The following is a 57671-nucleotide window of genomic DNA, read 5'->3' on the forward strand; positions in this document are numbered from 1 at the left end:
GTCGCGACCGTCGCCCCCGCGATCCACCAGATCCTCGTGGGCGTCCGCCCGGAGCGAGCGTGACGAGCACCCGGCTCGCCCGCCACGAGCGGATCGCGGCGGAACTGTCCACTTTGGACGTCCTGGCGACGGCGATCCCGCTGGGCAGCGGGATCGGCGGCACGACCTGGCTCGCGCGGGTGGCGGGCGAGCCCGTCTTCGTGAAGCGGATCGCGCTCACCGACGTCGAACTGCGCCACGAGGGGTCGACCGCCGACCACTACGGCCTGCCGCCTTGGTACCACTACGGTGTCGGCTCCGCGGGCGGCGGCGCGTGGCGGGAGCTGGCGACCCACCGCGACGCGAGCGAGTGGGTCCGCACCGGCGCGTGCGAGCACTTCCCGCTGCTGCACCACTGGTGCGTCCGCCCCGGCCTGCCGCGCGCGCCGCTGCCGCCGGCCGAGCTGGAGCGGGACGTCGCGTTCTGGCACGACGACCCGGGCGTGCGGCGACGGCTCGAAGCCCTCGACGCGTCGAGCGCGGATCTCGTGCTGTTCCTGGAACACCTGCCGCGGACGCTCGCCGAGTGGCCGGACGCGCCGGTCCGGTTCGTCGACGAAGAACTCCGGCGCGTCACGGACTTCCTCGCCGGGCAGGACGTCCAGCACTTCGACGCGCACTTCGCCAACATCGTCACCGACGGCGGACGGCTGTGCCTCACCGACTTCGGTCTCACGCTGTCGTCGCGGTTCGAGCTGTCGGACGCCGAGGCGGAGTTCCTCGCCGAGCACGCCACGCACGACCGGGCCTACGTCCTGGCCCACCTGGTCAACCGGATCGTCCGCCCGTTGCGGGCGTGGCCGCACCCGCGCGTCCGCAACGACTTCGTGCGCGACTGCGCCGCGGGGCGGGACGTCCCGGAGCTGCCGCCGGACGCGGCCGCTCTCCTGCGCCGGTACGCCCCGCTCGCCACCGTCGTCAACGACTTCTACTTCGCGCTGCACGGCGACAGCCGGAAGACGCCGTATCCGGCGGACGAGATCGCCCGGCTGCTCGGCGCGCTCTGAGCCCCTTCGCGGACTACTCGCGTTTGACTAGGACCTAGTACTCGTGTTTGAGTACTCACATGGGAGCAGTTCGGTTGTTCATCCTCGGCGCACTGGCGCGGGGCGGTCCGATGCACGGGCACCAGATCCGGCGGGCGGCGCAGGTCGACCGCACCGAGCTCTGGGCGGACGTCAAACCCGGCTCGCTCTACGGCGCGCTGCGGCGGATGGCGGACGAGGGCGTCATCGAGGCGCTGCGCACCGAACGCGTGGGGAACATGCCCGAACGCACGGTCTACACGATCACCGAAGAGGGCCGGCGCGAGCTTTCCGTGCTGCGCCACACCATCCTCACCACCACCAAGCTGCGCCCGGATCCGGTCGACCTGGCGCTGGCCTACACCGAGGACCTCGACGAGGCGACGTTGCGGGCGCTGGTCGAGGACCGCCGGGCCGCGCTCGTCGCGGAACTCGCGTCCTGGAAGCACCTTCAGGAACACGCGGGGCCCTACCTCGACGGCCTGGAGCCGCTGGGGTTCGACCACGTGCTCATCCGCCTCGAAGCCGAGGTGACCTGGCACGACCGGGTGCTGGACAAACTGACGGATCTGCTGGCCAACCGGGGAGAACAGACATGAGAGCACTGATCATCGGCGGCGGCATCGGCGGGCTCGCGATGGCCCAGTCCCTCACCGCGGCCGGCGTCGACGTCCAGGTCCACGAGCGCAACGGCGAGGCGGCCGACTGGCTGCAGGGCTACCGCATCCACCTCAACCGGTTCGGCTGCCGCGCCCTGCGCCGATGCCTGCCGCGCCCGCTGTGGGACGCCTTCGCCGCCACCGCGGGCGATCCGGGCGCGGGCCTGAGCTTCCAGACCCACCGCCTGCGCGAGCTGCTCTTCGTCGAGGAGGAGCTGATGACCGGCGGGACCGGCGACCACCGCGCGGTCAGCCGGATCGCGTTGCGGCGGCTGCTCCTGGCCGGCCTGGGCGAGAACGTCCACTTCGGACGGACGTTCGAGCGATACGAGACCAACCCGGACGGCACGGTGACGGCACACTTCGCCGACGGCGCCACCGCGACCGGCGATCTGCTGATCGGCGCGGACGGCGCCAACTCCCGGGTGCGCGCCCAGCTCCTGCCGCACGCGCACCGGGTGCCGACCGGCGCGGTGGGCGTGGCCGGCCGGCTGGCGCTGACCGACGAGACCCGCGCCTGGCTGCCGTCGCGGATCCGCGGCGGGATGAACATCGTGCTCCCGCCGGGCGGCAGTTTCCTGTTCACCGCGGTGTTCGACGGCCGGACCCGCACCGCCGAAGCGGTCGGCGGCGGCATCGACCTGACGGCATTCGGCCTGACCGGCACCGATCTCCTCGACGACGTCCAGGACTACGTGCTCTGGGCGTTCGCGGCGAAACGCGCCGGCTATCCGGCCGACGTGGAGTCGCTGCCCGGGCCCGCGTTGCAGAACGTCGTGGCCGAGCACATCCACGGCTGGCACCCGGACCTGCGCCGGATGGTCACCGACTCCGACCCGGCGGGCGTGCACGCGATCGCGTTCAAGTCCGCCACCCCGGTCGAACCCTGGCCGACCGGCCCGGTGACCCTCATCGGCGACGCCGTGCACAACATGACCCCGGTGATGAGCCTGGGCGCCAACACGGCGCTGCGCGATGCGGCGCTGCTGGCCCACCAGCTCAAGGCCGTGCACCGCGGCGAAGCCGGCCTGACCGACGCGGTCGGTGAATACGAGCGCCGGATGCTGACCTACGGCTTCGAAGCCGTGAACACGTCACGCTCCTTCGCCGACCGGTTCACCTCGGACAACGTCCTGGCCCGCCAGGGGATGAAGGCGTGGCTCCGGATGTGCGCCGCCGTCCCGGCCGTGAAGCGGAGCAGCTTCACCGACGAGTGGACCGACGACCTCCCCGCGGCGCGCACCGCTCTGGTCTGAACAGGTGAGGGCAAGCAGTTCACACAGACCGCTTTGATATCCGCCGAGATGGATCGCCACCCTCTGCGGAGGGCTGGGGTAGCGATTCCGTCTGATTCTTCGACCGTGTCACCGAGGATTTGGTGCACTCGGAGGCTTTGGAAACCAGCACAATAGGCACGTTGAGCAGCGGCGACGGCCAGCAACGCGACGATTGCGTCTGCCGTCTGCGGTCTCGCCATGCCAGTGGCGACAGAGCGATCGCTGCCTCAGCGACGCGTCGCGCGGCCTCGGTTTCAGGCTCTTGCGTGCCGAGTCGATCCAGCCGTCAATGCACTGTGCTCCCGTGTCCCGATACTCAATGGCCTGCAGCAGCATCTCGAGTTGGTCCGCATCCTTCGCACATAGCAGCGAGGCCTCAGCTCCGCCACGTCACCAGAACCGCGAACATTTTCGACCCGACCCGGACGCCACGAGAACCTGTAGTCACCGAGATTGTTCCCGACGACGCTGCGCTCGACCGGCTACTCCCCACATGCTGGCCGGCTGTTCCTGGTTGCCCGCCGATTAGCGCGCGCTGGCCGGAGCCCGACCATGTAACGGGACAGAGGCGCTGGGCCGCGCCCACTTCACCGGCGACGTACTCGCTCCGTCGACCCTTCCCTCTCGGTTGCGCGCTCGGCTGCAACCGAGCCCAGCTGGTCTCATCGCCTCACCACGAAACGGCGTTGTCATGGTCTCCCACTAACCATGCCGACCTGCGTCCCCCTAGCCGGCCATCGGCATCCATACCACCCGCAGCGTGCTCTGCGCGGGCCACGGCCAACCCGCCGCCCTTCGTCCGGGCCGACGCCACCTGCACATCAGGACTCGACTCAAGGCCGCGGCCATGGTGTTGCTCCGGCCGGCCGGAGCAACACATCCCGCCGGCGGCACGTCTGATCGCCCCCGCAGCGTCGCGGGTATCCGACACGAAATGGCGCCGGAACAACCGAGGTGACCCTCGATGCCGACGCCCCGGCACAGCCATACACGCCCGAACCGCACCGGCGACCGGCCGTAACAACAACGGCCGAGGCAACGACTGTGACCGGGACAGTGAAGTGTCCGCCTTCATCGACAGCACACGTCCGCATGCACTTTCCACCTGGAATGACCGTTCTCATGCCGAGCAGCATCGCGACGGCTCAGTGGCTCCGCGAACCTGAGCCCGCCGCAATGCCGTCATGTAGGCCTGGCCGTCCACACCTGAACCGTGTGGAAGCGGCAGCCGCGCCGGACGGATCACTGATGCTGTCCGAACGCCCGGATACTGGTCAGTTGTCCCGCCGACCGGTACATAGCCAGGACCACGCTCGCAGATCAGGGAGTGAATCTGCGATGACCGCGGCAAACTCATATGTCGCTCACACGAGCGAACAAGTAGAACACGTCTGGCGGTGCACACGTGGTCACACGTGCCTTTGCCTGGATAAGCACCTCAGATCGCATGTGGCGATGGCGCACGCGCTTCAGCGATGCCGGATCGGCTACTTGGGGCGGCGGTGATCTCATGAGCGAGGCCGGAAAGACGCGACAACCGTTCAGGCGACCACAGCGACTTGCCACCGACGTGCCTCTCAAGGAAGCCAAAGAGCTGCGACGTCGGTATCTGGACGGTGACACATTGAGCGTCCTCATGGACGGCTTCGATGGCAGTCTTCGAACTTTACGTGCCGTACTGGAAGATCAAGGCGTCGAATTCCGGCCGCCTCGGCCGATCATGCCGCCCGCACCCCCGGGCATGGTCGAGACCTATCACAGCGGCAAGTCGATCGTGGAGACCGGGAAAACTTTCGGACTGGGCCGCGATATCACCAAACGCATGCTGCTCGACGCAGGTGTCGAGCTCCGCGGCCGGGGCCGACCGCGGAAGGCGTCAACTTTCTCGAACCATCTTCACTGACCCCGGCGACCGGGCCGACTCACCGCACCGCCCGACGGGCGCCCGGCCCTAGCCGGACGCCCACGCACGTCAGTAGTAGCGCCAGTGAAGCGTGGAGGCCTGCGGCTCTTCCTTCACGCCATACGGCGCCGCGAGGGCAGGGATGTACGTCGGCTCCGAAACCGCAGTGCCGACAGGGCCGTAAGTCGACGCCTCGGCGGACGCAGCCGTCACCGAGAGCACCCACACGACGCTGGACGCAACCGCGACCGAAGGCCAGAACAGCTTCAACTCGTCCACCTCAGGGCCCGGTGGCCGCGTATCAGCAGCCACGATTTACTGGACGCCGAGACACTACCGGCTGACAAATGTTCACCCAACAGTGGCCTCCCCTACTGATCAGGCTACCGTCAGCAACACTCAACGCTAATTTCGAAGATCATCAACCTTAACTCGCCGACACACTGCCCGACCAGGGGATAATTTCTACTTCGCTCCGTAATCCTCGATCATCGCACCAGACCTCGCTTCGACCACAACGAGTCAACTATGCGCTCGAGTTCATGTCACAACGAGTAACAGTCGGCAACGCCCAACAGGTCGCGCGACTCGACGTGGCGCGAACCCGACGCAAGAGGCCCGACCTGGGCGCCCGCATTTGACATATAGGCGCAGATTGTCACATCCATGCTTCGTACTCGCGAGGGCCTTCAGGAGGATCATTCACGCGTCCGTGTGTCCCTCCTCGGAAAACACGACAGCGGCGCTCATCCAGTGAGCGCCGCTGTCGACACGATGGGGCCAGGCCCTCCACACCTGGCTCGGAGTACTGGTTCTACATCGGGTCTTTGGTACCGGCTGACCTTCTCTGGGCACGCCCCGACAGCAACAGCTGCGGAGACGGCATCGCGACGGTGTCGCCGTCACGAGCCTGTGGAATCACCGCGAAATCCAGCTCCTCCAGCAATGCCTCGATCCGCCGCGCCTGCCCGACCCGCTCGCGATCCCGGAACAACTGCGCTGCTCGCAGCCACAACGCACGAGCGTCGTCGAGGTTGCCCCGATCCCGCAAGATCTGAGCCAGCGTGTCCAGGGCCCTCCCCCTGCCCGTCGCATGCCCAGACCGATCTGCGAGCTCGACCGCCCGGTGAGCGTGCTGCAACGCGACACGGTCCTGACCTTCGGCATGACGAAGACGTGCAAGAACGGTGTTCAACTTCATCGCCGCCGGCAGATGCTGGCTCACGCTGACCAGCGCCGACGCCTTTCGGCATTGCTCATCGGCTGCCTCTTGGCGCCCCATCCGGGTCAGCAGGTCGCCCAACGCGATATGAGTCAGAATGCGACCCGGGCCGTCGTCGATGTGCTCACGCACCGCCAGTGCCTCGCGGTACAGCTCGATAGCTTCGCCCTGGTGACCGCCCTGCTCCAGAAGCGCGTCCGCGAGCCGGTGAAGAGCCGCGCCACATCGCTCCGGCTCTTCCAGTGCCCTCGCCGACGCCAGCGTCTCCCGGGCCATGGTCACCGCTTGCTCGACTCGACCGGCGTGCAGGTGCCGCCGTGCCATGTTGAGCATCACCGTCACCCGGCCGATCCCGATGCCGTGTTCGTCGACCAAACGCAACGCGGCTTCCAAGTACGGCTCCGCGCGCGAGTCCTGTCCCATCAGCAGCAAGACGTGCCCGAGGTCGTTTAAGCTCGACGCCTCCGCGTATGCGTTGCCCACAGCCGCGGCCGACGACGCCGCAACCGTGAACCCGGTGATGATGTCACCGAAGTGACCGTGCCGGTCGAACACGTCTGCTGTGAGCGACGGCAGAGTAAAGGCGATTTCGTGCAACTGCGCCTGTGCCGCGAGCTGAACCGACGTAGTGAGGGTCGTGCGCTCGCGCAGGAACCACTGTCGCGCTGCTGCCGGTGTCGTGAACTGCGCCGCGACGACATCCTCACTGATCTGCGGCATCTCCGGCCGGTCTCGGCCTGGGTAAACGACCTGGTGCGCTTCGTACGCGGTAAGGAGGTAGTACTCGAGCAGCCGGCGCCGCGCCTGCTCGATATCAGGAAGCTTCCGGGCCAGCGACGCCGCGTACAGCTGCAGCAGGTTGTGCACCCGGTAGCGGTCCAGGTCGCCGGGCTGCTCGATCAAATGCGCCGCGACCAGCACGTCCAGTGATCGCCGCACGTTCGACACCGACCGCCCGTCCGCCGCGGCGACCGCGTCCGAGGCCACCTCCACCCCGGGATGGAGCCCGATCATCGAAAAGGTGCGCTGCTCAGCAGATCCCAAACCTTGAAACGACAGAGTGAAGGCCGACCGCAGGCTCCGCCCCGGCCCGTCACCGTCGTTACCCAGGTCCAGCAGCATGTCCGCGTCGCGCAGCGCCTCGGCCAGCGTCGTCAACCGCATACCCGCGCGCGCGGCCGCGCGCACTGCCACCAGGGTCAACGCGAGTGCGTTGCCCTGACACAGCCGGATCAGCCCGCCCGTGCCGACTGGATCCTGCCGGGCCCGCAACCCGATCCGCCGTTCCAACAGCTCGCGTGCCGCCTCCACCGACAGCGGCGCCACCGTGACCACGGGACACGTTCGTGCGGCCAGCAGCGCCGACAACCGCTGTCGGGTGACCACCACGACCGTGCATCCCGCCAGGACACCCAGCAGCGGCTCGACCTGGTCCGAGCGGGCCACGTTGTCCAAGATCACCAGCATCCGGCGTTGCGCCAGCAACCGGGTCAGCCGTGCCGCTCGCGCGACCGGAGACACGATCTGATCGACCTGGACATCCATCAGCTCCAGGAGCAGCTCGACCACATCCGCCGCCGTACGCCCTGCGGTCTGGCCATCGCCGCGCAGGTCGAGCATGACCACACCGTTCGGGTAACGCCCCGCAGCCCGGTGCGCCCACCGAAGAGCAACCGTCGTCTTCCCCGCCCCCGGCGCCCCGGTGAGCATGACCACCTCGTCGCGCGGCAGGCCGGCCGAGTCCGTGGTGAACGCATCGAGCTCCGCGATCACCTCGTCGCGCCCGACAACGCCGCCGACATCGGGCGAAACGTGCCAGACCACCGGGAGCACCTGCTCCTCGACCTCCGGCGTCTCCATGACTCGCGAAACCGGCCTCACCGATGCAGGGAAGGAAACGGCGCCGGGCTTGATCACCTCGTTGTAGAGCGCGAGCAGGTCATCAGCGGCATGCAGGTCGCCGGACTCTTGCAATTCCCGGCGGATCCGCCGGAAGTACTCGGACGCTTCCAGCCCTCGACCCGCGGCCATCAACGCCCGGATCCGCAGCTTCGCCAGGCTCAACTCCATCGGATGAGCCGCATCCAGCTCTTCCAGACGTGCCACGGCCAACTCGGTTTGCCCGAGCAGCAGTTGCTGGGCGGCCACGAACGCGTTGGCCGGCACCCACTCATTGCGCTGCCAGCGGATGCGCCACTGATCAGCTGCGTCGGCCCGCAAATCCGCCAGTGGCTCGTCGCGTCGCAGCCGCAGCGCGGCCAGCGCCTCGACGTGCGCGCGATCGTGTTGCCCCCGGTCGTGGAACTCGCGCGCACGCGACATCATCGCCCGAAACTGAAGGTAATCGATCTGCTGATCATCGACACCCAAGCGGCATCCGCCCTTGCCGATACTGACGACACCTGGATCAACACCTTCGGACTGGAAGATCTGACGCAGCCGGGCGCCTGTCTGGTGCAGCGTTCCCAGGCCGTCCTGTGGCGGGTTCTCCTGCTCGTCCCACGCCCACTGCACGACGGTGTCCACCGACGCTCGTTGGTTCGGTTGGGCCAGCAATGCGGCCAGTACCTTGCCGGGACGCCCGCGCACGGGCTTCACGCCCAGATTCCCGTGCAGCAGCAAGACCGTTTGCCCGAGAATTCCGAACCCGATTTCCACCAGACCCCTCCCCATGGCGAACCCACCGTCAGCCCTCTCCACCCTCAACATTTTCGCATTTGTCCAGACGGACAGCCAGTTCATCGCCACAAGTGTCCTGAAATGATGATCACCGCTGATCGAATACACGTCGGCAAACCAGCAGGCCGACACAACTTTTCTGCCCCTCGATCCGGGTCCATGACATTTTTCGGACACCGAACACGATTCAACAGCATGACGACAGAACCTGCCGTCTCTGAAGCCTTACCAGCAGCGGCGGTCACAGATGCGCAACGTTGTCCGATTATTCCGCGATCGCATTACCGGACACAAGGGACCCTGCGCCGACGAATCCGGAGTCCGCCGCGACGCTCTCAGACTCACGCCGCACCAGCCGTTCACAGCACCGGAAAGCCTCCACTGACGATCAATGTTGATCAACTGTCAATGACCCGATGCACAGACTGAAAGCTGTTTCACAAGCTGTCCCAGCAACCTGGGTTCAAGCCCACGATGCGAGGGAGACATATGCGATGAGCGCCACCACATGGGTACGCAGTCCCATCGATCACGCCGATCAGCACCTGCTCACCCGCCGCGGCACGAAATCCGTACTCGTGCTGGTGCCGCATATCGTCGCCGGTACCCGTTTGCTGGATTTGATGCCGCTGCTGGAGGCCGATCACCGCATCCAAGTCGTCTTCAGCGACCCCCACGACGACGACAACTGGGAAGCCACCCGCGATTTCCTCCACGCTCACGGCGCCGCCGTGCTGCCGTGGGCCCAAGCCCGCCGTAGCCGCCTCGACCTCGTTCTCGCCGGCAGCGTCGCTGGACTCGACCAGCTCGCCGCGCCGGCCCTGCTCGTCCCGCACGGCGGCGGATTCGGCCAGTACCGCAACGGAAGCCCGCCCGGCACCACCTTCACTCAGCCACCCCAGCTGCGCACCAACCTCGGCCCTGATCAGCTGATGCGCGAAGGCCGCCTCCGCGCCGACGCGATCGTCCTCGTCCACGACCGCGAGCACGCCCTGCTCGCTCAGGTCTGCCCGGCGGCGCTTCCCGCCGCCGTCGTCGCCGGCGACATCGCCTTCGACCGCCTCGCTGCCAGCCTCCCCTACCGCCATCAGTACAGGCGTGCTCTCGGCGCCGCCGACGACCAGCAGGTCGTCCTGGTCACCTCCACCTGGTCACCACGATCGGCGTTCGGCCGCCACCCGGACATGTTCGACCGCGTCGTCGCCGAACTCCCCCACGACCGCTATCGCATCGTCGCCGCCGTGCACCCGCAGATCTGGTCCCACCACAGTCCGTGGCAACTACGGTCCTGGCTCGCTGACGCACTCCGTGCCGGCCTCGTCCTCGTCCCGCCCGAGGAGGGCTGGCGCGCCGCACTGGTCGCCGCCGACCACGTCATCGGCGACTACGGATCCGTCACCGGCTACGGCGCGGCTATTGGCGCGTCGATTCTGCTCGCCGACACCTCCGACCGGCCGCTGCTGCCCGCCACTCCGACCGAATTCCTCGCCCGGCACGCTCCCCACTGGCAGCTGGACCAGCCGCTCGAGCCGCAGCTGCGCGCCGCCGCTCAGGCCCGCGACACCACCGGATTCCCGCAGTCCATCCGCGAACTGCTCACCTCACGCCCCGGGCAGGCCGGACGCATCCTGCGCCGCACCATGTACCGGCTGCTCAACCTGCCCGAACCTGCCCGGGAAGTGCCGGTCTCCCCCGTCCCTTTGCCCAAGCTGGTGAGAACATGACCTCCTACACACCGATCATCACCGTCCACCCCACCAGCGCCACTGCTGCCGGCTGCGGCCTGACCCACTGGCGATACAGCCGAGACCGCCATCACGGCACGCTCCTCACCGCCCACCGCGACAACCAGCGCAACCGCCAGACACTCGCCGACGTCGTCATCACCTCGCCACAGCCGTGCCGAGCAGACGGCCGATCAACCCTGGCCGCTGTGTTCGACCGGCTTCCCGGCCTCACCATGGTCGCGGTGCCGATCGGCACCGCAGTGCTACTGCTCGGCGATCACACCGGAGATATCACCCTCATCCCCGCCGGCCCCGCCGAGGTCTCCGCCGTCGGCGCCTTCCTGTGGCTGATCACCGGGCACCGGCTGCACACCCTCGCCTCGATCAGCCTCATCGAGCCTGCGCAAGGCCGCGGTTGCGCGGTCAAGTGCGGTGCCACCGACATCACTCAGCAGCTCGACAGCTTCGGCCAGGTAACCCCTGGCCCTGCCACGCTGGTCATCGCCGTCGGAGACCTCAGCCAGCGCCAGCAGCACCTCCGCCTCATACACAGCTGACCCTGACCTGCTCAGCACCCCTCGCGCCTGACGCAGCCGGCTCAACGCCGCCTCGGGACGCCCGGATCGCGCATCGATCCGGGCCAGCCCCAGCGCCACCTGCGCCTCACTCTTGTCGTCCCCGATCTCAGCGAACAACTGCGCGGCTGCCTCCAGATGCCGCGCAGCCTCGGTGTCCAGACCTGCCTGCCGCAACGTCTCCCCGATCCGGCGGTGCCGCAACGCCACCCCGCGATCGATGCCCAGCTCCTGCTCCAACAGCAAGCTCTCGGTGAACAGCCTTACCGCAGACTCCAGTTCACCGCGATCCCGCGCCACCATCCCCAGCTGCTGCAGCGCCGCCGACTCGTTGCGCAGATCGTTTACCTCCCGCGCCAGCTCAGCTGCCCGTCGCGTCTCCTGCTCAGCGCGCCCCAGGCGCCCCAGATCCAGGTAGGCACGGCCCAGCTGATGACGCAGCCGCGACTCCGCCACCCGGTTGCCGCAACGCTGCGCCGCGGTGATGCCCAGTTCGTGCGAGCGCAGCCACTCCGGGTATAATTTGCGGTAAAGCATCAGCTCCCACAACGCCTCACACAGCTGCCACGCCAGCTCGTCGTGCCGGTCCGCGACCGCGTCCTCCAGCACCACCACTACGTTCGGCAGCTCCGCAGCCAGCCACTCCAAAGCTGCTCGATCCGAGGCGAACCGAGCCGGCTCGTGCTGGAGCTGCTCTGCGACAGGGCTGACTCGCCAGCGCAGCGGGATCACCACCAGGTTCGCTCGCGTCATTTCCCGCAAGTACCACTGCCCAACCCGCACCAGGACCTCATCACACTCCTGATCCCACTGCGCGCGACCATGCAGGCGGACCAGGTCGTGAAAGCGATACCGATCGCTGTCGAGCTCCTCCAGCAAGCTCGTGTCCACCAGTACCTGCAGACCGTCAGCTGCCTGCTCAACGGTCATCTGCCCGACCGCAGCGACAACACCGGACCCGAAGTCCGGCCCCGGATGCGCACTCATCAGCCGATACAGTCTGGCCACGTGCTCGGGTAGAGCTTCGTAGGACCAATCGAACGTTGCGGTCACCACCGTGTCACCGTCGGCCGTAAGCCGTTTCAGCCGCGACCGTTCGTCACTCAGTTCGGCAACCACCCGCGCCACCGACCAGCGAGGTCGCGACGCCAGCCGCGCGGCCGCGACCCGTAACGCGATCGGCATCCGGCCGCACAGCCTCGCCAGCTCGACGACCTCCCGCTGCTGATCGGACACTCGCGGTCGACCGACCGCACGGGCCAGCAACTCGACCGCCTGAGCCTGCGGCAACGGATCCATCTCCACGGACCGCGCACCTTCGGAATACAACCCATCCAGGCGCAGCCGGCTCGTGACCACCACCATGCACCCCACCGACGCCGGCACAAACGGACGCACCTGCGCAACCGACGCCGCATTGTCGACCACGATCAGCAGCCGCCGACCGGCCGTGACCGTCCTGAACAATGTCATCTGCTCCGCCAATTGCACCGGCACGTGCTCGGGCGTCACGCCCATAGCCCGGAGGAACGCGGCCATCACCTCTTCCGGCAGCGCTGCCGAGTCCGCGGAGAAGCCCCGCATGTCGGCGTAGAGTTGCCCATCGGCAAACCGCGCCGAGTTGCGTACAGCCCAAGTGACCGCCAATGCCGTCTTACCCACACCACCAGGTCCGACAATCACTGCTATCGGTGCCACAGCACCAAGTTCGTCACCTACTGCAGCGGCGATGCGGTCCAGCGCTTCCAGCTCGCCTACGCGACTGGTGAAATGCGCCGGTATCGGTGGCAATTGCCGAGGGATCGTCCACGCCGCACCGGCCTCGGTCCCACTGACCAGCGGTCCGCGTTGGGCGCCCAGTTCACCTACCGAGCAGATCCGGCCGTCAGAGGCATCGGACACTCGCACATCAGGCGTCCCATCGATTCTGTCAACAGGCACGTCACACTCCCCCACTATGCCAACAAGCGCAGGCGACACCGCGGCGCTCAGCCGTGACTCGCGTAGCTATCCGCCGCGACGCCCGTGCAGCAGCCCGCCTCCCGGGCAACACGACAGAACCAGTCATCCGAGAACCCTTCCCCGTAATCCTCGAACTTCCTTGTCTACCTCGGCGAGCACATGTTGCAACACCGCCACACCGAGGCGTACCCGAACGCACCACACACCAGCTCGACTCTTACGAGTGACCTTGAACGCGACCGGCCGGCAGCAGTCGCACCGAAGCGGTCAGCGTGAAAGCCTGTCTGCCGATATCGGCTATCCCCGGCGTGGACCACCGACATCGTCGCCGTCGAAGCGCTGGTCGACTCCTGAGTTCCCGAGGGTGTCGGCCGAGAGGCTCTGGCTCGTCGCCGGGGGCATCGCCTACGCCCACCCGGCATCTGGACCGACTACCAGCGGTTGAGCAGGACGTATCCCCGAGCACTGTTGTTGAAGTCGGAAAACTACGCCACTTTCGGGTTCTGCTGGACTACTGGATCGCCGTGGAGGCCACGTCGTTCCCGAGCGCGGTGGACGCCAACATCGGCCCCAGCGACTGCCTCGCCGCCAGATTGGCCCATGACGCCGACTCGAAGGGCAACATAGTCACCCGGATCGATGAAGGAACAACGAGGACAGGAAACCCCACTGCCAGGTGAGGCACGCTCGACAGCTCTTGAACACAGCAACACTCCCCGCGGCGCGCACCGCTCTGGTCTGAGCTTCCCGTAGTCGCTGGTCACCCGACCGGCGGAAATGGTGTACGCCCCTGTACACCATTGCTACTGGCTGGTAGGTTACCGATTCACCATTGTGATCCACTTCATGATTCAAAGGGGAGTCATGATCAAGCCTGCCCGCTTGCTGGCCGTCGCCGCGGCCCTCACGCTGACCGTCGCCGTGGCGCCGGCGGCTTCCGCGGCTCCGGCGGCCGATTCCTTCTACACCTACAGCGGCAGCGAACCGCTGTCGTCGTTCGATCCCGGGGCCGTGCTCAAGACCCGGACGCTGAGCTACCACATCGTCGGCATCCCGACTCCGCTGACGGCGATCCAGCTGCTCTACCGGACCACCGACGCGCAGGGAAATCCCGCCGCCAACGTCACGTCCGTGGTGCGGAGTCCCAACGGGGACAACAATAAAGCCATCTCCTACCAGTCGGCCTACGACTCGCTCAACCCGGCGGACAGCCCGTCGCGGGCGATCGCCGGCGACGTCACCCTCGGCGGGCTGCTGCCCAACGGGGAGTCCTTGCTCGTCACGCCCGCACTGCTCCTGGGCTACAACATCCTCATCCCCGACACCGAGGGGCAGGACGCGAACTTCGCCGCGGGGCCGGAGTACGGCACCAACACGCTGGACTCGATCCGGGCCGCGACGAAGGCGGCCGAGACGGGCCTGACCGGTACCACCAAGTTCGGCCTCATCGGCTACTCGGGCGGCGCTATCGCGACCGGCTGGGCGGCCGCGCTCGCGCCGAGCTACGCGCCCGACGTCAACAAGAACCTGGTGGGCTTCACCGAAGGCGGCGTGCTCGTCGCGCCGTCGCACAACCTGAAGTACGTCGCCGGCAGCCCGGTGTGGTCCGGCGTCATCCCGATGGCGCTCGTCGGCGTCGCCCGCTCCTACGACATCGACCTCAAGCCCTACGCCAGCGCGTACGGCCTGAAGGTCCTCCAGGAGGTGGAGCAGGCGTCGATCATCAACGCGCTGGGCCGCTACCCGGGGCTGACGTGGGAGAAGCTCGTCAAGCCGCAGTACTCGAACCCGAACTCGGTACACCCGTTCGTCGACGCCGTCAACAAGGTGAACATCGGCTCGGCGCCGACGCCGTCCGTTCCCGGCTTCATCGCGCAGGGGAACAACGGGCTGCTGGAAGGCACCTTCGGCAACCCGCCGGGGATCGGGACGGGTGACGGCGTGATGGTCGCCGGCGACGTGCGGGCGCTGGCCCGGCAGTACTGCGCCGGCGGCAACAGCTCGATCAAGTACGCGCAGTACGACCTGCTCAGCCACGTCGGCGGCGCGGTGCGCTGGGCGCCCGACGCGATCGGCTGGCTGAACGACCGGTTCGCCGGGAAGGCCGCGCCGTCCAGCTGCGGGCACATCCCGGCGGGCAACTCGCTCGCCCCGGAAGTCCCCACGAGCTGACACCGCTGTGCCCGGCCGGAGCACCCGGCCGGGCACAGTACGGTCTGCACGTGACAGCGCACCGGAAGCTGCCGAAGGGCCCGCACAGCCTCAGCCGTGACGAGGTGGCCGGCACCCAGCGCGCCCGGCTGATCGACGCCGTGCTGGAGAACGTCGGCACCCGGGGCTACCTCGGCACCACGGTCGGGCACATCACGGCGACCGCCGGCGTCTCCCGGACGTCGTTCTACCAGCAGTTCGCCGACAAGCAGGACGCCTTTCTCGCCGCATACCGCGTGCTCAGCAACGACTTCATCGACCAAGGCGTCGCCGTGGCCGCCGCGGCCCCGACCCCGCTCGAAGCCGTCGCCGCGTGCGGCGACTTCCTCGTCGACTACGTCCACCGCCGCCCGACGGCCGTCCGCGCCGTCCTGCTCGAGATCTTCGCCCTCGGCGACGCCGGTCTCCAGGCCCGCGAGGAAGTCCTGCGTGCGGGCGAAGCCGTGTTCGACCGGACGGTCCTTTGGTTGCGCAGCACCGATCCCGCGCTGCCGGCCCCGCCGCCGTTCACCGCGCGCACCGTCGTCGCCGCCACGATCGAACTGATCACCCAGGCCATCTGGCAGGCGACCGAAGAGGCGTACGACCAGGCCCGGGAAGCCGTCCGCTACACGTGGCTGCTCGGGATGTTCGGGCACCAGAGCCTCAGCTGGTGAGGCCCGCCTCCGCGCACTTGCGGAACGCCGCCACCAGCCGGTTCCGGTCCCCCGCGCGGGTCGCCAGCGCCACGTGGCTCGGCTCGACGTCCGCCAGCGGGACGGTGGTCAGGTCCGGGCGCAGGCCGGTGGGTGTGGCGGAGCCCGCCGGGACGATCGCCACCGCCTGACCGCTCGCGACCAGCTCGATCTTGTCCTCGATGGCGCTGATGAACGGCCCGTCCGGCGCCGGGCGGCCGTCGGGACGCGGGTCGACGCGCCAGAAGGCGTCCCACTCGGCGTCGGACGCGCGGGGCAGCGGCTCGTCGGCGATGTCGTCGAGCGTCACGGATTCCTTGCCCGCCAAGCGGTGGTCGCTCGGGATCAGGAGGACCCGCGGCTCGTCGCGCAAGACCGTCACATGCAGCCCGGTGCTGGGCAGCGGCAGCCGGACGATCGCCGCGTCCACGCGGTTCTCGAGCAACGCCGCGCGGGCGTCATCCCACTTCAGGTGGAGCGTGCGGACGTCGGCGTCCGGGTGGCGGTGGCGCAGCGCGCGGACGGCCGGGGTGACGATCAGGTTCCCGGTGTAGCCGACGGTGATCCGGCTGGGCCGGGCGACCGCGCGGGCGCGGGCCGTCGCCGCGGCCGCCGAGCGCAGGACGTCGGCGGCGAGCGCGAGGAACGCCTCGCCGGCCTCGGTGAGCCGGGTACCTTGCGGCGTGCGGTCGAGCAGGCGCGCGCCGACCTGCTGTTCCAGCCGGACGATCTGGCGGCTCAGCGACGACTGCGTCAGGTGCAGCTCGGCGGCGGCGCGGCCGAAGTGCCGGTGCTCGGCGACGACGGTGAAGCTGCGCACCAGCCGGAGATCGAGGTCGTCCACGGTCCGATCGTACCGCCGTGAGCTGTGGTGATGCACAGATCGCGACACGCGATGCGAAACGCCAATTGGACGCGGGGTGCGCGGTGGCCCACGGTGGAGGCATGGACATCACCACGGCTCGTGCCGCGCTCGGCCCGCTCGGCGTCTACCTGCCGATCTCGTTCACCAGCAGCCCATCGGCTGCGGACCAGCGCGAAGGCGCGCGACGGCTGGAGCGCGCCGGGTACCGCGCCGCCTGGACCAACGAGGTCGTCGGCGGCAAGGACGCCCTGGTGCAGCTGGCCGTGCTGCTCGCCGCGACGGACCGGCTCACGTTCGGCACCGGCATCGCGAACATCTGGGCCCGCGAGCCGCAGACGCTGCACGCGGGCGCGGCCCAGCTGGCCGACGCGTACCCGGGCCGGCTGGTGCTCGGGATCGGCGTCGGCCACGCGCCGCAGGCCGCCGGGGTCGGGCGCGAGTACGGCAGCCCGGTGAAGACCCTGCGCGACTACCTCGAGCGCATGACGGCGGAGACGTGGCCGCCCGCGCCGTCAGCGGCGTACCCGCGGATCCTCGGCGCGAACGGCCCGAAGATGCTGGCGCTGGCGGGCGAACTCGCCGACGGCGCCTACCCCGCGAACCTGCCTCCGGCGTACACGACCGAGGCGCGCAAGGCGCTGGGCGCGGACAAGCTGCTGGTGGTCGGCCTGACGGTGGTCACGGAGGCCGACCCTTCTCTCGCTCGCGCGGCGGCGCGGGAGAAGGTTGCTGCCAGCCTGGGCCTGCCGTGGTACGGGAAAGCCATGGAGCGCTTGGGTTTCGACGTCGCCGACGTCGACGCCTTGGCGGACGCGGTGGTCGCCCACGGCGGCCCGGACGCGATCGCGGCGAAGGCCCAGGAGCACCTGTCGGCGGGCGCGGACCACGTCCTGCTGATGCCCCCGACAACCGACGACTTCCTCGCGGACGTCGCGGAGCTGGAACGACTCGCGCCCGCGTTCGGCACTTTCACGTGAAAGTGCCGAACGCGGGCGCGGTGGATCAGTCAGCTCAGACCAGGTCGTACCGGTCCGCGTTCATGACCTTGTGCCACGCGGCCACGAAGTCGCGGACGAACTTGTCCTTGGCGTCGTCGCTCGCGTAGACCTCGGCCAGTGCGCGCAGCTCCGAGTTGGAGCCGAACACCAGGTCGGCGCGGGAGCCGGTCCACTTGACCTCGCCGGTGGCGCGGTCGCGGCCCTCGAAGGTCTCCTGGTCCTCCGACGTCGACTTCCACTCGGTCTCCATGTCGAGGAGGTTCGCGAAGAAGTCGTTCGTCAGTACACCCGGCGTCGCGGTCAGCGCACCCAGCGACGTCTGCTTGTGGTTCGCACCCAGGACGCGCAGGCCGCCGATGAGGACGGTCAGCTCCGGCGCGCTCAGGTTCAGCAGGTTCGCGCGGTCGATCAGCAGGAACTCCGACGGCAGGCGGTGGCCCTTGCCGCGGTAGTTGCGGAACCCGTCGATCGTCGGCTCGAGCGGCGCGAAGGACTCCGCGTCGGTCTGCTCCTGCGTCGCGTCGGTGCGGCCCGGGGTGAACGGCACCGTGATGTCGACGCCCGCGTCCTTGGCGGCCTTCTCGACGGCCGCCGCGCCACCGAGCACGATCAGGTCGGCCAGCGAGACCTTCTTGCCACCGGCGGCGAAGGACTCCTGGACACCCTCCAGCGTGCGCAGGACCTGCGCGAGCTGGTCGGGCTCGTTGACCTCCCAGCCGCGCTGCGGCTCGAGGCGGATGCGGGCGCCGTTCGCGCCGCCGCGCTTGTCGCTGGCTCGGAACGTCGAGGCCGACGCCCAAGCGGTCGAGACGAGCTGGGCGACGGTCAGGCCCGAGTCGAGCAGCTTGGCCTTGAGGTCGGCCACGTCGGCGTCGGAGACCAGCTCGTGGTCGACGGCGGGGACGCGGTCCTGCCAGATCAGGGCTTCCTGCGGCACCAGCGGGCCGAGGTAGCGCTGGATCGGGCCCATGTCGCGGTGGGTGAGCTTGTACCAGGCGCGGGCGAACGCGTCCGCGAACTGGTCCGGGTTCTCGTGGAAGCGCTTGGAGATCTGCGCGTAGACCGGGTCGACGCGCAGCGCCAGGTCGGTCGTCAGCATCGTCGGCTTGCGGGCCGGGTCACCGGCCTCCGGGCCGGGGATGGTGTCCTCGGCATCCTTCGCCACCCACTGGTGGGCGCCGGCCGGGCTCTTCGACAGCTCCCACTCGTATCCGAACAGGTTGTCGAAGAACTGGTTGCTCCACTGCGTCGGCGTGGAGGTCCAGGTCACCTCGAGGCCACTGGTGATGGCGTCGCGGCCCTTGCCGGAACCGAAGGTGTTGTTCCAGCCGAGGCCCTGCTCCTCGATGCCGGCGCCCTCGGGCTCCGGGCCGACGTGCTCGTCGGGGTCGGCCGCGCCGTGCGTCTTGCCGAAGGTGTGGCCACCGGCGATGAGCGCGACGGTCTCCTCGTCGTTCATCGCCATCCGGCCGAACGTCTCGCGGATGTCGCGGGCCGAGGCCAGCGGGTCCGGGTTGCCGTTCGGGCCTTCGGGGTTGACGTAGATGAGGCCCATCTGGACCGCGGCGAGCGGGTTCTCCAGGTCGCGGTCACCGGTGTAGCGCTCGTCGCCCAGCCAGGTGCGCTCCGGGCCCCAGTACACGTCCTCGTCCGGCTCCCACACGTCGGCGCGGCCGCCGGCGAAGCCGAAGGTCTTGAAGCCCATGGTCTCCAGGGCGCGGTTGCCCGTGAAGATCATCAGGTCGGCCCACGAGATCTTCTGGCCGTACTTCTTCTTGACCGGCCACAGCAGGCGGCGGGCCTTGTCCAGGTTCCCGTTGTCCGGCCAGCTGTTCAGCGGCGCGAAGCGCTGCATTCCGGCGCCCGCTCCGCCGCGGCCGTCGTCGGTGCGGTAGGTGCCGGCGCTGTGCCACGCCATACGGATCATGAACGGCCCGTAGTGCCCGAAGTCCGCGGGCCACCACTCCTTCGACGTGGTCAGCACCGCGTCGACGTCCGCGGCCAGCGCGTCCAGGTCGACGGTCTTGAAGGCGGCGGCGTAGTCGAAGTCCTCACCGAGGGGGTTGGCGACGGCGGGGTGCTTGCGCAGGATCTTCAGGTTGAGCTGGTTCGGCCACCAGTCGCGGTTTCCCGCGCCCTCGGTCGGGTGGTTGCGACGCCCGGCCGAGACCGGGCAGCCGCCCGCGGTCTCCTCGTTCATCTCGCCAACAACGGCGTCAGGGCTGTCAGACACAGGAATCCTTCCGGGAAACGGTGTTCAGGAACTGGAACAGTCGGGGCACAGGCCCCGGTAGACGACCTCGGCCTCGTCGATGACGAAACCGTGGGCTTCGGAGGCGGTCAGGCAGGGCGCACCGCCGACGGCGCAGTCGACGTCGGCGATGGCCCCGCAGGACCGGCAGACGACGTGGTGGTGGTTGTCCCCGACCCGGGCTTCGTAGCGCGCCACGGAACCCGGGGGCTGGATGCGCCGGAGCAGCCCGGCGCCGGTCAGTGCCCGCAGGACGTCGTAGACGGCCTGGTGGGACACTTCGCCGAGGTCGCCGCGCACGACACCGATGATCGAGTCGGTGTCGGCGTGCGGGTGGCCGTGCACCGCGGTCAGCACCGCCAGCCGTGGACGCGTGACGCGCAGGGACACCCCGCGCAGCATCCGCTCGAACTCCGAAGTCGTGGGCACGGCGGCGAGTCTGCCCGATAATCTGGAATGAATCAAGATTGAGTCCGTCGAAGCCACCCATCCGGGTCTTGACCGCTACAGCTCGGCACGGTGATCGTCGGTCCGGCCATGCCGCTGACAAGGCGTTCCGGGCTCGCGCGGGCAGAGCACCCACATCTCCGACGCCGTGAACGCGTACAGCCGGTACGCCGACGGCGCCGTGACGTCGTCGAGGCTCACGGCCGCGGCGCCGTCACTCCGGGGGTAACCGGCCAGGGCGCGTTCGAGGTCGTCGCCGGCGAGTTCCCGCGCTTCGCCCGCCGCGTACACCGCGCGGCCGTGGTACGGCGCCACCGTCGAGTCGAAGACGACCGCGCTCGCCCGCGGGCGTTCGGCGAGGTTGCGGGAGTGGCGGGCGTCGATCGCCGAGACCCAGACGAACTCGCGGTCGCCCGCCGGGGCGAAGTAGACCGGGGTGAGCCAGGGCGCGCCGTCCGGGTCGGTCGTGCCCAGGGTCAGGTAGCGGTTGGCCTCGATCAGGTCCCGCGCGTGGGCGTCGAGGTCGCTGTCGGTCATCGGGACATCCAACCGTATTCCCCGAACCGGTGAGATGGAGATCACGAGCGGCGGCGTTTACCGGTGCACCGGCCGGGTAACCGGACCGCGTCCGGGTTGGTTCACTTCTCCCAGGAGTTGTTCGCATGACCAGCGTCCTGACCGGCGGCCGCGAAAACGCCCGCCGGGTCCCCCCGCAGCAGCGCCGGCCGGACGGAGGCGACCCCTCCGCGGAGCTCACGAGGCTCGCGGCCCTGGCCGATCTGGCCCGGCGGTCGACACCGCCGATCATGCACCGCGCGATCCTCGCCGGCGGCGATCCGGCGAGCGTGGCCGCGGCCGCGCGGCTGAGCGCCGCGCAGGCCCACATCCGCTGGCACGAGTGGGCGGGCACCTCGGTCCCCCTCGACGAGTACCTCCGGGTCCACACCGCGTTCGCCGACGCCATCGGCGCCCACCACGACGTCATCCAGGAGATCTGATGTCCGCCACCACCGACACGCCGCCCGCGCCGTCCGCGCTGGGCACCCGCGCGACGCTAGCCGAGCTGGCGGCCCTGGGCGAAGCGGCGACGGGCCTGCTGACGGAGATCACCGAGCACCTGGCGCAGCTGGACCCGCCCGCGAAGGACTGACCTCGCACAGCTGACCACCCGCGTCCACTGTGGACGTGGGTTTCGCGCTTCTCAGGTGAGCCGAGTCCTCTGCGGCAACGGCCTCTCAGCCGCCGCGAACCCCAGGTGCTCCGAGACCCGGGCCGCCGCTTCCGCTGTGCTTCGGCCGGCTGCCTCCAGGCGGTTCGCCAGCCTGGCCGCCGGTGCGGAGATGTTCAGTGCCGCCACCACGCGGCCGCGGAAGTCGCGGACCGGGGCCGATACTCCGGCCAGGCCCTCCTCGAACTCCTCGTGGACGCGGGCGAAGCCGTCGCGGCGGCACTCCTGGATCTTCGCCCACAGCTGCGGCAGCGTGCGGACCTCCGAGCGCGGGTCGTCGGCGTCGAAGGCGGGGAAGCGGACGTACAGCTCGTCCGGGGTCGCGTCGAGCAGCAGCACCCGCCCGGCCGACGTGCAGTACGCGGGCACCCCGCGCCCCTCCCAGTCGTGCGCGCGGAACGAGTGCCCGGACACCGAGAGCAGCGTCAGCACCTCCTGCTCCCGCAGGACGCACAGGTGGCTGGTCTCCTCCAGCTCCGCCGACAGCGCGTGCATCACCGGCTCGGCGGCGCGCACCAGCCGATCCTCCACCGTGCGCGCGACCAGGGAGAACAGCCGCCAGCCCAGCCGGTAGCCGAGGGTGTCCGGATCGCGCTCGACGACACCCTCTTCCGCGAGGGCCTTCAGCGCCCGCGAGACCTGGCTCTTCTCCCGGCCGGTCAGCTGCGCCAGCCGGACGACGCCGAGCCCGCCGGCCCGCTGCGCTTCGGGCGAGGCCAGGGCCTCCAGCAGGTCCAGGTCACGGCGCAGACCGTGGCCCGAAGGCCGGGCCGCGTCGGCCGGGAGCGTCATCTCCGGACGTTAACAGTTGGTCTCAGCGCAACGCGCGTTGCGATGTGCCGCCGCCCCTTGCCGCGTCCCGTGGCGGCTCATAACGTCGAAGCCGATGAAGATCACCGACATCGTCCTGGACCGGCTGCGGCTCGACCTCGACCCGCCGCTGCGCGCGGCGTGGGACCCGCGGCCGCGGCGCCACTTCGACGCGACGATCGTGCGCGTCCACACCGACGACGGCGTCACCGGCATCGGGTCCGGCGACACGATGGCCGGGTTCGACGCGGTCAAGGACCTGTTCCTCGGCGAAGACCCGCTCGACATCGTGCGGCACGTGAAGGCCATCGAGACGGCCAACTTCCACGGCGGCCGCTTCTGGCCGCTGGAGGCCGCGCTCTGGGACGTCATCGGCCAGGTCGCCGGGCTCCCGGTTTCGACGCTGTTCGGCAACGCGGCCAAGGCGGTCCCGGCGTACGCGTCGTCGGCCGAGTTAAAGCCGCCCGCCGAACGCGTCGAGACGGCGCTGCGGGCGCACGAAGCCGGGTTCCGGGCCATGAAGATCCGCATCGACCGGGACCACGTCGCCGACGGGATCGCCGCCGTCACCGCGGTGCGCGACGCACTCGGGCCCGACTTCGCGATCATGGTCGACCTCAACCAGTCCTGGCGGATGGCCGGGGACACGGCTGCCGCGTCGGACCTCGCCAAGACCCGCGGGATCGTTCGGCGGCTGGCCGAGCTGGACGTCTTCTGGGTCGAGGAGCCGCTCCCCTACGAGGACGTCGACGGCTTCCGGACGCTGCGCGCGGAGAACCCCGGCGTCCGGATCGCGGCCGGCGAGATGCACCACTCGGTGCCCGAACTGCTGCGCTATCTGGAACACGACGTCCTCGACGTCTACCAGATGGACGTCGTGCTCGCGGTCGGCATGCACCGGGCGCGCACGCTCGCCGAAGTGGCCCAGCTCAAGCACCGGGCCTTCACCCCGCACAGCTGGACCAACGGCATCGGCGTGCTGGCCAACCTGCACGTTGCCGCCGGGGTCGGCGGCGGGCCGTTCTTCGAGTTCCCGTGGGACCCGCCCGGCTGGACGCCGCAGCGGCGCGACTTCATGCTGGCGGAGCCGCTCATGATCACCCCCGACGGCACCCTGGAGGTCCCGCAGCGGCCGGGCCTCGGCATCGAACTGGACGAGGAGGCGGTGGCCCGGTGGCGGATCTGACGCACCAGGACTGGCAGGCCCTGGCGGACAAGCTGACCTTCGAAGCCCGGCCGTTCGTCGGCGGCCGGCCCGTCGAGTCCACTTCGGACACCACGTTCGCGAGCACGTCCCCGCGCGACGGCCGGGAGCTGACGCGGATCCCGGCCGGGAGCGCCGAAGACGTCGACCGAGCGGTCCGCGTGGCGCGGGAGTCGTTCGAGGACGGCCGGTGGCGCGGCCTCGCGCCGCGCGAGCGCAAACGCATTCTCCTGCGCTGGGCCGAGTCCATCGTGGACAACGCGAACGAGCTGGCGCTGCTCGACTCCCTCGAGATGGGCAAGCCGGTCGGCGAGGCGCGGCGCGTCGACGTCACCAAGGCCGCCGAGACGATCGCCTGGTACGCCGAGACGATCGACAAGACCTACGACGAGGTCGCGCCCACCCCCGGCGACGCGCTGGCGTGGATCACCCGGGAACCGCTCGGCGTGATCGGCGTCGTCGTCCCGTGGAACTACGCGCTGCTCATCACGTCCTGGAAGCTGGGCCCGGCGCTGGCCACCGGCAACTCCGTCGTCGTCAAGCCCGCCGAACAGACGTCGCTGGCGACGCTGCTGCTGGCCCGGCTGGCGACCGAGGCCGGGCTGCCCGACGGCGTGCTCAACGTCGTCCCGGGCCGCGGCGAGGTCGTCGGCCAGGCGCTAGGGCGGCACCCGGACGTCGACAAGATCGCGTTCACCGGCTCGGCCGAGGTGGCGCGGTTGTTCCAGGTCTACGCCGGGGAGTCCAACGGCAAGCAGGTCGCCGTCGAGGCGGGCGGCAAGTCACCGCAGCTCGTCCTGCCCGGCGCCGATTTGGCGGCAGTGACACAGGCGGTCGCGTGGGGCATCTTCTACAACGCCGGGCAGACCTGCAACGCGGGGTCACGCCTGGTCGTGCCCGCCGCGTTGAAGGACGAGCTGCTCGCCGAGGTCATCTCGGTCACGGACTCGACGTTCCGGATCGGCGACCCGCTCGACCCGGCGACCGTGCTCGGCCCGCTCGTCGACGACGTCCAGCTGGACCGCGTCCTGGGTTATCTCGACGGCGCCCGGGCCGACGGCGCGACGATCACCCACGGCGGTGAGCGGGTGCTCACCGAGACCGGCGGGACGTACCTCGAACCGACCATCGTGGACGGTGTGCGGCCCGGGATGACCATCGCCCGCGAGGAAGTCTTCGGACCGGTCCTGTCGGTGCTCACCTACGACGGCGATGTCGGCGAAGGCGTCCAGCTGGCCAACGACAGCGACTTCGGGCTGGTCGCGTCGGTCTGGACGCGGGACGTCACCACCGCCCACCGCGTCGCGCGGCAGCTGCGTGCCGGGACGGTGTGGATCAACACCTTCGACGCGAGCGACGTGATCACCCCGTTCGGCGGCTTCAAGGCGACCGGCGCCGGCCGGGACAAGTCGTTGCACGCCTTGGACGCCTACACCGCCCTCAAAACCACCTGGCTCGCGCTCCCGGAGGATTAGCGTGCGACTGAGCATCGAACCCACCGGACGGACGGAATTCGGCCCGGGTGTGGTCGCCGACCTGCCCGCCTACGTCGACACCCTGGGGCGGACCCGCGCGTTCGTGGTCACCGACCGGGGCCTGCGGGCCACCGGCATCGTCGGGCGCGTCGAGCAGATCCTGGCCGCGGCCGGGCTCGAACACGCCGTCCACGAGGACGTCGGCCCGAACCCGTCGACCGCCGAGCTCGACCGCGGTGCCGCGCGCCTGCGCGAGTTCGGCGACGCCGCCGTGGTCGCGCTCGGCGGCGGCTCGGCGCTGGACGCGGCCAAGGGCATCTCGCTGCTCGCCGGCAACCCCGGCGCGGCGGCCGCGGACGCGGACCGGCTGTGGGACGCGGCGGAGGGACTGCCCCTGATCGCCGTGCCGACGACGTCGGGCACCGGCGCCGAGACCAACGGCTTCGGCGTCACCGAAGACCTGTGCGCCCGCCGGAAGGTCTACATCGGACACCCGTCGGTGAAGCCGCGGATCGCGGTGCTGGACCCAGAGCTGACCGTCGGCCTGCCGCCGGCGGTCACCGCGGCCACCGGCCTGGACGCGCTCGTGCACGGCATCGAATCGCTCGCCTCGCGCGGGTCGAGCCCGGTGTCCGCGGCCTACGCGGCCCAGGCGGTCACCTTGGTCGGCCGCTGGCTGCCGGTCGCCCACCGCGACGGCGGTGACCTGGAGGCGCGCTCACAGCTGATGCTCGGGGCGCACCTGGCGGGCCATGCGCTGACGCTGTCGGGCCTCGGCTTGGTCCACGGCCTCGGCCACGCGCTGACGGCTCACACCGGCACACCCCACGGCGTCGCGCTGGCCGCGGTGCTCGAGGAGGTGATGACCTTCAGCGCGCCGTCCGCTCAAGCCGCGTACGAGGCGGTGGGCCGCGCGCTGCGGGTCACGCCCGAACCGGACTGGGCGGCGGCGTCGATCGCGGCGGTCCGCGAAGTCTCGGGCGCGCTCGGGATCAAGCGCCCGCTGCGCGACCTCGGCGTCACGGCGGACCTGATCCCGGCGATCGCCGAAGGCGCGCTGGCCGACGCGGTGACCAAGAACGCCCCACGGCACCCCTCCGAGGCGGAGACCGTGGAACTGCTGCGCTCGGTGTACTAGGGTGACTCGAACGAAGGGCAGCCTAACCTAACCGGAGGTCGAGATGGCCCGGCAGAACCTGACGGCCACCCGGATCAAGCCGGAGACCGCCGAACTGCTCACCATGCGGGTGCTTCGCCGCGAACGCCTTTCGCCGCACTTCGCGCGGGTCACCCTCGGGCAGGACGACGTCGAGGCGTTCACGCCGATGGGGTTCGACCAGTGGTTCCGGCTGTTCATCCCGGTGGCCGAGGGGTCCCTCGACAGGCTGCCGAACAAGCTCAACGCGCTGGCCTACGCCAGGTTCCTGACCATCGCCAAGACGAGCCGGCCGGTACTGCGCAACTACTCCGTCCGCGCGTACCGGCCCGACGGCCCCGACGGACCGGAGCTCGACGTCGACTTCGTCCTGCACGGCTCCGCCGCGGACGGGACCGCGGGCCCGGCCGCGACCTGGGCGCAGCACTGCAGGCGGGGCGACGCCGTCGCGATCCTCGACGAGGGCATCGGCTTCAACCCGGCACCCGGCCGCGAGCACTTCCTGCTCGTCGCCGACGAGACCGGCCTGCCGGCGATCGCGGGCGTGCTCGCCGCACTCCCCCGCGACGCGACCGGGCACGCCCTGATCGAGCTCCCCGACGCCGAAGATCAGCAGCCGCTCGACGCACCTCCAGGGGTCAAGGTCACCTGGCTGGCACGCGGCCGCGGCGCCGCCGCCGGACAGGTGGTGCTGGCCGCGGCCCAGGACACGCCCGTGCCCGCGGTTCCGGTGCACGGCTGGGTGGTCGGGGAATCGGCCATGGCCGTCGCCCTGCGCCGGCACTGGGTGCGGGCCGGGATCCCCAAGGACGACGTCATGTTCTGCGGCTACTGGAAGGCGCGCTGAACCCGCGTTCCTGGACGACCCACGTGTTGCCGTCCGGGTCGGCGAAGTCCAGGAAACTCGCGTAGTCACGCCGCCGCGGATCGGCTCCGGGCGCGAAATCCCCTTGCCAGTCCACGGACTTCTTGTGCCGGACCTCGCTGACGGGGACACCGCGGGCAGCGAGTTCGCGGTGCGCGGCTTCGATGTCGGCCACCACCAGATAACCGGCGCGGGCCGAGCCGGGGGCCGCGGCGGTCAGGCCGGTGCCGAGCTGGATCGAGCACGCCGAGCCGGGCGGGGTCAGCTGCACGACGCGGAACCCGTCGTTCGGCCGGTAGTCGACGTCCAAGGTGAAGCCGGCTTGGCCGGTGTAGAACCGGATCGCCCGGTCGACGTCGGCGACGGGCAAGGTGACGACCTCGATGCGGTAGTCCATGACAAGGGCGCCGTCCGGCGTCGGGGTGGACATGAGTGCTCCTTTCAGACGAGGGGTTCGCCGCCGTCGACGCCGAGCGTGACGCCGGTCAGGAAGGTGTTCGTGAGCGCGAAGACGACCGCGTCGGCGATGTCTTCAGGGTGGCCGATGCGCCGCGCGGGGTTCGTGGCCGTGCGGGTGGCGAACAGCTCGGCTTTGTTGTCCGCACCGAGGCCGTCGTAGGCGCCGGTGTCGATCGTGCCCGGCGAGACCGCCGTGACGCGGATCGGCGCCAGCTCGACCGCGAGACCGCGCGTCACGACGTCGACGGCCGCGTTGGTCGCGCCCACCGCGAGCATGCCGGCGGCGGGTTTGCGGGCGGACGAGCCCGAGAAGAAGACGAACGAGCCGTCCTCGGGCATCCGCGGCGCGAGGTACTTGGCCAGCAGGATCGGGCCGAGCACCTTGACCTCGAACGACTTCAGCACGGTGTCGTGGTCGAGGTCGCCGACCGCGCCGCGGGCGCGGGCCGAAGCCGTCGACACGACGTGGTCGACCCGGCCGAGCCGTTCGGCCAGCGCGGCGACGCCGGCTTCGTCGGTGAGATCGGCCTGCTCGGCCGTGACGCCTGGGTCGTCGTACGCCGCGGCGAGTGCTTCCGGGTCGCGGCCGGCGACGACGACCGTCGCGCCCGCCTCCCGGAGGGCCAGGGTGACGGCGCGGGCGATCCCGCTGCCGCGGCCGATGACGAGCACACGGCGGTCTTTCAGGGTGGCGGACATGGTCACTCCGTTCCAGTGGGTGCGGCCGCGGCGCGGGACCGCAGTTCGTCGGGATCGAGACCGCGGTCGACGCCGTGCGGGGACACGGTCTGGCCCGGTTCGAGGGCCAGCTTGCGGTCGTCGAGGTGGACGTCGACGAGGTCCGGTTCGAACGAAACGAACCCGGACACCCGGGCCACCTCGGGCCACGCCTCGGGGTACGACCACGCGGCGCGCTTGCGGGAGCCGATGTCGAAGTAGCCGGCCAAACCCTTGTAGGGGCAGAAGGTCTGGCCCTCGACCGGGGTCAGGGCCGCCTGGTCGACGTCTTCGCGCGGCACGTACCAGCGCGGCGCGAAGCCGGACTCGTAGAGCACGACCGGGCGATGGGTGTCGGCGACGACACGATCGCCGTCGCGCACCACGAGGTGCCGGGACGTCCGCCGGATGTCGACGCGGTGGTACGGGTCGGCCGCGTGCCCGAGAATCCGCTCGTCCTCCTCGTAGAAGGCGTCCATCGCCCGCCAGGCGAAGGCGACGCGGTCGCGCAGCACACCGGCGTGGTCCGGGAGGCCGGTGTACTGCCAGGCCGCCCGCGGCACCTCCTGCTCCCCCGCCCGCACGGTGAACCACGCGGCCGGGCCGAGCTCGCGGTGGGTCGTGGTGCGCGGTTCGGTGCCGAGCACGCCTTCGGCGACGTCGGCGCGCGGGAAGTACGCCACCGGGTAGCGGTTCGGCTCGTGCAGGAGCACGACGTCTTCGCTGTCGGCCACCCACTGCCCGCCGAAGCGCACGCGCATCCGGCGGCGCAGCGGCTCGGCGAACAGCAGCCGCTCCGGCAGCGGCTGCGGCACCAGGAAGTGCCCGACCGACCGCTCCGAGAGCGGTCCTTGCTGCCACGACAGTCCCATGACCTGCCCCTTTCCGGCTAACCCCATCGATCAGCTTTACTGGTTAGACACGGAACCACAGGAGGGTGTAACCTGTCAACTACGAGTTGGGAGGTTAGATCGATGGGCTTCGAAAAGCTGCTGCTCGACCTGTTGAACAGCACCCCCGTGCGCAACGGCGCACCCGAGGACGACCTGGCCGACGCGGCACTCGGCCGCAGCTGGCTCGCCGCCCACGGCCAGCCGGCCTCCGAAGCGGAGTGGCAAGCGCTGCGCGAGGCGCGTGCCGTGCTGCAGCGGATCGTGCGCGGCGAGGACCCGGCGGCGTCGGCCGCGCCGTTCGTCGAAGGCCTGAGCTACCGGGCACACTTCGCGGACGACGAGATCCAGTGGGAGCTCGATCCCGCGCCGGGTCATTCCGCCGCGTCCCGGGCCGTGCTCGCCTGGGCCGACCTCACGAAGGCCGGCGGGAACCGGCTGCGCCCGTGCGCGAACCCGGAGTGCCGGCTGTTCCTGATCGACCACAGCAAACCCAACAGCGCCCGCTGGTGCTCGATGGCGGTCTGCGGCAACCGCATGAAGGCCCGGCGGCACTACCAGCGCTCGCGCGCCGAACCCGCGGAGTGAAACCGTGCCCAGACTGCTGTCCCTCAACGTCGGGAAACCGAAGGACGTGCCCTGGCAGGGCCGGACCGTCCACACCGGAATCTTCAAGTACCCCGTCGACGGCCCGGCGATGGTCCGCCGGCTCAACATCGACGGTGACGGCCAGGGCGACCTGGGCGGCCACGGCGGCGAGAACCGCGCGGTGCTCGTCTACCAGCGCCAGTCCTACGACTTCTGGCGTGACGAGCTGGGCCGGGACGACCTCGAATACGGCCAGTTCGGCGAGAACTTCACCGTCGACGGCCTGCCCGACGACGAGGTGCACATCGGCGACCGGTACCGGATCGGGGAGGCCGAGCTCGAGGTGACGCAGCCGCGCGTCACGTGCTTCCGGGTGGGGATGCGCCTCGGCGAGCCGCGGATCCCGGCGCTGCTGGTCGCGCACCACCGGCCCGGCTTCTACCTGCGAGTGATCCGCGAAGGCCGGGTCCGGGCGGGCGACGAGATCGTCCGCACCCGGACCGGGCGCCACGAGATGAGCGTCGCCGACATCGACGCACTCCTCTACCTGCCCGGGCGCGACACCGCCGATCTCCGCAAGGCCGTCGACATCCCGGCGCTCAGCCCCGGCTGGCAAGGGTCGTTCCGCGACCTGCTCGCCGAACATGAACACGAACGCAAGCCCGAAACCGCGGCCTGGACCGGGTTCCGCGAGCTGCGCGTGTCCCGCGTCGTGCCGGAGAGCACCACCGTCACGTCGATCCACCTGACGGCCGCGGACGGCGCGCCGCTGCCCCGGCCCGAGCCCGGCCAGTTCCTCACGCTGCGCGTCCCCGGGGCCGGCGACCCGGCGCCGGTCCGCAGCTACTCGCTCTCGGCGATGCCTTCGGACACCGAGTACCGCATCAGCGTGAAGCGGGAGGACCACGGCGCGGTGAGCGGCTTCCTGCACACCCGGCTGACCGCCGGCGCGGTCCTGCCGGTCGCCGCGCCCCGCGGCGACTTCGTCCTGGCCGAAGACGATTCGCCGGTGCTCCTGATCTCCGCCGGCATCGGCGTCACGCCGGTCCTGGCGATGCTGCACACGCTGGCGGCGGCGGGCAGCACCCGCGACGTCCGCTGGCTGCACACCACCCGCTCGGCCGCCGAACACGCCTTCGCCGCCGAAGCGCACACGCTGCTCGCCGGTCTCCCCCACGCCCGCGAACACGTCTACTACACGGCGGAAACCCCGCCGTCCGGCACCGCGGGCGCCCGGCGGGGCCGGCTTGACCGGGCCGCTTTGTCCACTTTGGACCTGCCGGTCGACGCGACCGCATACGTTTGCGGTCCCGAAGGTTTCATGTCCGCGACGCGGGACGCGCTCGTCGGGCTCGGCCTGGCACCCGGCCGGGTCCACAGTGAACTGTTCGGCGCGCTGCCGGCGATCAACCCCGGGATCGTCGGCGCCGTCCACGCGCCACCCCACCCACCGGCCACCCCGCCGGGCACCGGCCCCCGGGTCACGTTCGCCCGCAGCGGGCTGACGGTGCCGTGGAGCGCGGACTACCCGAACGTCCTGGAGTTCGCCGAGGCGTGTGACGTGCCGACCCGCTGGTCCTGCCGGTCCGGCGTCTGCCAGACGTGCGTGACGCCGGTGCTGTCGGGCGAGGTCGGCTACGAGCCCGACCCGCTGGAGGACCCACCACCGGGCACGGCGCTGGTGTGCTGCGCCCGGCCGCGGTCGGACCTGGTGCTGGACCTGTGACCGCCCGGACGGCGTACACGCGAGAGCCGTGGCAGTCTCGGGGCCATGACGTCAGAACGGTTCGAAGTGACCCGCAAGGTCGAGGCGCCGCCGGCGAAGGTGTTCGCCCTGCTGACCGACCCCCAGGGGCACGTCGCCATCGACAGCTCCGGGATGCTGCAGTCCGCGGACGGCGAACCGGTCCGCGGGGTGGGCGACGAGTTCGTCGTGCACATGGACCGCGAGTCCCTCAACGACGTGCCGATGGGCAAGTACGACGTCACGGTGATCATCACCCGCTACGAGCAGGACAGCCGGCTGGAGTGGACGATCTCCGGCACCATCCAGCCGCCGATCCGGCACCTCTACGGCTACCGGCTCGAGGCGGACGGCACCGGCACGCTCGTGACGTCGTACTACGACTGGAGCCAGATCGAGGAGCGGTACCGGGACAAGATCACCTTCCCGATCATCCCCGAGACGGCGTTGCGCGCCACCCTCGGCATCCTGGCCCGCACGGTCGAGTGACCAAGGTCGAGTGACGGCGTGGAGTAGCGACTCAGGTCGGGTGCCCGGGGTGATCACGCGGACTAAAGTGAGCTCACCCCGACCACCGGAGGGGGCCGTGGAGCTGGAACTGCGTCACCTGCGCGCGCTCGTGGCCGTGGCCGATACGCGCAGTCTCACCCGGGCCGCCCGGGTGCTGCGGGTTTCCCAGCCCGCGCTGTCCGGGCTGCTGCGGCGGGTCGAACGGTCGGTCGGCGGCCTGCTGTTCGTCCGCTCCCCCACCGGCTGCGTGCCGACGCCGCTGGGCGCGGACGTCGTCGCCGAAGCGCGCACCGTGCTCGCCGGGGTCTCCGCGCTGACCGAACGGATCGGCGAACAGCGGGCGCCCGCCGGGCCGTTGCGCGTCGGCGGGTACTGCGGCTTCCTGCACCTGGCCGTCTCGCGGTGGCTGCGGGACCAGCCGTGGTGCCACGGCGTGAGCGTGCAGGAGGACCAGGACGAGGCCGTCGCGCTGGCGCGGGTCGCCGCGGGCTCACTCGACCTGGCGCTGGTCTACCTCCCGCCGCTGCCGGACGCGGTCGTGCCGGACGGCGTCGGGAGCGTCGTCGTGCACCCGCGGGAGCCGGTGTTCGTGATCCTCGCGCACGACCACCCCCTGGCGCGGAGCCGGACCGTGCCGTTCGCCGGGCTCGCCGAGCACCCGTGGGCGGACGACCCGCCGGGCACCACGCGGTGGTCGGCCTACCTGCAGCGGGTGTGCCGCCGGCACGGCGTCGCGCTCGACCAGCCGCACCGGCCGCAGTGCCTGGCGACGCTGCAGGACCTCGTCCGGGCCGGCATGGCCGTCGCGCCGGCGCTCGCGACGCGCGAGGACCTGCCGGCGACCATCGTCGTGCGGGCCATCGAAGGCGCGCCCCTGTGGCAGGAGCTGCGGCTCTGCTACCGGCCGGGCACGCCGGTGGCGGCGCGGATCGGCGAGATCCACGACGCCGTCGTGCGCGTCTACGCCGGCCGGCAGGGCTGCAGTGCCGCGTTCGACCACTGGTGGCGCGAACGCGGCCGCGAGCTGCTGCCGGCCGGCTGAGCCGACGCCGGTGGCCGGGGTGCTCGCCGAGCCGGCGAGCACCCTGGTCTCAGACGGTCACGCGCCAGGTGCTGTTCGGCGACGGGACCTCGAACCGCAACGTCGAGCAGTCGTAGTCGGCGGGCCGCGGGTTCGCGGTGGGCCGCAGCGGCGAGTTCGTCGCCGACGCCGCCACCCACTGCCCGGCGACGCGCAGCCGCAGCGAGCTCGACTCGAACACCGCGCCCCGCGCGTCCGCGCAGTAGTAGGCGTTGCCGGTCGCGGGGTTGCGCGTCGAGTAGAGCTCGAAGATGTCCCAGCCCTCGTCGAGCCCGCTCTGGTCGCTGCCGCTCTGGGTGAAGAGCGTGTCCCACGCACCGGTCTTCACGTTGCGGAGCGACGCGGTCCAGCTGTTGGCCGTGGTGTTCGTCCGGACCTCCTGCACGGTGTAGGCCGGGTGCCCGTCGACGGTGCTCGTGTAGTTCGCGAGGAACGCGCTGTCGATCGGCACGACCTTGGCCGGCGACACCGACCGGCACCAGTCCCACGCCCAGACCTGCGCGGCCTGGCCGAGCCCGTACGCGGTGACCACCTCGACGCACGAGTGCCCGGTGGGTTTCATGGTCGGCGCGTAGACGACGTCCGAAGAGTGGGAGATCCGCAGACTCGGCGTGACGCTCTGGGTCACGACCAGGCCGTCGGCGCTGGTGGCCAGCTGGGGTTCCGGCCCCCAGAAGGTGTGCTTCTGTGCGGCGGCCCGGGGCGCCGCGCGGCCGGCCTGCGCCCGGCGGATCTCCAGGAACCGGTCGGCCGCGGGCCCGGCGGCGGCCTTCGCGGCGGCCCCGGTCAGCCCGGGCACGGTCCCGCCCGGCGCGGACATCGGCACAGCGGCAGCGATGGGGACGGCTGCGGCCGGGACGGCGGCGGCCAGGGCGAGCACCGCCACCACGGCGGCGCAGAAGACGGTGGACAGTTTCCGCATCTCGGCATCTCCTCGTCGGCGAAGGAAACCGCGCGGACGGTGGGGAGCGGGGAGGACGCCGTCCGCGGGTCACCGGAGGTTAGGCCGGGCTTTCCCTTGTGCGGCAGCGACTTTCGACGGGTCGGAGCGCGTCGTCGCAGGCCACCGGGGTCATACGGTTTGCGACGACGAGGCGTTATGCCCCCGTTCGGCGCAGACCGCGTCCGGAGTGGACGGACACGCGCGTTCGGCGCGGGGGCCCGCGCGGATGGGTGCGGCACCCGTTCGGGCCAGTCCGGTCCCAGGTCATGGGCACGGTTGCGCATGGCCGCATGGAAGGGTCCACTCGGCCGAGCCACTACTACCGCGGAAGGACCACCATGTCGGTCACCGACGACCTCCTGGCCAACAACGCCGAGTACGCCGCGCAGTTCTCCGGGCCGCTGCCGCTGCCGCCCGCCAAGCACGTCGCCGTCCTGGCCTGCATGGACGCCCGCATCAACGTCTACGGCGTCCTCGGCCTCAACGAAGGCGAAGCCCACGTCATCCGCAACGCCGGCGGTGTCGTCACCGAGGACGAGATCCGGTCGCTCGCCATCAGCCAGCGGCTGCTCGGCACCGAGGAGATCATCCTCATCCACCACACCGACTGCGGGATGCTGACCTTCACCGACGACGACTTCAAGAAGTCGATCCAGGAGGACGTCGGCGTCAAGCCCGCGTGGGCCGCCGAAGCCTTCACCGACCTCGACACCGACGTCCGCCAGTCGATCGCGCGGATCAAGAACAGCCCGTACATCCCCAAGAAGGACTCGGTGCGCGGGTTCGTCTTCGACGTCGCGACCGGGAAGCTGAACGAGGTCGCCTGACGGCGTTCAGGCGGTGAACGGCGCAGGACCGAACCGGCCCCACGCCACGAACGCCGCGAGCGCGAGGTAGGTCAGGTTCAGCGCCACGAACCGGCCGGCACCGTCGTGGCGGAGGTGGGTGATCATCGCGCCGATCATCAGCACCACCCAGCAGGCGGCGGTGACCGGCACCAGCACCGGCGCGACGCCGGTGAGCGCGGGCAGGACCAGGCCGATCGCGGCCAGGAGCTCGAGGACTCCGAGGGTCTTCACGAAGCCGGCACCGAAGTCCCCGGTCCACTGCCCGCCGGGGATCCCGGCCAGTTTCTCCTTGGCCACGAAGGTCTTGCTGACCCCACCGGTCAGCGCGACGACGGCGAGCAGTCCGGCGGCGATCCACAGTGCGAGGTTCACGGGGTTCTCCTTGAGGTCTTGGTGATCGACCTCGAGATGCCGCCGGACCGGAGTTTGTGACACCTCGCGAGACATTGCGGAAGGTGAGCACGCGGCTACGTCGAAGACGTCGATACCGCATCTTTCGGGCGATGAAGGCGATCTCCCCCAACAGGGCGTAACGGATCACCCGCTTGGTCGATAGTCCGTTCGTGTCCGGGACGCCCGGACCTTCACGAGGGGACCCATCGCTCATGTCTCGACTCCGCCTGGGAGCGCTCATCGCCACCGGGGCCGTCGCCGCCCTGATCTCCACCGGGTGCTCCAGCACCTCCGGGACCGCCGAGCCGGCCGGCGCGTCCGCCGCTCCCGCCGCGGCCTCCACCTCCGCCGAGGCCAAGGCCGCGTCGCTCGACGCCAAGCAGGCCGGGACCGCCGTGGTCGCCGCCGCGAAGCAGGCCAAGGCCGTGCACGTGCGGGGCACCGTCTCCGAGGGCGGGAACATCAACCTGGACCTGCAGCTCAACCCGGACAGCGCGAGCGGCACCATCGTGAAGGACGGTCTCGAGGTCCCGGTGCTGCGCGTCGGGGACAAGTACTACTTCCGGTTCAGCGAGTCGCTGATCAAGGAAGCCGGGATCCCGGCGTCGCTGAGCAAACCGCTCAAGGACAAGTGGGTGCCCTCGACGTCCCAGATCGGCGCCGGCATGGGCGAGGCGTTCAAGCAGTTCCTCGACTACAAGACCTTCACCGACAACACCATCGGCGAGATCGACTCGGCGACCTTCTCCGGCGGCGAGCAGACGACCGCGGGCGGCGTCCCGGCCCTGAACTTCACCAGCTCCGACGGCACCGCGACGGTGGCCGCCGCCGAGCCGCACTACCTGCTGCGCATGCAGGAGCCGAAGAGCGGCACGATGGAGTTCAGCGACTGGGACAAGCCGACGACGGTCACCGCGCCGAAGGCCTCGGAGATCTACTCCGGCCCCGGCGCCTGACCCGACCGACCCCCGAGCCCGGCAGCGACGCGCTGCCGGGCTCGGTGTCGTTTCAGGACTTCAGCCCTTCCAGCTCCACGCGACGACCAGTACGCGACGACTCCAGCCCCGCCTCGGCCAGGCGAATGCCGCGCGCGCCGGCCAGGAAGTCGTACGGGTGCGGCTCGTCCGCGACGACGTGGCGGACGAACTGCTCCCACTGCGCCTTGAAGCCGTTGCCGAACTCGGCGTTGTCCGGCACCTCCTGCCACTGCGCGCGGTAGTCCCGCGTCTCCGGCAGGTCCGGGTCCCACACCGGCTTCGGCGTCACCTCGCGCGGCTGGACGACGCACTTGTGCAAGCCGGCCACCGCGCTCCCCCGCGTGCCGTCCACCTGGAACTCGACCAGCTCGTCGCGGTGCACGCGCACGCACCACGACGAGTTCAGCTGCGCGACGATCCCGCCGTCCAGCTCGAAGATCGCGTACGCGGCGTCGTCGGCCGTCGCGTCGTAGGTGGTGCCCTGCTCGTCCACCCGGGACGGGATGTGGGTCACGGCGCGCGCGGTCACCGCGCGGACCGCGCCGAACAGGTTCTCCAGCACGTAGTTCCAGTGGCAGAACATGTCCACGACGATCCCGCCGCCGTCCTCGGCCCGGTAGTTCCAGCTCGGCCGCTGCGCGCTCTGCCAGTCGCCTTCGAAGACCCAGTAGCCGAACTCCCCGCGCACGGACAGGATCCGGCCGAAGAACCCGCTGTCCACCAGCCGTGCGAGCTTGCGCAGGCCGGGCAGGTACAGCTTGTCGTGCACGACGCCGTTCTTCACCCCCGCCGCGGCCGCCTGCCGGGCGAGCGTCAAGGCGCCCTCGACGGATTCCGCCAGGGGCTTCTCGGTGTATATGTGCTTGCCGGCGTCGATCGCCCGGCTGATCGACTTCTCGCGGACCGACGTCAGCTGCGCGTCGAAGTACAGCGGGAAGTCCTTGTCGGCGAGGGCGGTGTCGAGGTCGGTCGTCCAGCGCGTCAGGCCGTGCCGGCCCGCGATCTCGGACAGCTTGTCGTCGCTGCGGCCGACGAGCAGCGGTTCGAGCTGCACGCGGGAGCCGTCGGCGAGCAGGACGCCGCCTTGCTCGCGGATCGCCAGGACCGAGCGCACCAGGTGCTGGCGGTAGCCCATCCGGCCGGTGACGCCGTTGAGCACGACACCCAAGCTGTGTTTCGTCATTTCCACCTCGTCATTCGGGGAGCGTGTACCGGCGGAACCAGGCCGCGGCCGCGCGCAGGGGGACGTCGATCGGCGCGAGCGCCGGGTACCAGGCCTTCTCCCACTCCAGGGAGATCCAGCCCGACCACGAACGCAGGAGTTCGCCACACTCGGAGAGCGGGATCGCGCCGTCGCCCGGCGGCACCGGGGTCGGGTCGTCGCGGCCCACGGCGTCCTTGACCTGGAAGTAGCCGAGGTAGCGGCCCAGCACCTCGCGGGTGACGGCCGGTTCCTCGCCGGCGCGCCACGGGTGCACCGCGTCCCACAGGACGGCGACCAGGTCCGGGTCGCCGAACGGCTCGACGACCGCCAGGGCCGCGGCGCCGGTGGGACGCGAGTCGTGGGTTTCGAGCAGCAGGCGCACCCCGGAGTCGCGCAGGTCGTCGAGGACGGCTTCGATCCGGGACCGCGCGTCGCCGTCGCCGCCCGGGAAGACGCGCACGGCCGGCGCGCCGATCCGGTGCGCCAGCTCGATCAACGCGCGCAGCTCGCCGATCACCGGCCCGTCGGGGCCGGGGCGGCAGACCTTCGCGTACCCGGCCAGGCACGCGACGGCGAGCCCTTGACCGGAAAGGAGCGAACGGAGGTCGTCGACGGCCCGGCCCGGCAGTCCCAAGTGGACTTCCTCGCTCGCGTGCACCCGCAGCTCCAGGCCTTCGCACCCGTGCGCCGACGCGGTATTCGCGGCCTCGCGCACCGGGATGCCCGGCATGCCCAGCGTGCTCACGGCGAACCGCCAGCCCATCGACAACCTCCTTCGCTCAGCCTCCTTTGTAAGCGCTTACAGTGTTGTGTGTCAAGCGTTTCACGTGCCGTCGATCAGCCGGACGGCGATGTCCGGGCTGAACGTCCCCGCCGGCACCGTCGGCGCGATGCCGCACTCGCCGTCGGACACACCGGGCGTCTTCACCCACAGGAGCATCTCCGCGCCACCACCGGCTTGCGCGGTGACACCGAGCTTGCGCCCGGCCGGGTTGCACCAGTTCCCGTTGGAGCCGTTGGCGTTGCGGCTGGTGTCGATGACGAACTGCGCGCTGCCGCCCACCCCCGACTTCACCGAATTGGCGTAGCTGATCGACTGGCTGGTGGTGTAGTAGTTCGACACGTTCACCGAGAAGCCGCGGACGTTGGCCACCCCGGCGGCCTTCAGCCGGCTCGCCATGGTCGCCGCCGCCACCCAGCCGGCGTTGCCGCCGTCGAGGTAGGCGTAGGTGTTCGGGGCCTTCTGCTTGAACATCTGCGTCGCGTACGTGAGCATCGTGTTCCGGTCGGCGATCTGCGCGCTGCTCATGCAGTCGAAGTCACCGAGGGCGTCCGGCTCGATGATCACGACCGCCGGGTGGGTCCCGACGCCGGCCGCGAAGCTCGAGATCCACGTCTTGTATGCGCCGAGACTCCCCGCTCCCCCACCGGATTCGCCGCCACACGCGTCGCGGCCGGGCAGGTTGTACGCCACGAGCACCGGGAGCTTGTCGTGGCTGTCGGCGGCGCTGACGTAACTCGCCACCGACGTGCCGATGGCGCCGTCGTTGCCGAACCACTTCGCGATCGGCTTCGACGCGATGGCCGCGTTGATCTTCGAGGCTCGTGAGTCACTCGAGTGCGACGCCACCCACTGGGCGGGCGCCGAACCCGTGTTGACGTAGAAGCCGCTGGTCAGGTCGAGCGGACTGGCGGCGTTCGCGGGCACCGCGGTGCCGACGAGCAAGAGCGCCGACACCGCGATGACGCGGGCTGTCCACCGCATTGTGGACCTCCTTCTCCTAAGGGGACGGGCTGCCGCGGGGCCCGGGGGTCGGCACCGCCCTGGTGCGGCGGTACCTGCGGCGGGTGGGTCTGCGTGGCCAGGTCCGCCGGTGGGGTCGTCAGCGGGTGCCTGCGCCGGCGGCGAAGGCCGCGATCCAGGCGAGTGACGAGTTCCAGTTGATCGCCGTCTCGTTCGTGGAGTACGAGAAGATGTCGTCGATGTAGCACTTCGCGGGCGCGCAGCCGGGCAGGTTCTGCTGGGCGACCGGGTCCTGCAGCCCGCTGTTCGGGCCGCCGGCCAGGGAGCCCGGCGGCGGGGCCGGCAGCTTCGGGTCGAGCTGGTGGGCCCAGATCCGGCCGTGTTCGTTGGTGCTGGCCCGCTCGCCGTAGCCGGTGACGAACGACTGGTTCAGCCCGTTGCGGCCGAGCAGGTAGTCCATCGACTCGAGGACGGCGTCGCGGTAGCCCGGCCGGTGCGTCAGGTCGTACGCCGTCGCGATCACCAGCGCGTTGTTGGTCGTCGAACTGGTCGAGCCCCACGGGTAGGCCGCGTCCTCGAACGGGTTCGGGTAACCCTGGCTGTTCACGTTGCGGACGTACTGGTCGGCGACGCTCAGCACCCGCTGCCGGGCACCCAGGACGCGATCCAGGGGGAAGCGCCACGGGAGGCGGGCGATCGTGAGGTCGGTCAACGCGCCGGTGTCGCGCCACGAGAACCCGTCGGCGGTGATCCGGCCGGTCATGGACTTCAGGTAGGCCCGGTCGCCGGTCGTGGCGTACAGCTCGGTCGCCGCCCAGGAGAACTCGTCGGTGACGTTCGTGTCGGCGTACGCGCCGCCGCCGACGCTGTCGTCGGCCGGCGCGTAGATCGCCGGGTGGGCGAGCGCGGCCCGCCACGCCGTCTTGGCCGCGGCCAGGCACTTCGCCGCGAACGCGCGGTCGTAGGGCTGCCAGACGCGGGCGCACTGGGCGGCCGCGGCGGCCAGGTTGAGCGTCGCCGCGGTGGACGGCGGGTGCAGGTAGCGCGGCTGCGCGTCGGCCTGGGGCTGGGTCGGCAGCGCGGTCCAGGCGAGGTCGTGGATCTTGTGGTGGGCCATGCCCGCGAGGGGCTGCCCGGCCGGGACCTGCATCTTGAGCAGGAACTCGACCTCCCAGCGTGACTCGTCGAGCACGTCGGGGACGCGGTTGCCCGCTTCAGGCACCTTGAGCAGGCCGTCTTTCAGGTTCGTCCAGTCCCCTGTGGACAGCGAGCGCTCGTAGCTGTCCATGAGCTGCCACGCGGCGAGCGCGCCGTTGACGACGTACTTGCCCTGGTCGCCGGCGTCGTACCAGCCGCCGCTGACGTCGAGGGAGTAGTCGCAGGTCCCGGGCAGGCACGGCACGGACGTGTCGCCCTTGTTGGGCGCGACGCCGATGTGCCCGGCGGGACGGGCGTAGGCGTCGCCGGCGTAGGCGGCGTCGATCGGGGTGCCGCTGCGGACGAGGTAGAAGTACTCCAGGGAGTCCTTGCGCAGGCCGTCGTACGGGTTGCGCGTGATGTCGAACGGCTCGCTGACGGCCGCGCCGACGGCGAGGGTGTAGCCGGTGCCGTCCTTGCGGTAGCCGCCGAAGTCCGCGATGTGCACGTGGTCGCCGGAGGCGGCGTCGTCACCCCGCACCTGGGTCCGGCCCTTCTTGACGACTTTGCCGCTGCGGTCGCGAAGTTCCCACGGGACCGGCGTCGTCGAAGCATCCACAATGGACGCCTCCTTCGGCCCGGCCGTCGCGTACCCGACCTGGTTCACCCGCACGGGTGAGCCGTAGTCCTTGCCGCCGCCGGGCGCGATGGCGCCGCCGGTGAGCGAGACGTCGTCGACGCAGAACGTGTAGGCCTTGGTGGCGCCGCCGAACTGGAAGTTCACCTGGCCGCGCAGGGTGGACAGGCTGGAGTTGCCGGTGAAGGTGAACGTCTTCGGGGTGCTCGTGACGGCGGCGGTCTTCGAGAACATCGTCGTGCTCGGGGCGACCGCGAGGGCGAGGCCGGCGCGGATCGTGACGTCGGCGGTGGCCGTCGCGGTGAACCTCAGCGTGTACGGCTGGCCGGCTTCGAGCGGGATGTCGTTCTCGCCGAGCATCGAGTCCCACGGGTTGACCGTGCCGGCGGGGACGTCGGCGCAGAGGCGGCCGGCGTCCACTCGGGACGGTGTGGTCCCGCTGCTCCACCAGGGGGCTTTGGTGGTGTCGAAGGTGCCGTTGAGCACGCGTTCGTACGGTGCGTCGGCGTGCGCGGCCGGGGCCAGCGTCACGACGAGCACGACAGGCAAACAGGCTGCGAGCAGCCTGGGTCTTACGGACATACCGGTTCTCCTGGGGATCGAGCGGGGATCGGAGGAGCCGGCACGCCACAGCGTCAATGCGGGATGGTGCGCTCCGGGCGGCCGGTGTGTCAACCGTCGCGGGGTCTTGACAGCTGCCTCTTCACAACCGCGCCAACTCCGGGTTACAGTCCTGTAAGCGCTTCCAATTCTGGCGCAAGCCAGCCAGCGTCTCACCGGCACAGCCGCAGCGTCGCAGCAGGTGAAGGTGTTTTCACAAAGTCGTGATGAAGGCCGTACGGACTGTTAGCGGTTCCGGAATCGGCCTCGTAAGTGGAGGTTTCATGCCTGCCAGACTCAGGCGAACACTGCTGGCCACCGCCATGGCCGCCACCCTCGTCGCCGCCGCGGCCTGCGGCGGGGCGAGCGACGATCAGCAGAGCGCGTCCGGCCCGGTCACCCTCGTGGTGAAGACGTTCAGCCAGTTCGGCTACGACGCCCTGTACAAGCAGTACGAGGCGAGCCACCCCGGTGTCACCATCAAGGAGGAGAACATCGGGAAGCTGGGCGACTACTCGCCCAAGCTGCAGCAGTGGATGACCGCGGGCTCCGGCGCCGGCGACGTCGTGGCGCTCGAAGAGGGCATCATCAGCCAGTACGTCGCGAAGCCGGACAAGTTCGTCAACCTCCTCGACAAGGGCGCGGACTCGCTCAAGCCGGACTACCTGGACTGGAAGTGGAACCAGGCCCTGACCGCCGACGGCAGGACGCTGATCGGGCTCGGCACCGACATCGGCGCCCAGGGCATGTGCTACCGCAAGGACCTGTTCCAGAAGGCCGGCCTGCCGGTCGACCGCGAGCAGGTCGGCGCTCTCTGGCCGACCTGGGACGCCTACCTGGCCACGGGAAAGCGCTTCCTCACCGCGAACACCGGCGCGAAGTTCTACGACTCCTCCAGCGGCATGTACCAGAACATCCTGATGCAGCAGGGTGATCACACGTACTACGACAAGGCCAACACCTTCGTCGCGGACAGCAACCCCGCCGTGCGCAGCGCCTACGACCAGACCGTCGGGATGATCCAGAGCGGTCTGTCGGCCAACCTCGACCAGTACAGCCCGCAGTGGAACGCCGGGTTCAAGAAGGGCACGTTCGCCACCATCGCGTGCCCGTCGTGGATGCTGGCGACCATCCAGAAGCAGGCCGGCCCGGAGAACGCCGACAAGTGGGACGTCGCCAAGGTGCCGGGCAACGGCGCGGTGCGCGGCGGCTCGTTCCTCGCGGTGCCGAAGCAGAGCAAGCACCAAGACCAGGCCGTCGAGCTGGTGAAGTTCCTGACCAGCGCGAAGGGTCAGATCGGCGCGTTCCAGGCGAAGGGCAACTTCCCGTCGTCGCCGCAGGCCATCGACGACCCGGTCGTGCAGGGGCTGACCAACGCCTACTTCGGCAACGCGCCGGTCGGGAAGATCTTCGGCGCCAGCGCGAAGGCCGTGAAGCCGGTGTACCTCGGTCCGGCGAACGTCGCCATCGGCGACCGGTTCACCAACGCGCTGCTCGCCGTCGAGCAAGGCAAGCTCCAGCCCGACGAGGCGTGGGCGAAAGCCATCGACGAAGCCAAGCGCCTGGTCAAGTAGCCCGCCGGGCGGGCGCACGCGATCAGTCCGTGCGCCCGCCCGGCCTCCATTAAGGACACCCAGTTGGTCACCCAGCAACGGCCCCGCGCGGCCGCGAAACCCCCGGCGCCACCGCGCCCGCGGGAACGCGGCAGCCTGCTGTCCCGGTGGGACCTCAAGGCCTCGCCGTACCTGTACATCGCCCCGTTCTTCGTCCTCTTCGCGGTCTTCGGCCTGTTCCCGCTGCTCTACACGGCGTGGGTTTCGCTGCATGACTGGGATCTGGGCGGGGACGGCGGGTTCATCGGCCTCGACAACTACGCCACCCTCTTCGGCGACCCGGACTTCTGGAACGCCGTCGTCAACACCCTCGGCATGCTGGTGCTGGCCACCGTGCCGCAGCTGCTGCTCGCACTGGTCGTGGCCGCGCTGCTGAACCAGCAGCTGCGGGCCCGGCTCCTGCTGCGGATGGGCGTGCTGCTGCCGATCGTCACGTCGGTGGCCGCGGTCGGCATCGTGTTCAGCCAGATCTTCGACCGCGACGCGGGCATGGTCAACGGCCTGCTGCACCTGGTCGGCGTCACGCCGGTCGACTGGCGGGCCGACAAGTGGTCGTCCTGGATCGCCATCTCGACCATGGTCGACTGGCGCTGGACCGGCTACAACTCGCTGATCTACCTGGCCGCGATGCAGTCGATCCCGCGCGAGCTCTACGAAGCGGCGACGGTCGACGGCGCGTCCAAGATCCGCCAGTTCCGCAGCATCACGGTGCCGATGATCCGCCCGGCGATCGTGTTCACGGTGATCATGTCGACCATCGCCGGCATGCAGCTGTTCACCGAGCCGCTGATCTTCGGCCAGGGCACCTACGCCATCTCCGGCGGCTCGCTGCGCCAGTTCCAGACCGTGTCGATGTACATGTTCGAGAAGGCCTTCCGCGACGCCGACCTCGGGTACGGCTCGGCCATCGCGTGGATGATCTTCCTGCTCATCACCATCCTCGCCGTCGTCAACTTCCTCATCACCCGGAGGTCGTCGAAGTGATGCGGAAGACTTCTCCCCTGGTCTACGTCACGCTGCTGGCCGGGATCGCGCTTTCGGCGTTCCCGCTGTACTGGCTGTTCGTGGTCGCCACCCGGACCAACGACATCGTCGGCGACTGGCCGCCACCGCTGCTGCCCGGGGGCAACCTCTTCGGCAACGTCGGCCGGCTGTTCTCCGCGGAGGACGCGAACTTCCTGCTGGGCATGGTGAACTCGGCGATCGCGTCGGTGGTCGTCACCATCTGCGTCGTGTTCTTCAGCACCCTGGCCGGGTTCGCCTTCGCCAAGCTGCGCTTCCGCGGCCGCAACGGGCTGCTGGTGGTCATCCTCGGCACGATGATGATCCCGGTACAGATGGGCATCATCCCGCTGTACATGATCATGGTGCAGCTGGGCTGGCAGAACCGGCTGCAGGCGGTCATCGTGCCGTTCCTCGTCTCCGCGTTCGGCGTGTTCATGATGCGGCAGTACGCCGAGCGCTCGGTGCCGGACGAGCTGATCGAGGCCGCGCGCATCGACGGCTGCTCCACGTTCCGGATCTACCTCACGGTCGTGCTGCCCGCGCTGCGGCCCGGCGCGTCGGTGCTCGCGCTGTTCACGTTCATGAGCACCTGGAACGAGTTCCTCTGGCCGATCGCGGTGCTGGAGAACGACAACCCGACCGTGCAGTTCTCCCTGAACCAGCTGTCCACGAGCTACTACACCGATTACACGCTGATGTTCGCGGGCGCGCTCGTCGCCTGCGTCCCGCTGCTGCTGGTCTTCCTGGCCTTCGGCAAGCAGATCATCGGCGGCATCATGGAAGGAGCGGTCAAGGCGTGAGCACGTTCGAACCCGGTTTTCTCTGGGGCGCGGCGACGTCGAGCTACCAGATCGAGGGCGCGACGGCCGAGGACGGGCGGGGTCCGTCCATCTGGGACACCTTCGCCGCGACCCCGGGCAAGGTCGACCGCGGCGACACCGGCGACGTCGCCGCCGATCACTACCACCGCTACCGCGACGACGTCGCGCTCATGCAGGAGCTCGGCCTCGGCGCGTACCGGTTCTCGATCGCCTGGCCGCGGATCCAGCCGGCCGGGTCCGGCGTGGCCGAGCAGCGCGGCCTCGACTTCTACCGGCGACTTGTCGACACGCTGCTGGAGCGGGGCGTCCAGCCGTGGCCGACGCTCTACCACTGGGACCTGCCCCAGCCCCTGGAAGACGCCGGTGGCTGGCCGAACCGCGACACCGCGCAGCGGTTCGCCGAGTACGCGGCGATCGTGCACGACGCGCTCGCCGACCGCGTCACCCACTGGACCACGCTGAACGAGCCGTGGTGCTCGGCGTTCCTGGGCTACGCCACCGGCCGGCACGCGCCGGGCCGGCAGGAGCCCGGCGCCGCCGTGCGCGCCGCCCACCACCTGCTGCTGGGCCACGGCCTCGCCGCGGAAGTCATGCCGGGCAGCACGGTCGGCCTCACGCTCAACCTGACCGAGGTCACCCCGGCGACCCGCGGCACGCCCGACGTCGACGCCGCCCGCCGGATCGACGGCATGCAGAACCGGCTGTTCCTCGACCCGGTGCTGCTCGGCGACTACCCCGCCGACGTCCAGGCGGACCTGGCCGGCGTCACGTCGTTCGACCACGTGCTCCCGGGCGACCTGAAGACCATCTCGGCGCCGCTGGACTTCCTCGGCGTCAACTACTACTCCCCCATGCTCGTCGCCGGCGGCGGCGCGCCCCGGCCGTCGGCCTACGTCGGCTCGGACCGGGTCGCCCAGGTCGACGGCGGCTGCCCCCGGACGTCGATCGGCTGGGAGATCGACGCGGGCGGCCTGCTGGCCGTGCTGACCCGGCTGAAGCGGGACTACCCGGCCATCCTGCTGTACGTCACGGAAAACGGCGCGGCGTTCGACGAACCGGTGCACGACCGGGCGCGGGTGACCTATCTGGACGGTCACCTGCGGGCCTGCGCGGCCGCGATCGACCGCGGGGTGCCGCTCAAGGGGTACTTCGCGTGGTCGCTGCTCGACAATTTCGAGTGGTCCTTCGGGTACGCGCAGCGGTTCGGGCTCGTGCACGTCGACTACGAGACGCAGGAGCGCACGCTCAAGGACAGCGCCCGCTGGTACGCCGCCGTCATCGCCCGGCACGGCCTGTGAGCGCTCACACCCTTGTTAAGCTGACCGTCCGATCGACCAGGGGGAGGCGAGCACGATGAGCAACCGGCCGTCGACGCTCGAGGAAGTGGCGCGCCTGGCCGGGGTGTCCACCGGCACCGTGTCCCGGGTGATCAACAACGCCCCGCACGTCAGCACGAAGTCGCGTGAAGCCGTGCAACGCGCGATCGAAGAGCTCGGGTACGTGCCGAACACCGCGGCCCGGTCGCTGGCCACGGCGCGGCGTGGCGCGGTGGTGCTGGCCATCTCCAGCGACGACCCGGCGTTGTTCGCCAACCAGTTCTTCGCCGAGGTGATCGCCGGGGTCAACGCCGTCATCGAAGAGACCGACCTGCAGCTGATGCTGGTGCTCGCGGCGTCCGAGCGCGGCCGCTCGCGGCTGACGCGGATCCTGCAGTCGCGCGCCGCCGACGGCGTCATGCTGCTGGCGCTGCGGGAGAACGACCCGCTGTCGAAGATCGCCGACGAGGGCCAGGTGCCGGTGGTGCACGGCGGGCGCTCGCTCGACCGCACTCCCCCGCACTACGTCGACGCCGACAACCGCGGCGGCGCCCGGCAGGCCGTGGAGTACCTGGTCTCGCTCGGGCGGCAGCGGATCGCGACGATCACCGGGCAGACCGACCAGCACGCCGGCGTCAACCGGTACCTCGGGTTCCGGGAGGCTCTCGCGCTGGCCGGGCTGCCCGACGACCGCGTCGCGCACGGCGACTTCAGCGAAGCCAGCGGCGTCGAGGGGATGGCGCGGCTGCTCGACGAGCACCCGGATCTCGACGCCGTGTTCGTCGCGTCCGACGCGATGGCGGCCGGGGCGCTGAAGGTCCTGCGCGAGCGGGGCCTCGCCGTGCCGGAGGACGTCGCGGTGGTCGGGTTCAACGACATCGTCACCGCGCAGCACACGCACCCCGCGCTGACCACGGTCCGGCAGCCGATCGAGGCGCTGGGCCGGGAGATGACGCGGATGCTGGTGCGGCTGATCGACGGCGAGAAACCGACGTCGCTGATCCTGCCGACCGAGCTGGTGGTCCGCGAGTCCGCCTGAGGGTGTCATCCGGCGGTCACGTCCAGGGGGTCGAAGCCGATCCGGATCGTGAAGCCGTCCGGCCAGCGGATCTCTGTGCTGTCGGCGGTGACCTCGGCTTCTCCGGCGCCGAGTACCGCATGGGCGGCGAAGACTGTCGTGCCTTCGGCGGGACCGGTGAGCCGGGTCAAGGTCACGGAGGGGACGTACGCGGTGCCGTGCGGCGCGCGGACCTCGTCCTGCCCGGTCCAGCCGCTCAGGGGGCGGAGGACGGACTCGCCGGGAGCGGTGGCCCAGCCGGTCTGCTCGGCGGTCGCTCCCGGCGGGCCGCCGACCACCCGGTGCACCCGCACCTCGTCGTGCCCGCGCACCACGGTGACGCTCTCGACCCGCAACCCCGGGACCGCCGCCGTCGTGAAGATCGGGCGGTGCCAGGACGCGGCCCACCCCCAGCCGTCGCCGTGGCCCGCGCCGAGGGGGTGGATGCGACGGCGGACGCTGCGCACTCCCCCGACGACGACGGCGAAGTGGTTGTCCGACGGGTTGTCCTTCGCGGTGGGGCCGGTGTGGGTGGAGTAGGCGAAGCGGCCGTAGTGCGGGTCGTCGCCGTCGGCCGACTCGGCTTCGTGGGGCCTCAGGTGGTCGCTGCCGTGGTTGTGCAGCCGGACGACGCCGTCCGCCTTCTGCAGCAGGAAGCCCGGTGCGGGCTCCGCGCGTACCGTGTCCGCGTCGTCCGATTCCTCAGTGGACGTCCACAGTGGATGATTTTCGGGCGCAAGCAGGCAGACGAACGCCTTCGACGCCCAGTACGGCGAGCCCGGGCCGGAGTAGAACTGCGTGGTCGGCGCGTGCGGGCCGTGCCAGCCGAGGCTCAGGAGGCCGTTGCCGTCGACGGCGTCGTGGTCGAGGAAGTACTTGAGCGCGCCGCTGAGCAGCCGTCGTGACACGCCTGGGCGCAGCGGGGTGTCGCCGGTGACCGCGCCGAGGCCGATCGCTGAGACGGCGGCGAAGCGGTAGGTCAGGGAGCGTCCGAAGTGGAGCGGGGCGCCGTCTGCGGCGAACCACAGTTTCAGGCTTGCCAGGTGCTCGCGCAGCCGGTCGCCGTGGCGGGTTGGTTTCCCGGCGAGGTGGGCGTCGAGGACCGGGTAGAGGTGCAGGGCCCAGCCGTTGTAGTAGTCGAACGCGCGGCCGTCGCCGTCGGCGTACCAGCCGTCGCCGCGGTACCAGCCCTCCAGGAGTTCCAGCGCGCGGTCGCGGGCCTGTGCGGTTTCGGCGTCGCCGCGGCCGACGTCGTCGAGGAAGCCGGCGACGGTGAACGGGAACAGGTACCAGTTGTTCGGCGCCGGGACGTGCCGCAAAGCGCCGCGCAACCATGCTTCGACGCGGTCCTGGACGTCTTCGCCGAGGTGGTCCCAGAGCCACGGGCGCGTCAGGCGGAGGCCGAGAGCGACGGACGCGGACTCGACCATCGGCTGCCCGGCGACGTCGTGGCCGAGGATGACCGGCCACGACTCGGCGTCGTCGCGGCCGGGTGTGCGGGTGCCCGCGTCGAGGCCTTCGGCGTAGCGCTCCAGCCAGTTGTGCGGGTCGCCACCCCCGGCCACGCGGAAGCCGGCGGCGAGGAAGGTGCGGGCGAAGCCTTCGAGACCGTCCGAGCGGACGCCGCTGGCCGACGCGGGTCCGGGCAGGTCGAGCCGGGCTTTCCGGGGGCTCGCCCAGCGCCACGCGGCGGCGAGGAGGCCGTCGGCGGCGGCGACCCAGTGGTCGCGCGTGTAACCGGTGTGCGGGCTCAGTTCGCGGTCCTCAGGTGGCAGCTTCACGCGATCAACCCCATCCGGTCGCGGCGCAGCGGGTGGGCGAAGCCGTCGCCGGCGGCCCAGCGCGCGACCTCGGCGACGGCCAGCGTGGCCAGCCGGCCCATCTCGTTGCCCTGCGAGCCCGCCAGGTGCGGGGTGATCAGCACGTGGGGGTCGTCCCAGAGCGGGTGCGCGGGCGGCAGGACCTCGGGGTCGGTGACGTCGAGGATCGCGCGGAGCCGCCCGGCGCCGGTGGCCTCGGCGAGGGCGTCCTGGTCGAGGACGGCGCCGCGGGCGGTGTTGATCAGGACGGCGTCCGGGCACATCGAGGCGATCAGCGACCGGCTGACCAGGCCGCGCGTTTCGGGCAGCAAGGGCGTGTGGACGCTGACGACGTCACTGCGCGCGAACAGCTCGGCCAGGCCCACTCGTTCGGCTCCCTCCACGTCGCCCGCATACGGATCATGCACCAGTATCCGCAGGTCGTGGGGCCGCAGCAGCTCGATCACCCGGCGGCCGATCATCGACGCGGACAGGATGCCGACCGTCCGCCGGTAGTTGCCGACGTCCCGGAGCCAGTCGTCGCGGGTCCGGTTTTCCCGGTATTCGCGGGCGCGTTCGAGCACGCGTTTGCCCGACAGCAGGATCATGGCGAGGGTGTACTCGGCGACGGGCACCGCGTTGGCCGCGGCCGCCGACGTCACCTCGATGCCGCGGTCCCAGCACGCCTCGGTGACGTGCGCGCGGACCGACCCGGCGGTGTGCACGATCGCGCGCAGCTTCGGGGCGGCGGCGAGCGCGGCGGCATCCAGCGGCGGACAGCCCCAGCCGGTGACCAGCAGTTCGACGTCCCGCAGCGGGTCGCCCGCGAAGTCGTCGATCACCCCTTCGGTCAGGTCCACGAGGCCGCGCAGCTCGGTCAGGGTTTCGTTGTCGAGGACGGCGTCGGCCGCGTCCCGGCTCATCGCGAGAGCCGCGCGGATCACTTGACGGCTCCCGCGGTGAGGCCGGAGCGCCAGAAGCGTTGCAGGAGAACGAAAGCCAGCAGCAGCGGGAGGACGGCGAGCAGCGAACCCATGATGACGACCGGGTAGTACTCGGGTGAGACGGTGGCCGAGCTGTTCCAGGTGTAGAGGCCGAGGCTGACCGGGTAGAGCTTCTGGTTCGACAGCATCACCATGGGTAGGAAGAAGTTGTTCCAGATCGCGGTGAGCTGGAAGAGGAACACCGTGACCACGCCGGGGCCGAGCATCCGCAGCGCGACGCGGAAGTACGTCTTCAGCTCGCCGGCGCCGTCGATGCGGGCGGCTTCGAGAACCTCGTCCGGGACGTAACCCTGGCTGAACACGCGGCCGAGGTAGACGCCGAACGGGTTGAACAGCACGGGCACGAACACCGCCCACGGCGTGTCGACGAGCCCGGTGCCCGAGGCGATCAGGTACAGCGGCAGCGCGAGCACGGTCTGCGGCACCATCACGGCGGCGAGCACCAGCCCGAAGAGCTTTTCCTTGTGCTTGAAGCGGTATTTGTCGAAGGCGTACCCGCAGGCGATGCTGATCAGCGAGCTGAGCGCGCCGCCGACGACGGCGTAGAAGAGGCTGTTGGCGTACCAGCGGCCGTAGATGCCCTTGTCCATCGCGAAGAGGTCTTTGAGGTTGTCCAGCGGCGAAAAACCTTTCAGGGAAAGCAGATCGCTGCCGAAGAGCGCGTCGCCGTTCTTGGCCGCGGCGAGGACGAGCCACAGCACCGGCAGGAGCGTGTAGAGCACGGAGATCCCGACGACGGTGTTGACGGCCGTGCGGCTGAGCAGCTTCACGGCTTCACCTCCCGGGTGCGGTTGGTCCAGCGCGTCACGCCGTAGGACAGCGCGATCGTGCAGGCGAGGAGGATCACGGACGCGGCCGCGGCGAGGCCGTAGTTGTTGCGGGTGAACGCGGCGTCGTAGATGTACATGCTGGGCGAGAAGCGGGCGGTGATCACCGGCGTGGACTGCGAGAGCAGCATCGGCTCGGTGAACAGCTGCAGCGACCAGATGAGCGTGAACAGCACGACCATCACGACGCTCGAGCGGATCAGCGGCGTCTTGATCCGCAGGGCGGTGCGGACGGGGCCGGCGCCGTCGACCACGGCGGCTTCGAGCACTTCGCGCGGCACGGCTTGGAGGGCGGCGTAGAAGACGACGACGTTGTAGCCGAGGTTGCTCCACAGCGCGATGTTCACGATCGCCGGGAGGACGGCGTGAAAGCCGAGGAAGTCGACGGTGAGCCCGGCCTTGCCGAGCAGGTCGACGACCGGGCTCAGGCCGGGGGTGTAGAGGTAGAGCCAGATGATCGCGGCGATGATCCCGGGCACGGCGTGCGGCAGGAAGAGCCCGAGCCGCGCGAGCGACGTGAGCCGCGCGGCGGCGGAGTCGAGCAGCAGCGCGAGCCCGAGCGACGCGACGACCAGCAGCGGCAGGTAGATCAGGCAGTAGAGGGCGATGACGCCGAGTCCACTGAGGAAGGTCGGATCGGTGAGCACGGCGAGGTAACTGCGCAGGCCGACGAAGACGGTGTGTTCGGGCCCGAAGCCGAGCCCGGGTTCGTCGGCGCCGAAGAAGCTCAGCCAGACGGCGGTCCCGACGGGGATGAGGAAGACGACGAGGAGGAGCACGAAGAAGGGCGCCATGAGAATGGCGGCCGCGGACCGCTCTTTATCGCGTCGGCGCGGGGTTGCGGCTTTCGCGGGCGGGGTTGCGGGGCGAGTGAGGGTGGCGGTCATCGACGACCTCCGGTCAGCTGGGCCCGGTCGCCGACGGTCATGGCCGCGGGCGGGTTGGCCGGGCCAGCCAGGGTGGCGGTCATCGGCGACCACCGGCCAGCTGGCCTCGGTCGCCGCTGCGCCGCGGCCCCGCCAAGCGGGTCGCCTGCAGCTGGGCTCGGCCGCCGCCGGGCCGCGGCTCCGCGAGGCGGTTCACCTGCCGCTGCTCGCCGCGCTTGAAGTCCGTGAATGCCACATTGAGGGACATAGTGTCCGTGAATGTGGCATTCACGGACTTCGAGAGAACGGCGGTGGGCGGGCAGCTGTTGGCCGCCGTGCTCGGCCGCGAGAGTGCGAGGCGGGGCGGCGCAGTGGGCCGCGAGAGTGTGGGGCGCGTTGGTGTGGCGAGCATCGACGATCTCCGGTGGGGCGTGGCGCCCGGCCGGAAGGCGGGCGCCACGCGGTCCGGTCGGAGAGCGGGTGCCGTGCGTGTGGTCATCGGTGGCCTCCCCCGTGGTCGTGGCGTCCGGCTGAGGGGCGGGAGTCTGTGGTCATCGGGAACCCCCTCAGCTTTCGTGCTCGGTTGTGGCCAAGCCCAGCGCGACCAGGTCCGGCATCGTCGCCTTTTGGGCGTCGCGGACTGCTTCCAGGACCGTGCCTTGGCCGGCGCCCGCTCGGGCGAAGCCGTCTTGCAGGACTCGTTGGGTTGCGCTCATTCGGGGGCCCCATAGCCAGCCGTCGCGGATCAGGTGGGCCTGGGTGTCGAAGAGGCGGTAGATGTCCTGGCCTCCGTAGTAGCTGCGGTCGAACGCTTTGCCGCCCACCTCGACCAGGGCCGGTGCCGCCGGGTACTGGCTGCTTGTGCCGCTCGACAGGCGCGCTCGCAAGGCGTCCGGGTGGGAGACCTGCCACTCGATGAACTCCATCGCCGCCTCCGGGTTCGCGCTGTCCCTGGTGATGGCGAACGTCGAACCGCCGTGGGTGCCGACCGCCGGGTGGGCCGGGTCCCACTGCGGCAGCGGTGCGATCGCCCACTTGCCCTTCTGGCCCGGGCGCGCCTTCATCTGCGCGCCCGCGTCCCACGCGCCGCTGAGCCGGGCCACGACCAAGCCCTGCCCGATCTGCGCGTCGCTCTGCCGGCTCAGTGACGCGTTCGTGAAGACCAAGCCGTCCTCGATCAAGCCTTGCCAGTACGCCGAGACGCGCTGGGTCGCGGCGTCGGCGAGCGAGACGTTCCACGCGCCCGCCGACGTGTCGAACCAGCGCGCTCCGGCCTGCCACGCGAACGCGGCGAACTGCAGGGCGCTGTCGGTCGGGAACAGCGCGATCCGGCGGCGGCCGTCGCGGATCCGGCGGGCCGCCGCGGCGAACTCGTCCCACGTGCGGGGAATCGGCCCGCCGAACAGGTCCGCGCGGTAGTGCAGCACCATCGGCTCGACGTCCAAGGGCACGGTGAACACCCGGCCGGCGAACGTCGTCAGCCGCAACGCCTGCGGCAGCAGCTTCGCGCGGAGGCGGTCGCTCACCAGGTCCGTGATGTCGCGGGCGACGCCGTCGATCGCGAAGCCGGGCACCTGCGGGTACTCGATCGTGGCGACGTCGGGGGCGTTGCCGGCGCGGGCGGCGTTGCTCAGCTTCGCGTAACCGCCCTGGTCGCCGGACGGGATCTGCTGGAAGTCGACGCGGATGCGGTTCTGCGTGCGGTTGAACGCGTCGACGACCTGCTGGCTGCCGCGCAGCGCCGACCAGAACGTGATCCGGGCCGGGCCGCCGGAACCGCCGGGCGCCGAGCACGCGGCCGCCAGGGGCAGGGCCAGGCTCGCGGCCAGCACGGCTCGGCGGCTTGCAGGCATCGTCGCCTCCTGTGGTGCGTTACGGGGACGCCCACAGTCTGATCACCTGAACGTTTTTCGGTCAATAATTCCGCTCAACTCGGTCAAACGATCGCGTTGAGGCTCGCACCTTCAGCTCGGGCAGCACCGCCACCTGACGCGCCGGCCCGGCGCCCGCTTCGAGCCGCTCGAGCAGCAGCCCGGCCGCGAGCCGGCCCACCTCGGCCTTGGCCGGCGCGACCGCGGTCAGCGGCGGGCTCCCCAGCGCCGCGACGACGTCGTCGTAGGCCACGACCGAGCAGTCCCGCGGCACGGCGATGCCGGCCTCGGCCAGCTGCCGGACCAGCATCAGCGCGTCGACGTCGCCGTGCATGACCACGCCGGACGTCCCGCGCTCGCGCACGACGTCGGCCAGCGACGGCCCGGTGGCGACGGCGGCCGGGTCGGCGCCCGCGTCCGGCGCGCTTAGCACCGCCGCCGCGTCCTCGACCTGCGGCCGCGCGGCGCAGATCTCGGCGAAGGCGGCGCGCAACGCCCGCGCCGTCGGGCTGTCGTCACGCGCGGCCAGCACCAGCCGCCGGTGCCCGAGCGCGACCAGGTGCGCCACCGCGAGGTGCATGCCGAACCAGTGATCCGTGCACACCGAATCCCGCGCGTGCAGCGCACTTCCCCGGCGGGGACGGCGTTCCAGCAGGACCACGGGCACCTCGACGCCGGCCAGCCAGCCGTCGTCCGCGGCTTCGGCCGCGACGGTGCGCCAGCGCGGCGCGATCAGCAGGCCCCGGACGTCGTCGCCGGCGAGCGCGCGTTCGACGATCGGCCGCTCCGCCCCCGCGACCTGCGGCGCCGGGTGCAGCACGATCCGCGTGCCGGCCTCCTCCAGCGCTTCGCGGGCGCCGTGGACGACCTCGTTGAGGTAGGCGTGCCGCTCGGGCACGACCAGCGCGACGACGCCGGTGCCCCGCTCCCCCGGCACCGGCGCCCGCCGCACCGGCACCAGCGACCGCGCGACGCCGTGACCGCGGCGAAGCCGGCCTTCGCGGGCGAGGTCTTCGACGTCCCGGCGGGCCGTGATGACCGAGACCTCCAGCTCGGCGGCGAGGTCGGTGACCCGCACCTCGCCGCGCGCCTCGACCACGGCCAGGACCCGCTGCCGCCGGTCCGCACCCGTCTCCCGCATCGCGCCACCCTGCTTGCTCGTTTGACCGTTTGATCAAGCATAGCGATCAAACGGCTTACGAGTCGACGGCGCCGAGCATCCGGAAGCCGCGATCAACGACCGTCTCGAACGGCGTGCCCGGCGAGACGGCCGCGAGCCGGAACGCCGTCTCGAGCACGCCGAGCGTGAGGTCGGCGACCAGCGGCGCGACGACGTCCAGGTCGGCCGCGCCGGCCAGCCGCCCGCGGACGTGCGTTTCGAGCTCGCTCAGCCACCTGATGCGGTTTTCGTAGGCCTGGCCGAGCACCACGCGGGAGCTGACCATGATCCGGGTGTAGGCGGCCGCGTGCGCGAGCGCTTCGGCGTCCATCCCCGCCAGGTAGGCCGACACCGCGGCGTGCAGGCCGGCGAGCAACGGCTTGTTTTCCTTGTCCAGCAAGTCGAAGAACGCTTCACGCCGCTCGGCGTCGTCCGCGGCGAGGACGTCCTCCTTGGCCGTGAAGTACCGGAAGAAGCTGGCTCGGGAGACGTCGGCGCGCCGCGCGATGTCCTCGACCGTGGTGGCCTCGAAGCCCTGGGTGGTGAAGAGGTCGAACGCGGCCCGGCGGAGGGCCTGCTTCGCGATGGTCTTCTTGCGCTCGCGCAAGCCGACCGTCGGGGCGTCGCCGGACGAGCTTCCAGTCGGCATGGCGGAAGCCTACCGACGTGCCGGCGTTTCCCCCGGTGACGCAAGAAGGAATTGGCGTAAAAGAAAAGTCCCGCTTCCGCTCGGCGAAGGCTGAGGGGAGTTGCCTGCGAGCGGAAGCGGGAGTCCGAGGCCGGTACGGGGGTCGCCTCGCGGCGAGTGGCGCGACACGGCTCCGGCGGACCGGACTTCCGTGAAGGCTGGGGGTGAGGCCCGGGGACCCACCCGTACCGACACTCGTTACAACGCCAGGGAGAACGCGGTGTTCCCGCGCCGCACGGTGACGTGCGGCACTCGCGCCGGGGTTTGCCCGGTGCACCCCCGGGTATTCCGGTGACCACGCCGAACGAAAGAGCTCCCTTGTCCATGTTGACCGTCCTGTTCGGCGTCGCCGGATTGCTCGCGCTCGCCGCCGCGGTGCTGCCGAAGCTGGTCGCCGAACGGCCGTTCTCGACCCCGCTCGTGATGCTCATCGCCGGCGTCGGCCTCGGGCTCCTCCCCCTGCCCGCGCCCTACGGTGGCGGCTGGACCGACCCCACCGCGCACCTGGAGAGCGTCGAATCGTTCGCCCAGCTGGGCATCCTGGTGTCCCTGGCCGGCGCCGGGCTGTCCGTGGACCGCCCGTTCGGGTTCCGCGCCTGGGCGTCGACCTGGCGGCTGCTCGGGATCACGATGCCCGCCATGATCGTCGTGGTCGCGGTGCTCGGCTGGTGGTGGCTGGCGCTGCCCGCCAGCGCCGCGCTGCTGCTCGGTTCGGTGCTCGCGCCGACCGACCCGGTGCTGGCCGGGGACGTCGGGGTGCCGTCACCGGACGTCGAGCCGGGACTGGCGCGGGACAACGAGATCCGGTTCACCCTGACCACCGAAGCCGGGCTCAACGACGGGCTCACGATGCCGTTCGTGCTGCTGGCCCTCGCGCTCGCCGGGCAGCGGGCGGGCGTCGACCTGCGGTGGATCCTGGTCGACCTCGTGCTGCCGGTCGCGGTCGGCGTGCTCGTCGGGCTGGCCGCCGGGTGGGTGCTGGGCTGGGCGATGTTCCGGGCGCCGTCGTCGCAGCTGCGGCTGGCCGAGTACGCCGACGGGCTCGTGCTGCTCGCCTTGGCGTTCCTGCCGTACGCGGTCGCGGAACTGGTGCACGGCAACGGGTTCGTCGCGGTCTTCGTGGCCGCCGTCGCGGTGCGGACGCAGGAGCGGTCCCACGAGTACCACGGTGTGCTGCACTCGTTCGGCCGCCAGCTGGAACGGCTCTTCGTCGCGATCGCGCTGCTCGGGCTCGGCCTGGCCATCGGCGACGGGCTGCTGCAGGGCATCACGGTCGTCGAGGTGGTGCTGACGGTGGTCGCGGTCCTGGTGGTCCGGCCGGTGCTCGGCTGGCTGTCGCTGCTCGGCTCGTCGGCCGGGCGGCACGCCTCCCCCGCCATCGCGTTCTTCGGCGTGCGCGGAATCGGCACGCTGTTCTACCTCGCCTACGCCCTCGACCGGTTCCCGGTGCCGCGGCCGGACGTCCTGTGGCGGATCGGCGCGCTCGCCGTCGCGCTGTCGGTGGTGGTGCACGGCATCCTCGCCGAACCGGCGATCCGCCGGATCGAGTCCCTCGGCGGCCACCTCCCGGTCGGCTGACCCTCGTTTGTCCCCGGCTCCCGCGGGTAGCCCTGGAGCATGAGCCCAGACGAGGACGCCGTCGTCCGGCACCGCCTCCACGCGAAGTTCGCCGGCCCGTCGTGGCTGCAGCCGTGGCTCGAGCGCCACAGCGGCCTCGACCTCGACGCGACCGGGCTGCACGTCCACCTCGGGCCCTGGTCCGTCTCGACGCCGCTGGCCAACCTCGCCGGCGCCGAGGTCAGCGGGCCGTTCAAGCCCTGGCGCGCGCTCGGTGTCCGGCTGTCGCTGGCCGACCGCGGCCTGACGTTCGGCACGAACGCGGCCCGCGGCCTCTGCGTCCGGTTCCGGGACCCGGTGCCCG

52 protein-coding genes and 1 pseudogene (2 of these 53 running past the window's edge) are annotated in these 57671 nt (G+C 70.6%); 28 read left to right on the forward strand and 25 right to left on the reverse strand.

The genetic code is table 11. The features are described 5' to 3' along the window. The 4 genes in view from OG570_RS42820 to OG570_RS42835 are tightly spaced (at most 59 nt apart) and all read left to right on the forward strand, a layout consistent with a single transcriptional unit that may run on beyond the window. Positions 1–63, forward strand: the end of a protein-coding gene (locus OG570_RS42820) for a TetR/AcrR family transcriptional regulator (RefSeq protein ID WP_326954438.1). It extends 561 nt beyond the left edge of the window; the window shows 63 of its 624 coding nt (coding positions 562–624); its start codon lies beyond the left edge, outside the window; it ends in the stop codon at positions 61–63. Then, positions 60–1046, forward strand: a complete 987-nt coding sequence (locus OG570_RS42825; RefSeq protein WP_326954439.1) for a hypothetical protein — start codon at positions 60–62, stop codon at positions 1044–1046. The genes OG570_RS42820 and OG570_RS42825 overlap by 4 nt, the downstream gene beginning before the upstream one ends. A gap of 59 nt (positions 1047–1105) precedes the next feature. Continuing rightward, complete coding sequence (locus OG570_RS42830) at positions 1106–1663, forward strand: PadR family transcriptional regulator (protein ID WP_326948185.1); 558 nt, start codon at positions 1106–1108, stop codon at positions 1661–1663. Further along, positions 1660–2979, forward strand: a complete 1320-nt coding sequence (locus tag OG570_RS42835; protein WP_326954440.1) for an NAD(P)/FAD-dependent oxidoreductase — start codon at positions 1660–1662, stop codon at positions 2977–2979. Before OG570_RS42830 ends, OG570_RS42835 begins: the two co-directional genes overlap by 4 nt. Before the next feature lie 208 nt (positions 2980–3187). Here the strand turns inward: OG570_RS42835 and OG570_RS42840 are convergent. Further along, positions 3188–3366: pseudogene (locus OG570_RS42840) on the reverse strand (HD domain-containing protein); the annotation flags it as partial. Positions 3367–4510: 1144 nt separating this feature from the next. Between OG570_RS42840 and OG570_RS42845 the strand changes: the two are divergent. Then, positions 4511–4903 carry a hypothetical protein gene (locus OG570_RS42845; protein ID WP_326954441.1) on the forward strand — a complete coding sequence of 131 codons (393 nt, stop codon included), beginning with the start codon at positions 4511–4513 and terminating at the stop codon, positions 4901–4903. 69 nt (positions 4904–4972) lie between these two features. Here OG570_RS42845 and OG570_RS42850 read toward each other — a convergent pair whose 3' ends face one another. Together OG570_RS42850 and OG570_RS42855 are read right to left on the reverse strand one after the other, a co-directional pair. Next, positions 4973–5173 (reverse strand): hypothetical protein, encoded by a 201-nt coding sequence (locus OG570_RS42850; protein WP_326954442.1) that lies wholly within the window; start codon positions 5171–5173, stop codon positions 4973–4975. 544 nt (positions 5174–5717) lie between these two features. Beyond that, entirely contained in the window at positions 5718–8783 is a 3066-nt protein-coding gene (locus tag OG570_RS42855; protein ID WP_326954443.1) for an AfsR/SARP family transcriptional regulator, read from the reverse strand. A gap of 515 nt (positions 8784–9298) precedes the next feature. On the opposite strand from OG570_RS42855, the gene OG570_RS42860 reads away from it, so the two are divergent. Continuing rightward, entirely contained in the window at positions 9299–10528 is a 1230-nt protein-coding gene (locus tag OG570_RS42860; protein WP_326954444.1) for a hypothetical protein, read from the forward strand. 266 nt (positions 10529–10794) lie between these two features. Here the strand turns inward: OG570_RS42860 and OG570_RS42865 are convergent, their stop codons facing one another. Next, entirely contained in the window at positions 10795–13047 is a 2253-nt protein-coding gene (locus tag OG570_RS42865) for an ATP-binding protein (protein WP_326954445.1), read from the reverse strand. Positions 13048–13932: 885 nt separating this feature from the next. Here OG570_RS42865 and OG570_RS42870 point away from each other — a divergent pair. Both OG570_RS42870 and OG570_RS42875 read left to right on the forward strand, forming a co-directional pair. Beyond that, the gene (locus tag OG570_RS42870; RefSeq protein ID WP_326954446.1) at positions 13933–15240 is read left to right on the forward strand and encodes a lipase family protein; all 1308 of its coding nucleotides are present in this window, start codon (positions 13933–13935) and stop codon (positions 15238–15240) included. 50 nt (positions 15241–15290) lie between these two features. After that, complete coding sequence (locus tag OG570_RS42875) at positions 15291–15935, forward strand: TetR/AcrR family transcriptional regulator (protein ID WP_326948182.1); 645 nt, start codon at positions 15291–15293, stop codon at positions 15933–15935. On the opposite strand, the gene OG570_RS42880 is transcribed toward OG570_RS42875, so the two are convergent. Further along, a complete protein-coding gene (locus OG570_RS42880) occupies positions 15925–16797 on the reverse strand; it encodes a LysR family transcriptional regulator (protein WP_247049748.1) in 873 nt (290 codons plus the stop codon). The two genes, OG570_RS42875 and OG570_RS42880, sit on opposite strands and share 11 nt — an antisense overlap. 101 nt (positions 16798–16898) lie before the next feature. Here OG570_RS42880 and OG570_RS42885 point away from each other — a divergent pair, with 101 nt between their 5' ends. Beyond that, positions 16899–17795, forward strand: a complete 897-nt coding sequence (locus OG570_RS42885) for a TIGR03620 family F420-dependent LLM class oxidoreductase (protein ID WP_326954447.1) — start codon at positions 16899–16901, stop codon at positions 17793–17795. Positions 17796–17829: 34 nt separating this feature from the next. Here the strand turns inward: OG570_RS42885 and katG are convergent, their stop codons facing one another. The 3 genes from katG to OG570_RS42900 all read right to left on the reverse strand — a co-directional run bounded on the left by katG (position 17830) and on the right by OG570_RS42900 (position 21051). After that, positions 17830–20016, reverse strand: coding sequence for a catalase/peroxidase HPI (gene katG / locus OG570_RS42890; protein ID WP_442788230.1), 2187 nt, complete (start codon positions 20014–20016; stop codon positions 17830–17832). 57 nt (positions 20017–20073) lie between these two features. Further along, on the reverse strand, positions 20074–20496 hold the full coding sequence (locus OG570_RS42895; protein WP_326954449.1) for a Fur family transcriptional regulator: 423 nt from the start codon (positions 20494–20496) through the stop codon (positions 20074–20076). A gap of 75 nt (positions 20497–20571) precedes the next feature. Beyond that, a complete protein-coding gene (locus OG570_RS42900) occupies positions 20572–21051 on the reverse strand; it encodes a pyridoxamine 5'-phosphate oxidase family protein (RefSeq protein ID WP_326954450.1) in 480 nt (159 codons plus the stop codon). A 125-nt stretch (positions 21052–21176) separates the two neighbouring features. On the opposite strand from OG570_RS42900, the gene OG570_RS42905 reads away from it, so the two are divergent. Continuing rightward, complete coding sequence (locus OG570_RS42905; protein WP_247049736.1) at positions 21177–21512, forward strand: hypothetical protein; 336 nt, start codon at positions 21177–21179, stop codon at positions 21510–21512. Then, the gene (locus OG570_RS42910; protein WP_326954451.1) at positions 21512–21664 is read left to right on the forward strand and encodes a hypothetical protein; all 153 of its coding nucleotides are present in this window, start codon (positions 21512–21514) and stop codon (positions 21662–21664) included. Before OG570_RS42905 ends, OG570_RS42910 begins: the two co-directional genes overlap by 1 nt. 51 nt (positions 21665–21715) lie before the next feature. Here OG570_RS42910 and OG570_RS42915 read toward each other — a convergent pair whose 3' ends face one another. Continuing rightward, positions 21716–22534 (reverse strand): IclR family transcriptional regulator, encoded by an 819-nt coding sequence (locus tag OG570_RS42915; protein WP_326954452.1) that lies wholly within the window; start codon positions 22532–22534, stop codon positions 21716–21718. Positions 22535–22628: 94 nt separating this feature from the next. Between OG570_RS42915 and OG570_RS42920 the strand changes: the two genes are divergently transcribed. From OG570_RS42920 to OG570_RS42935, 4 genes are read left to right on the forward strand one after another with little or no spacing between them, the layout of a single operon-like run. Further along, positions 22629–23738, forward strand: coding sequence for a mandelate racemase/muconate lactonizing enzyme family protein (locus OG570_RS42920; RefSeq protein ID WP_326954453.1), 1110 nt, complete (start codon positions 22629–22631; stop codon positions 23736–23738). Next, positions 23726–25231 (forward strand): aldehyde dehydrogenase, encoded by a 1506-nt coding sequence (locus tag OG570_RS42925; RefSeq protein WP_326954454.1) that lies wholly within the window; start codon positions 23726–23728, stop codon positions 25229–25231. The genes OG570_RS42920 and OG570_RS42925 overlap by 13 nt, the downstream gene beginning before the upstream one ends. Before the next feature lies 1 nt (position 25232). Next, complete coding sequence (locus OG570_RS42930; RefSeq protein ID WP_326954455.1) at positions 25233–26369, forward strand: iron-containing alcohol dehydrogenase family protein; 1137 nt, start codon at positions 25233–25235, stop codon at positions 26367–26369. Positions 26370–26412: 43 nt separating this feature from the next. Beyond that, positions 26413–27234 carry a siderophore-interacting protein gene (locus OG570_RS42935; protein ID WP_326954456.1) on the forward strand — a complete coding sequence of 274 codons (822 nt, stop codon included), beginning with the start codon at positions 26413–26415 and terminating at the stop codon, positions 27232–27234. Here OG570_RS42935 and OG570_RS42940 read toward each other — a convergent pair. The 3 genes from OG570_RS42940 to OG570_RS42950 are packed head-to-tail and all read right to left on the reverse strand — an operon-like array spanning position 27203 to position 29300. Next, positions 27203–27682 carry a VOC family protein gene (locus OG570_RS42940; RefSeq protein ID WP_326954457.1) on the reverse strand — a complete coding sequence of 160 codons (480 nt, stop codon included), beginning with the start codon at positions 27680–27682 and terminating at the stop codon, positions 27203–27205. The two genes, OG570_RS42935 and OG570_RS42940, sit on opposite strands and share 32 nt — an antisense overlap. Positions 27683–27693: 11 nt before the next feature. Then, positions 27694–28410 (reverse strand): SDR family oxidoreductase, encoded by a 717-nt coding sequence (locus OG570_RS42945; RefSeq protein ID WP_326954458.1) that lies wholly within the window; start codon positions 28408–28410, stop codon positions 27694–27696. Positions 28411–28412: 2 nt separating this feature from the next. Next, a complete protein-coding gene (locus OG570_RS42950) occupies positions 28413–29300 on the reverse strand; it encodes a DUF427 domain-containing protein (RefSeq protein WP_326954459.1) in 888 nt (295 codons plus the stop codon). Between the two features lie 102 nt (positions 29301–29402). On the opposite strand from OG570_RS42950, the gene OG570_RS42955 reads away from it, so the two are divergent. The 4 genes from OG570_RS42955 (at position 29403) to OG570_RS42970 (ending at position 33202) form a co-directional block, all read left to right on the forward strand. Further along, complete coding sequence (locus tag OG570_RS42955; RefSeq protein WP_247049718.1) at positions 29403–29906, forward strand: CGNR zinc finger domain-containing protein; 504 nt, start codon at positions 29403–29405, stop codon at positions 29904–29906. Positions 29907–29910: 4 nt separating this feature from the next. Next, a complete protein-coding gene (locus OG570_RS42960) occupies positions 29911–31632 on the forward strand; it encodes an MOSC and FAD-binding oxidoreductase domain-containing protein (RefSeq protein ID WP_326954460.1) in 1722 nt (573 codons plus the stop codon). A 45-nt stretch (positions 31633–31677) separates the two neighbouring features. Beyond that, on the forward strand, positions 31678–32139 hold the full coding sequence (locus OG570_RS42965; protein ID WP_326948167.1) for an SRPBCC family protein: 462 nt from the start codon (positions 31678–31680) through the stop codon (positions 32137–32139). Positions 32140–32236: 97 nt separating this feature from the next. Beyond that, positions 32237–33202 (forward strand): LysR family transcriptional regulator, encoded by a 966-nt coding sequence (locus tag OG570_RS42970; RefSeq protein WP_326948166.1) that lies wholly within the window; start codon positions 32237–32239, stop codon positions 33200–33202. A gap of 49 nt (positions 33203–33251) precedes the next feature. On the opposite strand, the gene OG570_RS42975 is transcribed toward OG570_RS42970, so the two are convergent. Continuing rightward, positions 33252–34163 (reverse strand): carbohydrate-binding protein, encoded by a 912-nt coding sequence (locus OG570_RS42975; RefSeq protein WP_326954461.1) that lies wholly within the window; start codon positions 34161–34163, stop codon positions 33252–33254. A gap of 359 nt (positions 34164–34522) precedes the next feature. Between OG570_RS42975 and OG570_RS42980 the strand changes: the two genes are divergently transcribed. Beyond that, on the forward strand, positions 34523–35011 hold the full coding sequence (locus OG570_RS42980) for a beta-class carbonic anhydrase (RefSeq protein WP_326948164.1): 489 nt from the start codon (positions 34523–34525) through the stop codon (positions 35009–35011). A 6-nt stretch (positions 35012–35017) separates the two neighbouring features. Here OG570_RS42980 and OG570_RS42985 read toward each other — a convergent pair whose 3' ends face one another. Next, a complete protein-coding gene (locus OG570_RS42985) occupies positions 35018–35404 on the reverse strand; it encodes a DoxX family protein (RefSeq protein WP_326954462.1) in 387 nt (128 codons plus the stop codon). Between the two features lie 233 nt (positions 35405–35637). Here OG570_RS42985 and OG570_RS42990 point away from each other — a divergent pair, with 233 nt between their 5' ends. Then, the gene (locus OG570_RS42990; RefSeq protein ID WP_247049708.1) at positions 35638–36381 is read left to right on the forward strand and encodes a hypothetical protein; all 744 of its coding nucleotides are present in this window, start codon (positions 35638–35640) and stop codon (positions 36379–36381) included. Between the two features lie 52 nt (positions 36382–36433). Here OG570_RS42990 and OG570_RS42995 read toward each other — a convergent pair whose 3' ends face one another. The 4 genes from OG570_RS42995 to OG570_RS43010 form a co-directional block, all read right to left on the reverse strand. Further along, positions 36434–37585, reverse strand: coding sequence for a Gfo/Idh/MocA family protein (locus OG570_RS42995; RefSeq protein WP_326954463.1), 1152 nt, complete (start codon positions 37583–37585; stop codon positions 36434–36436). Between the two features lie 10 nt (positions 37586–37595). Then, positions 37596–38369, reverse strand: coding sequence for a sugar phosphate isomerase/epimerase family protein (locus tag OG570_RS43000; protein ID WP_326954464.1), 774 nt, complete (start codon positions 38367–38369; stop codon positions 37596–37598). A gap of 60 nt (positions 38370–38429) precedes the next feature. Then, positions 38430–39371, reverse strand: coding sequence for a glycoside hydrolase family 6 protein (locus OG570_RS43005; protein ID WP_326954465.1), 942 nt, complete (start codon positions 39369–39371; stop codon positions 38430–38432). A 118-nt stretch (positions 39372–39489) separates the two neighbouring features. Next, the gene (locus tag OG570_RS43010) at positions 39490–41655 is read right to left on the reverse strand and encodes a glycoside hydrolase family 9 protein (protein ID WP_326954466.1); all 2166 of its coding nucleotides are present in this window, start codon (positions 41653–41655) and stop codon (positions 39490–39492) included. 353 nt (positions 41656–42008) lie between these two features. On the opposite strand from OG570_RS43010, the gene OG570_RS43015 reads away from it, so the two are divergent. From OG570_RS43015 to OG570_RS43035, 5 genes are all read left to right on the forward strand, one after another. Further along, the gene (locus OG570_RS43015) at positions 42009–43298 is read left to right on the forward strand and encodes an ABC transporter substrate-binding protein (protein WP_326954467.1); all 1290 of its coding nucleotides are present in this window, start codon (positions 42009–42011) and stop codon (positions 43296–43298) included. A 63-nt stretch (positions 43299–43361) separates the two neighbouring features. Then, positions 43362–44321, forward strand: a complete 960-nt coding sequence (locus tag OG570_RS43020; protein WP_326954468.1) for a carbohydrate ABC transporter permease — start codon at positions 43362–43364, stop codon at positions 44319–44321. Then, entirely contained in the window at positions 44321–45142 is an 822-nt protein-coding gene (locus OG570_RS43025) for a carbohydrate ABC transporter permease (protein ID WP_326954469.1), read from the forward strand. Before OG570_RS43020 ends, OG570_RS43025 begins: the two co-directional genes overlap by 1 nt. Further along, positions 45139–46461, forward strand: a complete 1323-nt coding sequence (locus OG570_RS43030) for a GH1 family beta-glucosidase (RefSeq protein WP_326954470.1) — start codon at positions 45139–45141, stop codon at positions 46459–46461. The genes OG570_RS43025 and OG570_RS43030 overlap by 4 nt, the downstream gene beginning before the upstream one ends. A gap of 55 nt (positions 46462–46516) precedes the next feature. Beyond that, entirely contained in the window at positions 46517–47518 is a 1002-nt protein-coding gene (locus OG570_RS43035; protein WP_326954471.1) for a LacI family DNA-binding transcriptional regulator, read from the forward strand. A 5-nt stretch (positions 47519–47523) separates the two neighbouring features. Here OG570_RS43035 and OG570_RS43040 read toward each other — a convergent pair whose 3' ends face one another. The 7 genes from OG570_RS43040 to OG570_RS43070 all read right to left on the reverse strand — a co-directional run bounded on the left by OG570_RS43040 (position 47524) and on the right by OG570_RS43070 (position 55711). Beyond that, the gene (locus tag OG570_RS43040; RefSeq protein ID WP_326954472.1) at positions 47524–49317 is read right to left on the reverse strand and encodes a DUF2264 domain-containing protein; all 1794 of its coding nucleotides are present in this window, start codon (positions 49315–49317) and stop codon (positions 47524–47526) included. Continuing rightward, a complete protein-coding gene (locus OG570_RS43045; protein ID WP_326954473.1) occupies positions 49314–50279 on the reverse strand; it encodes a hydroxyacid dehydrogenase in 966 nt (321 codons plus the stop codon). The genes OG570_RS43040 and OG570_RS43045 overlap by 4 nt, the downstream gene beginning before the upstream one ends. Next, on the reverse strand, positions 50276–51109 hold the full coding sequence (locus OG570_RS43050) for a carbohydrate ABC transporter permease (protein WP_326948150.1): 834 nt from the start codon (positions 51107–51109) through the stop codon (positions 50276–50278). Before OG570_RS43050 ends, OG570_RS43045 begins: the two co-directional genes overlap by 4 nt. Then, complete coding sequence (locus tag OG570_RS43055; protein ID WP_326954474.1) at positions 51106–51960, reverse strand: carbohydrate ABC transporter permease; 855 nt, start codon at positions 51958–51960, stop codon at positions 51106–51108. Before OG570_RS43055 ends, OG570_RS43050 begins: the two co-directional genes overlap by 4 nt. Before the next feature lie 638 nt (positions 51961–52598). After that, the gene (locus tag OG570_RS43060) at positions 52599–53885 is read right to left on the reverse strand and encodes an ABC transporter substrate-binding protein (RefSeq protein WP_326954475.1); all 1287 of its coding nucleotides are present in this window, start codon (positions 53883–53885) and stop codon (positions 52599–52601) included. A gap of 61 nt (positions 53886–53946) precedes the next feature. Next, positions 53947–55044 carry a substrate-binding domain-containing protein gene (locus OG570_RS43065; RefSeq protein WP_326954476.1) on the reverse strand — a complete coding sequence of 366 codons (1098 nt, stop codon included), beginning with the start codon at positions 55042–55044 and terminating at the stop codon, positions 53947–53949. Positions 55045–55099: 55 nt separating this feature from the next. Beyond that, the gene (locus OG570_RS43070) at positions 55100–55711 is read right to left on the reverse strand and encodes a TetR/AcrR family transcriptional regulator (RefSeq protein ID WP_326954477.1); all 612 of its coding nucleotides are present in this window, start codon (positions 55709–55711) and stop codon (positions 55100–55102) included. Positions 55712–56074: 363 nt separating this feature from the next. Here OG570_RS43070 and OG570_RS43075 point away from each other — a divergent pair, with 363 nt between their 5' ends. Further along, positions 56075–57328: a cation:proton antiporter domain-containing protein gene (locus OG570_RS43075; protein WP_326960316.1), complete on the forward strand. Its 1254-nt coding sequence runs from the start codon at positions 56075–56077 to the stop codon at positions 57326–57328. A gap of 39 nt (positions 57329–57367) precedes the next feature. After that, positions 57368–57671, forward strand: partial view of a hypothetical protein gene (locus OG570_RS43080; RefSeq protein ID WP_326954478.1) — the 5' portion only. It continues 101 nt past the right edge of the window; the window shows 304 of its 405 coding nt (coding positions 1–304); it begins with the start codon at positions 57368–57370; its stop codon lies off the right edge, out of view.

The organism is Amycolatopsis sp. NBC_01286 (genome assembly GCF_035982555.1).
GTDB lineage: Bacteria > Actinomycetota > Actinomycetes > Mycobacteriales > Pseudonocardiaceae > Amycolatopsis.

Excerpts from the sequence above, each read along its gene's own strand:
- OG570_RS43025 (WP_326954469.1), top strand. The coding sequence starts at position 44,321 with ATGCGGAAGACTTCTCCCCTGGTCTACGTCACGCTGCTGGCCGGGATC.
- OG570_RS42910 (WP_326954451.1), top strand. The coding sequence starts at position 21,512 with ATGTCCGCCACCACCGACACGCCGCCCGCGCCGTCCGCGCTGGGCACC.
- OG570_RS42995 (WP_326954463.1), bottom strand. The coding sequence starts at position 37,585 with ATGACGAAACACAGCTTGGGTGTCGTGCTCAACGGCGTCACCGGCCGG.
- OG570_RS42885 (WP_326954447.1), top strand. The coding sequence starts at position 16,899 with ATGGACATCACCACGGCTCGTGCCGCGCTCGGCCCGCTCGGCGTCTAC.
- OG570_RS42860 (WP_326954444.1), top strand. The coding sequence starts at position 9,299 with ATGAGCGCCACCACATGGGTACGCAGTCCCATCGATCACGCCGATCAG.
- OG570_RS43015 (WP_326954467.1), top strand. The coding sequence starts at position 42,009 with ATGCCTGCCAGACTCAGGCGAACACTGCTGGCCACCGCCATGGCCGCC.
- OG570_RS42870 (WP_326954446.1), top strand. The coding sequence starts at position 13,933 with ATGATCAAGCCTGCCCGCTTGCTGGCCGTCGCCGCGGCCCTCACGCTG.
- OG570_RS43055 (WP_326954474.1), bottom strand. The coding sequence starts at position 51,960 with ATGGCGCCCTTCTTCGTGCTCCTCCTCGTCGTCTTCCTCATCCCCGTC.
- katG (WP_442788230.1), bottom strand. The coding sequence starts at position 20,016 with ATGAACGAGGAGACCGCGGGCGGCTGCCCGGTCTCGGCCGGGCGTCGC.
- OG570_RS43000 (WP_326954464.1), bottom strand. The coding sequence starts at position 38,369 with ATGGGCTGGCGGTTCGCCGTGAGCACGCTGGGCATGCCGGGCATCCCG.
- OG570_RS43060 (WP_326954475.1), bottom strand. The coding sequence starts at position 53,885 with ATGCCTGCAAGCCGCCGAGCCGTGCTGGCCGCGAGCCTGGCCCTGCCC.
- OG570_RS42905 (WP_247049736.1), top strand. The coding sequence starts at position 21,177 with ATGACCAGCGTCCTGACCGGCGGCCGCGAAAACGCCCGCCGGGTCCCC.
- OG570_RS42975 (WP_326954461.1), bottom strand. The coding sequence starts at position 34,163 with ATGCGGAAACTGTCCACCGTCTTCTGCGCCGCCGTGGTGGCGGTGCTC.
- OG570_RS42915 (WP_326954452.1), bottom strand. The coding sequence starts at position 22,534 with ATGACGCTCCCGGCCGACGCGGCCCGGCCTTCGGGCCACGGTCTGCGC.
- OG570_RS42940 (WP_326954457.1), bottom strand. The coding sequence starts at position 27,682 with ATGTCCACCCCGACGCCGGACGGCGCCCTTGTCATGGACTACCGCATC.
- OG570_RS42980 (WP_326948164.1), top strand. The coding sequence starts at position 34,523 with ATGTCGGTCACCGACGACCTCCTGGCCAACAACGCCGAGTACGCCGCG.
- OG570_RS42830 (WP_326948185.1), top strand. The coding sequence starts at position 1,106 with ATGGGAGCAGTTCGGTTGTTCATCCTCGGCGCACTGGCGCGGGGCGGT.
- OG570_RS42955 (WP_247049718.1), top strand. The coding sequence starts at position 29,403 with ATGGGCTTCGAAAAGCTGCTGCTCGACCTGTTGAACAGCACCCCCGTG.
- OG570_RS42845 (WP_326954441.1), top strand. The coding sequence starts at position 4,511 with ATGAGCGAGGCCGGAAAGACGCGACAACCGTTCAGGCGACCACAGCGA.
- OG570_RS42950 (WP_326954459.1), bottom strand. The coding sequence starts at position 29,300 with ATGGGACTGTCGTGGCAGCAAGGACCGCTCTCGGAGCGGTCGGTCGGG.
- OG570_RS42935 (WP_326954456.1), top strand. The coding sequence starts at position 26,413 with ATGGCCCGGCAGAACCTGACGGCCACCCGGATCAAGCCGGAGACCGCC.
- OG570_RS43070 (WP_326954477.1), bottom strand. The coding sequence starts at position 55,711 with ATGCCGACTGGAAGCTCGTCCGGCGACGCCCCGACGGTCGGCTTGCGC.
- OG570_RS42900 (WP_326954450.1), bottom strand. The coding sequence starts at position 21,051 with ATGACCGACAGCGACCTCGACGCCCACGCGCGGGACCTGATCGAGGCC.
- OG570_RS43005 (WP_326954465.1), bottom strand. The coding sequence starts at position 39,371 with ATGCGGTGGACAGCCCGCGTCATCGCGGTGTCGGCGCTCTTGCTCGTC.
- OG570_RS43035 (WP_326954471.1), top strand. The coding sequence starts at position 46,517 with ATGAGCAACCGGCCGTCGACGCTCGAGGAAGTGGCGCGCCTGGCCGGG.
- OG570_RS42945 (WP_326954458.1), bottom strand. The coding sequence starts at position 28,410 with ATGTCCGCCACCCTGAAAGACCGCCGTGTGCTCGTCATCGGCCGCGGC.
- OG570_RS42835 (WP_326954440.1), top strand. The coding sequence starts at position 1,660 with ATGAGAGCACTGATCATCGGCGGCGGCATCGGCGGGCTCGCGATGGCC.
- OG570_RS42990 (WP_247049708.1), top strand. The coding sequence starts at position 35,638 with ATGTCTCGACTCCGCCTGGGAGCGCTCATCGCCACCGGGGCCGTCGCC.
- OG570_RS42965 (WP_326948167.1), top strand. The coding sequence starts at position 31,678 with ATGACGTCAGAACGGTTCGAAGTGACCCGCAAGGTCGAGGCGCCGCCG.
- OG570_RS43065 (WP_326954476.1), bottom strand. The coding sequence starts at position 55,044 with ATGCGGGAGACGGGTGCGGACCGGCGGCAGCGGGTCCTGGCCGTGGTC.
- OG570_RS42920 (WP_326954453.1), top strand. The coding sequence starts at position 22,629 with ATGAAGATCACCGACATCGTCCTGGACCGGCTGCGGCTCGACCTCGAC.
- OG570_RS43075 (WP_326960316.1), top strand. The coding sequence starts at position 56,075 with ATGTTGACCGTCCTGTTCGGCGTCGCCGGATTGCTCGCGCTCGCCGCC.